Annotated in this window: 54 protein-coding genes (2 of these 54 cut by a window edge); 24 read left to right on the plus strand and 30 right to left on the minus strand. The window is 65.3% G+C overall.

The window, feature by feature from the left end:
• Positions 1 to 126 carry the start of a peptidoglycan L,D-endopeptidase MepK gene (gene mepK, locus E1832_RS14430; RefSeq protein ID WP_133360470.1) on the minus strand. The gene continues 444 nt to the left of window position 1, outside the view, so 126 of the gene's 570 nt are visible here — the first part of the coding sequence; it begins with the start codon at positions 124 to 126; its stop codon lies beyond the left edge, outside the window.
• A gap of 345 nt (positions 127 to 471) precedes the next feature.
• Here mepK and E1832_RS14435 point away from each other — a divergent pair, with 345 nt between their 5' ends.
• Genes E1832_RS14435 through E1832_RS14450 form a run of 4 tightly spaced genes read left to right on the plus strand, consistent with a single transcriptional unit; the run spans position 472 to position 4737 of the window.
• On the plus strand, positions 472 to 2085 hold the full coding sequence (locus E1832_RS14435) for a L,D-transpeptidase family protein (RefSeq protein ID WP_133360471.1): 1614 nt from the start codon (positions 472 to 474) through the stop codon (positions 2083 to 2085).
• A gap of 37 nt (positions 2086 to 2122) precedes the next feature.
• Positions 2123 to 3214, plus strand: a complete 1092-nt coding sequence (gene lpxD, locus E1832_RS14440; RefSeq protein WP_133360472.1) for a UDP-3-O-(3-hydroxymyristoyl)glucosamine N-acyltransferase — start codon at positions 2123 to 2125, stop codon at positions 3212 to 3214.
• Positions 3215 to 3246: 32 nt separating this feature from the next.
• Complete coding sequence (locus tag E1832_RS14445; protein ID WP_133360473.1) at positions 3247 to 3504, plus strand: acyl carrier protein; 258 nt, start codon at positions 3247 to 3249, stop codon at positions 3502 to 3504.
• 24 nt (positions 3505 to 3528) lie between these two features.
• Positions 3529 to 4737 (plus strand): beta-ketoacyl-[acyl-carrier-protein] synthase family protein, encoded by a 1209-nt coding sequence (locus E1832_RS14450; RefSeq protein ID WP_133360474.1) that lies wholly within the window; start codon positions 3529 to 3531, stop codon positions 4735 to 4737.
• Between the two features lie 81 nt (positions 4738 to 4818).
• On the opposite strand, the gene E1832_RS14455 is transcribed toward E1832_RS14450, so the two are convergent.
• Positions 4819 to 5415, minus strand: coding sequence for an invasion associated locus B family protein (locus E1832_RS14455; protein ID WP_133360475.1), 597 nt, complete (start codon positions 5413 to 5415; stop codon positions 4819 to 4821).
• Between the two features lie 513 nt (positions 5416 to 5928).
• Here E1832_RS14455 and E1832_RS14460 point away from each other — a divergent pair.
• Positions 5929 to 7476 carry a helicase HerA-like domain-containing protein gene (locus tag E1832_RS14460; RefSeq protein ID WP_133360543.1) on the plus strand — a complete coding sequence of 516 codons (1548 nt, stop codon included), beginning with the start codon at positions 5929 to 5931 and terminating at the stop codon, positions 7474 to 7476.
• 40 nt (positions 7477 to 7516) lie between these two features.
• On the opposite strand, the gene E1832_RS14465 is transcribed toward E1832_RS14460, so the two are convergent.
• From E1832_RS14465 to E1832_RS14495, 7 genes are all read right to left on the minus strand, one after another.
• Positions 7517 to 8134: a DJ-1/PfpI family protein gene (locus tag E1832_RS14465; protein WP_133360476.1), complete on the minus strand. Its 618-nt coding sequence runs from the start codon at positions 8132 to 8134 to the stop codon at positions 7517 to 7519.
• Positions 8135 to 8191: 57 nt separating this feature from the next.
• A complete protein-coding gene (locus E1832_RS14470; RefSeq protein WP_133360477.1) occupies positions 8192 to 9496 on the minus strand; it encodes a branched-chain amino acid ABC transporter permease in 1305 nt (434 codons plus the stop codon).
• A complete protein-coding gene (locus E1832_RS14475; protein ID WP_133360478.1) occupies positions 9493 to 10503 on the minus strand; it encodes a branched-chain amino acid ABC transporter permease in 1011 nt (336 codons plus the stop codon). The genes E1832_RS14470 and E1832_RS14475 overlap by 4 nt, the downstream gene beginning before the upstream one ends.
• Positions 10503 to 10916: a hypothetical protein gene (locus tag E1832_RS14480; RefSeq protein ID WP_133360479.1), complete on the minus strand. Its 414-nt coding sequence runs from the start codon at positions 10914 to 10916 to the stop codon at positions 10503 to 10505. Before E1832_RS14480 ends, E1832_RS14475 begins: the two co-directional genes overlap by 1 nt.
• A 2-nt stretch (positions 10917 to 10918) precedes the next feature.
• Positions 10919 to 11740 carry an ABC transporter ATP-binding protein gene (locus tag E1832_RS14485; protein ID WP_133360480.1) on the minus strand — a complete coding sequence of 274 codons (822 nt, stop codon included), beginning with the start codon at positions 11738 to 11740 and terminating at the stop codon, positions 10919 to 10921.
• A 98-nt stretch (positions 11741 to 11838) separates the two neighbouring features.
• The gene (locus E1832_RS14490) at positions 11839 to 12621 is read right to left on the minus strand and encodes an ABC transporter ATP-binding protein (protein WP_133360481.1); all 783 of its coding nucleotides are present in this window, start codon (positions 12619 to 12621) and stop codon (positions 11839 to 11841) included.
• 100 nt (positions 12622 to 12721) lie between these two features.
• Positions 12722 to 13921: an ABC transporter substrate-binding protein gene (locus E1832_RS14495; RefSeq protein ID WP_133360482.1), complete on the minus strand. Its 1200-nt coding sequence runs from the start codon at positions 13919 to 13921 to the stop codon at positions 12722 to 12724.
• 197 nt (positions 13922 to 14118) lie between these two features.
• Between E1832_RS14495 and E1832_RS14500 the strand changes: the two genes are divergently transcribed.
• Complete coding sequence (locus E1832_RS14500; RefSeq protein ID WP_133360483.1) at positions 14119 to 15216, plus strand: PQQ-dependent sugar dehydrogenase; 1098 nt, start codon at positions 14119 to 14121, stop codon at positions 15214 to 15216.
• Positions 15217 to 15272: 56 nt separating this feature from the next.
• Here the strand turns inward: E1832_RS14500 and E1832_RS14505 are convergent, their stop codons facing one another.
• Complete coding sequence (locus E1832_RS14505; protein WP_133360484.1) at positions 15273 to 16277, minus strand: GlxA family transcriptional regulator; 1005 nt, start codon at positions 16275 to 16277, stop codon at positions 15273 to 15275.
• A 167-nt stretch (positions 16278 to 16444) separates the two neighbouring features.
• Here E1832_RS14505 and E1832_RS14510 point away from each other — a divergent pair, with 167 nt between their 5' ends.
• Complete coding sequence (locus E1832_RS14510) at positions 16445 to 17815, plus strand: class II 3-deoxy-7-phosphoheptulonate synthase (RefSeq protein ID WP_133360485.1); 1371 nt, start codon at positions 16445 to 16447, stop codon at positions 17813 to 17815.
• A 78-nt stretch (positions 17816 to 17893) separates the two neighbouring features.
• Here E1832_RS14510 and E1832_RS14515 read toward each other — a convergent pair whose 3' ends face one another.
• Complete coding sequence (locus E1832_RS14515) at positions 17894 to 18568, minus strand: PAS domain-containing protein (protein ID WP_165978903.1); 675 nt, start codon at positions 18566 to 18568, stop codon at positions 17894 to 17896.
• 266 nt (positions 18569 to 18834) lie between these two features.
• On the opposite strand from E1832_RS14515, the gene E1832_RS14520 reads away from it, so the two are divergent.
• The 11 genes from E1832_RS14520 (at position 18835) to phoB (ending at position 29593) form a co-directional block, all read left to right on the plus strand.
• Positions 18835 to 19713, plus strand: a complete 879-nt coding sequence (locus E1832_RS14520; protein ID WP_245513999.1) for a YicC/YloC family endoribonuclease — start codon at positions 18835 to 18837, stop codon at positions 19711 to 19713.
• 19 nt (positions 19714 to 19732) lie between these two features.
• Positions 19733 to 20377: a guanylate kinase gene (gene gmk / locus E1832_RS14525; protein ID WP_133360488.1), complete on the plus strand. Its 645-nt coding sequence runs from the start codon at positions 19733 to 19735 to the stop codon at positions 20375 to 20377.
• A complete protein-coding gene (locus E1832_RS14530) occupies positions 20374 to 20898 on the plus strand; it encodes a gamma carbonic anhydrase family protein (RefSeq protein ID WP_133360489.1) in 525 nt (174 codons plus the stop codon). Before gmk ends, E1832_RS14530 begins: the two co-directional genes overlap by 4 nt.
• Positions 20895 to 22085, plus strand: coding sequence for a trans-sulfuration enzyme family protein (locus E1832_RS14535; RefSeq protein ID WP_133360490.1), 1191 nt, complete (start codon positions 20895 to 20897; stop codon positions 22083 to 22085). The genes E1832_RS14530 and E1832_RS14535 overlap by 4 nt, the downstream gene beginning before the upstream one ends.
• A 56-nt stretch (positions 22086 to 22141) precedes the next feature.
• Entirely contained in the window at positions 22142 to 23188 is a 1047-nt protein-coding gene (locus tag E1832_RS14540; RefSeq protein ID WP_133360491.1) for an ATP-binding protein, read from the plus strand.
• A gap of 205 nt (positions 23189 to 23393) precedes the next feature.
• A complete protein-coding gene (locus tag E1832_RS14545; protein ID WP_133360492.1) occupies positions 23394 to 24434 on the plus strand; it encodes a substrate-binding domain-containing protein in 1041 nt (346 codons plus the stop codon).
• A gap of 79 nt (positions 24435 to 24513) precedes the next feature.
• The gene (gene pstC / locus E1832_RS14550; protein ID WP_133360493.1) at positions 24514 to 25992 is read left to right on the plus strand and encodes a phosphate ABC transporter permease subunit PstC; all 1479 of its coding nucleotides are present in this window, start codon (positions 24514 to 24516) and stop codon (positions 25990 to 25992) included.
• Complete coding sequence (gene pstA, locus E1832_RS14555; RefSeq protein WP_133360494.1) at positions 25989 to 27353, plus strand: phosphate ABC transporter permease PstA; 1365 nt, start codon at positions 25989 to 25991, stop codon at positions 27351 to 27353. Before pstC ends, pstA begins: the two co-directional genes overlap by 4 nt.
• A gap of 20 nt (positions 27354 to 27373) precedes the next feature.
• Positions 27374 to 28171, plus strand: coding sequence for a phosphate ABC transporter ATP-binding protein PstB (gene pstB / locus E1832_RS14560; RefSeq protein WP_133360495.1), 798 nt, complete (start codon positions 27374 to 27376; stop codon positions 28169 to 28171).
• Between the two features lie 18 nt (positions 28172 to 28189).
• Positions 28190 to 28900: a phosphate signaling complex protein PhoU gene (phoU, locus tag E1832_RS14565; RefSeq protein ID WP_133360496.1), complete on the plus strand. Its 711-nt coding sequence runs from the start codon at positions 28190 to 28192 to the stop codon at positions 28898 to 28900.
• Positions 28901 to 28903: 3 nt separating this feature from the next.
• On the plus strand, positions 28904 to 29593 hold the full coding sequence (phoB, locus tag E1832_RS14570) for a phosphate regulon transcriptional regulator PhoB (RefSeq protein WP_133360497.1): 690 nt from the start codon (positions 28904 to 28906) through the stop codon (positions 29591 to 29593).
• 223 nt (positions 29594 to 29816) lie between these two features.
• Here the strand turns inward: phoB and E1832_RS14575 are convergent, their stop codons facing one another.
• Positions 29817 to 30728, minus strand: a complete 912-nt coding sequence (locus E1832_RS14575; protein ID WP_133360498.1) for a LysR family transcriptional regulator — start codon at positions 30726 to 30728, stop codon at positions 29817 to 29819.
• A gap of 102 nt (positions 30729 to 30830) precedes the next feature.
• On the opposite strand from E1832_RS14575, the gene E1832_RS14580 reads away from it, so the two are divergent.
• From E1832_RS14580 to E1832_RS14600, 5 genes are all read left to right on the plus strand, one after another.
• Positions 30831 to 32048: an acyl-CoA dehydrogenase gene (locus E1832_RS14580; protein WP_133360499.1), complete on the plus strand. Its 1218-nt coding sequence runs from the start codon at positions 30831 to 30833 to the stop codon at positions 32046 to 32048.
• 237 nt (positions 32049 to 32285) lie between these two features.
• Entirely contained in the window at positions 32286 to 34073 is a 1788-nt protein-coding gene (locus tag E1832_RS14585; protein ID WP_245514000.1) for a SulP family inorganic anion transporter, read from the plus strand.
• Between the two features lie 312 nt (positions 34074 to 34385).
• On the plus strand, positions 34386 to 36101 hold the full coding sequence (locus E1832_RS14590; protein WP_133360500.1) for a class I adenylate-forming enzyme family protein: 1716 nt from the start codon (positions 34386 to 34388) through the stop codon (positions 36099 to 36101).
• Between the two features lie 36 nt (positions 36102 to 36137).
• A complete protein-coding gene (locus E1832_RS14595) occupies positions 36138 to 36908 on the plus strand; it encodes an SDR family NAD(P)-dependent oxidoreductase (RefSeq protein ID WP_133360501.1) in 771 nt (256 codons plus the stop codon).
• A 9-nt stretch (positions 36909 to 36917) separates the two neighbouring features.
• Complete coding sequence (locus tag E1832_RS14600) at positions 36918 to 37700, plus strand: SDR family oxidoreductase (RefSeq protein ID WP_133360502.1); 783 nt, start codon at positions 36918 to 36920, stop codon at positions 37698 to 37700.
• Here the strand turns inward: E1832_RS14600 and E1832_RS14605 are convergent.
• The 6 genes from E1832_RS14605 to E1832_RS14630 all read right to left on the minus strand — a co-directional run bounded on the left by E1832_RS14605 (position 37667) and on the right by E1832_RS14630 (position 44113).
• On the minus strand, positions 37667 to 38707 hold the full coding sequence (locus tag E1832_RS14605; protein WP_206021060.1) for an amidohydrolase family protein: 1041 nt from the start codon (positions 38705 to 38707) through the stop codon (positions 37667 to 37669). The two genes, E1832_RS14600 and E1832_RS14605, sit on opposite strands and share 34 nt — an antisense overlap.
• A complete protein-coding gene (locus E1832_RS14610; protein WP_133360504.1) occupies positions 38704 to 39570 on the minus strand; it encodes an acyl-CoA thioesterase in 867 nt (288 codons plus the stop codon). Before E1832_RS14610 ends, E1832_RS14605 begins: the two co-directional genes overlap by 4 nt.
• Positions 39571 to 39591: 21 nt before the next feature.
• Positions 39592 to 41547: an acetoacetate--CoA ligase gene (locus E1832_RS14615; protein ID WP_133360505.1), complete on the minus strand. Its 1956-nt coding sequence runs from the start codon at positions 41545 to 41547 to the stop codon at positions 39592 to 39594.
• Positions 41544 to 42785: a serine hydrolase domain-containing protein gene (locus tag E1832_RS14620; protein WP_245514001.1), complete on the minus strand. Its 1242-nt coding sequence runs from the start codon at positions 42783 to 42785 to the stop codon at positions 41544 to 41546. The genes E1832_RS14615 and E1832_RS14620 overlap by 4 nt, the downstream gene beginning before the upstream one ends.
• 120 nt (positions 42786 to 42905) lie before the next feature.
• The gene (locus E1832_RS14625; RefSeq protein WP_133360506.1) at positions 42906 to 43670 is read right to left on the minus strand and encodes an enoyl-CoA hydratase/isomerase family protein; all 765 of its coding nucleotides are present in this window, start codon (positions 43668 to 43670) and stop codon (positions 42906 to 42908) included.
• Entirely contained in the window at positions 43667 to 44113 is a 447-nt protein-coding gene (locus E1832_RS14630; RefSeq protein WP_245514002.1) for a winged helix-turn-helix transcriptional regulator, read from the minus strand. Before E1832_RS14630 ends, E1832_RS14625 begins: the two co-directional genes overlap by 4 nt.
• Positions 44114 to 44250: 137 nt before the next feature.
• On the opposite strand from E1832_RS14630, the gene E1832_RS14635 reads away from it, so the two are divergent.
• On the plus strand, positions 44251 to 44859 hold the full coding sequence (locus E1832_RS14635; RefSeq protein WP_133360508.1) for a glutathione S-transferase family protein: 609 nt from the start codon (positions 44251 to 44253) through the stop codon (positions 44857 to 44859).
• A 170-nt stretch (positions 44860 to 45029) separates the two neighbouring features.
• Here E1832_RS14635 and E1832_RS14640 read toward each other — a convergent pair whose 3' ends face one another.
• The 12 genes from E1832_RS14640 to E1832_RS14690 all read right to left on the minus strand — a co-directional run.
• On the minus strand, positions 45030 to 45731 hold the full coding sequence (locus tag E1832_RS14640) for an ABC transporter ATP-binding protein (protein WP_133360509.1): 702 nt from the start codon (positions 45729 to 45731) through the stop codon (positions 45030 to 45032).
• A 2-nt stretch (positions 45732 to 45733) separates the two neighbouring features.
• Positions 45734 to 46513 carry an ABC transporter ATP-binding protein gene (locus E1832_RS14645; protein ID WP_133360510.1) on the minus strand — a complete coding sequence of 260 codons (780 nt, stop codon included), beginning with the start codon at positions 46511 to 46513 and terminating at the stop codon, positions 45734 to 45736.
• Positions 46510 to 47787 (minus strand): branched-chain amino acid ABC transporter permease, encoded by a 1278-nt coding sequence (locus tag E1832_RS14650; protein ID WP_133360511.1) that lies wholly within the window; start codon positions 47785 to 47787, stop codon positions 46510 to 46512. Before E1832_RS14650 ends, E1832_RS14645 begins: the two co-directional genes overlap by 4 nt.
• Positions 47784 to 48740 carry a branched-chain amino acid ABC transporter permease gene (locus tag E1832_RS14655; RefSeq protein ID WP_133360512.1) on the minus strand — a complete coding sequence of 319 codons (957 nt, stop codon included), beginning with the start codon at positions 48738 to 48740 and terminating at the stop codon, positions 47784 to 47786. Before E1832_RS14655 ends, E1832_RS14650 begins: the two co-directional genes overlap by 4 nt.
• Before the next feature lie 93 nt (positions 48741 to 48833).
• Positions 48834 to 50078, minus strand: coding sequence for a branched-chain amino acid ABC transporter substrate-binding protein (locus tag E1832_RS14660; protein WP_133360513.1), 1245 nt, complete (start codon positions 50076 to 50078; stop codon positions 48834 to 48836).
• Between the two features lie 162 nt (positions 50079 to 50240).
• A complete protein-coding gene (locus tag E1832_RS22565) occupies positions 50241 to 50414 on the minus strand; it encodes a hypothetical protein (protein ID WP_165978904.1) in 174 nt (57 codons plus the stop codon).
• A gap of 24 nt (positions 50415 to 50438) precedes the next feature.
• Positions 50439 to 51221, minus strand: coding sequence for an IclR family transcriptional regulator (locus E1832_RS14665; RefSeq protein ID WP_133360514.1), 783 nt, complete (start codon positions 51219 to 51221; stop codon positions 50439 to 50441).
• Between the two features lie 4 nt (positions 51222 to 51225).
• Positions 51226 to 52257 (minus strand): phosphotransferase family protein, encoded by a 1032-nt coding sequence (locus E1832_RS14670; RefSeq protein WP_133360515.1) that lies wholly within the window; start codon positions 52255 to 52257, stop codon positions 51226 to 51228.
• 9 nt (positions 52258 to 52266) lie between these two features.
• Complete coding sequence (locus E1832_RS14675) at positions 52267 to 52926, minus strand: histidine phosphatase family protein (protein ID WP_133360516.1); 660 nt, start codon at positions 52924 to 52926, stop codon at positions 52267 to 52269.
• Between the two features lie 6 nt (positions 52927 to 52932).
• A complete protein-coding gene (locus E1832_RS14680) occupies positions 52933 to 53862 on the minus strand; it encodes an SDR family NAD(P)-dependent oxidoreductase (protein WP_133360517.1) in 930 nt (309 codons plus the stop codon).
• 24 nt (positions 53863 to 53886) lie between these two features.
• A complete protein-coding gene (locus E1832_RS14685; RefSeq protein WP_133360518.1) occupies positions 53887 to 54708 on the minus strand; it encodes an SDR family NAD(P)-dependent oxidoreductase in 822 nt (273 codons plus the stop codon).
• 10 nt (positions 54709 to 54718) lie between these two features.
• Positions 54719 to 55669, minus strand: the 3' portion of a protein-coding gene (locus E1832_RS14690) for an acyl-CoA dehydrogenase family protein (RefSeq protein WP_206021061.1). Its footprint extends 165 nt past the window's final position; 951 of the gene's 1116 nt are visible here — the last part of the coding sequence; the start codon falls outside the window, past its right edge; it ends in the stop codon at positions 54719 to 54721.

The following is a 55669-nucleotide window of genomic DNA, read 5'->3' on the forward strand; positions in this document are numbered from 1 at the left end:
AATATCGCCGCCGCCGCGAAGAAAGCCAGCCGCCTTGGAATATGTGGGGGTTGCCGCCACGGCTGTTGCCGCAAATGCGCCCAACAGTGCGCGCCGGGTGAGGCCCGATCCGTTCGTTTTTGCCATTGCTCTGCGTTGTCCCGTACGCTGTTAGTCCTGCCGGTGCGTGATGTTACACGCACGATTTTTATCCATCCCCGGATGCCGAAAGGGATGCCACAGTATGATTCGTCTGCCAAGCACGGATTGTTTCAGAGCTGTCATAGGGGGAATTTTCGGCAAGTTTCTGCGCAAATCGGATCATTTCGGGCCAAATCGCAGGGTTCCGGTCGATCCGATGCACCGGCGCCGCACCCGCGCCCGGAGAATCCCTGCTGGCCGAAATGTGAATGGACATTGCGACTTTGTCCGAAAAGACTGATAATTAAATGATTGCCCAGAAGAATTTTCAGCCCTGACCAAGGACGCTCGATGAGACTGACATTCCGGTTCCCGTTCCGCGCCACCGTATTTTCCGCCGCCTGCGCATTGGGTTTGGCCGTCGCGCTGCCGGCGTCCGCCCAGACCCAGGTGACAGCCTTCAAACAGGCTGTCGCCGAGGCGGCCTCGGTCGATGCGGACGTGGCGGCCTTTTACCGACAGCGCGACTATAGCCCGCTCTGGACCGCCGAAGGCGAGGAGGCGCGCGCCCGGCGCGCTGCGCTGCTGGATGCCTTGTCGGGAGCGTCCGTGCATGGGCTGCCCGAAGGGCGCTACGGGATCGAGACCCTCAAGGCGCAGATGGCGGCGGTGCGCACCACCCGCGATCTGGGTCAGGTGGAAGTGGCGCTCAGCCGCGCCTTTGTCACCTATGCCAAGGATGTGCAGACCGGGCTGCTGACCCCGTCGAAGGTCGATGAGGACATCAAGCGCGATGTGCCGCTGCATGATCGCACCGGCTACCTTACCGAGTTTTCGCAGGCCAACCCGCAGAGCTATCTGCGCGCGTTGCCGCCGGTGACCGCGGAGTACCGCGCGCTGATGAAGGAAAAGCTGCGGTTCGAGCATCTGATCGCCCTGGGCGGCTGGGGCGCCACCGTTTCGGGCGGCAAGCTGGAGCCCGGCGACGAGGGGCCGGCGGTGATCGCCCTGCGGAACCGGCTGGTGACGATGGGCTATCTCGAGCGCAGCGCCACCCGCGTCTATGACAAGACGCTGGAACAGGCGGTGCGCAAATTCCAGTTCGCCCACGGGTTGCTGGCCGATGGCGTCGCCGGCGACGGAACGCTGAGCGAGATCAACACGCCGGCCGAGGAGCGGCTGAAATCCATCATCGTGGCGATGGAGCGGGAACGCTGGCTGAACCATGAACGCGGTGAGCGGCATATTCTGGTGAACCAGACCGATTTCACCGCCAAGATCATCGATCACGGCCGCGTTACGTTCCAGACCCGCTCGGTGGTGGGGATGAATGTCCATGATCGCCGCAGCCCGGAATTCTCGGACGAGATGGAGCATATGATCATCAACCCGAGCTGGCATGTGCCGCGCTCGATCGTCGTCAAGGAATACCTGCCCAAGCTGCGCAGCAACCCCGGCGCGGCCGGCCATCTGATCATCACCGATAGCCGTGGCCGCCGGGTGAACCGGGCGGATGCGGATTTCTCGCAATATACCGGGAACTCCTTTCCCTTCGACATGCGTCAGCCGCCGGGAAACGGCAATGCGCTGGGTCTGGTGAAGTTCATGTTCCCCAACCGCTATAACATCTACCTGCACGACACCCCGCAAAAGCATCTGTTCAAGCGTGAGGTGCGCGCCTTTTCCCACGGGTGCATCCGTCTGGCCGAGCCGTTCGAGTTCGCCTACGCGCTGCTGGCGGCGCAGTCCGACGATCCGCAGGGGCTGTTCCACTCGATCCTGAAGACCGGGCGCGAAACCAAGGTCGAACTGGAAAAACACGTGCCGGTGCACATCATCTACCGCACGGCCTTTGCCGACGACCGCGGCCGGGCCGAGTTTCGCCGCGACGTCTATGGCCGCGATGCCAGGATCTGGGCCGCGCTCAGCCGGGCAGGGGTGGCCTTGGGGCCGGTTCAGGGGTAACACGGGGGCCGGAGCAGATCAGTTCGCAGGACCCGCAATGACCCACACCATCGAAGAGATTGCCCGCGCCCTGGGCACCGAGGCCCTGGGCGACGTGTCTTTGACGATCCGCAGCGCCGCCGAACCCGGCAGTGCCGGCCCAGACGATCTTGCCCTGGCGATGTCGCCGAAATACGCCGAGGCGCTGAACGGCGGCAAGGCGCGCGCGGCGATGGTCTGGCCCGGGGCCGACTGGCAGGCGATGGGGCTGGCCGCGGCGATCATCGCTCCGCGTCCGCGCATGGCGATGGCCGGGCTGACCCGGATGATGGACCCCGGCCAGGGCTATGGCAGCGGCATTCACCCCTCGGCGGTCATCGATCCCGGCGCCGAGATAGGGATCGGCGTCAGTGTCGGACCGCTGGCGGTGATCTGCGCCGGTGCACAGATCGGCGCCGGATCGGTCATCGGGCCGCATTGTTATGTCGGCACCGATGTCGTGCTGGGCGAGAACGCCTTTCTGCGCGAGATGGTCAGCATCGGTGCGCGGGTGCGCATCGGCGCCCGGTTCATCGCGCAGCCGGGCGCCCGGATCGGCTCGGACGGGTTCTCCTTCGTGACGCCCGAGGTGTCGGCGGCCGAGAACGTGCGCAAGACGATGGGCGATCAGGGCGAAGCCCGGGCGCAAAGCTGGCTGCGCATCCATTCGCTGGGTGCGGTGCGTATCGGCGACGATGTCGAGATCGGCGCGAACGCCACCATCGACAGCGGCACCATCCGCGCCACCGAGATCGGCGACGGCTGCAAGCTGGATAATCTGGTGCACATGGGCCACAACGTGCGCACCGGACGCGACTGCCTGTTCGCAGGCCAGACCGGCATTTCCGGCTCGGTCGAGATCGGCAACAACGTGGTTCTGGGCGGCCAGTGCGGCGTGGTCGACAATATCTTTATCGGCGATGGCGCCATCGCGGGCGGCGGCACCAAGATCCTGTCGAATGTGCCGGCGGGCCGGGTGCTGATGGGATATCCGGCGGTCAAGATGGAAACCCAGACCGAGATCTACAAGGCGCAGCGCCGGCTTCCACGGCTCATGCGCGATGTTGCCGCCCTGAAAAAGGCTGTTTCCAAACTGGGTTCGACCGAGTAAATCAGCGCCAGTGCAGCAGATCAGAGGCGCCCATGAGCATCCGCGACAAGGTCATCGCCATCATCGCCGAACAGGCCGTTCTGGCCCCCTCGGACGTAACGGAACAGAGCACGCTTGAGGATCTGGGCATCGACAGCCTCGGGCTGGTCGAAAGCATCTTTGCCATCGAAGAGGAATTCGACATTTCGATCCCCTTCAACGCCAATGACCCCAGCGAAAGCGACTTCGATATTTCCAATGTCGGTGCGATCATCACCGGCATCGAAAAGCTCGCTGCGGAAAAGTCCTGACACAGCCGGAACGGGCCTGAACATATGAAACGCGTTGTCATCACCGGGGCCGGAACGATCAACGCCCTGGGCCATTCGGTTCCCGAAACGCTGGAGGCCATGCGCGAGGGCCGCTGCGGCATCGGTCCGCTGGAGTTTCGCGATGTCGACCGCCTGACGATCCAGATCGGCGGCCAGGTTCATGGGTTCGAGGCCGACGGGCGGTTCAACCGGCAACAGATCACCCTCTATGACAGGTTCACCCAGTTCACCCTGACCGCCGCCGAAGAGGCGATTTCGCAGGCCGGACTGGAGTTTCACGGCGACATGTCGGCGCGCTCGGGCGTGGTGCTGGGCACTGCGGGGGGCGGTGTTTCGACCTGGGACGACAACTATCGATCGGTCTATGAGGACGGCAAGAACCGGGTGCATCCCTTTGTCGTGCCCAAGCTGATGAACAACGCGGCCGCCAGCCACGTCTCGATGCAGTACAATCTCAAGGGGCCGTCCTTTACCGTCTCGACCGCCTGCGCCTCATCGAACCATGCGATGGCGCTGGCGTTTCAGTTGGTGCGCTCGGGCGCGGCGCCGGCGATGGTGACCGGCGGTTCGGAATCCATGCTGTGTTTCGGCGGGGTCAAGGCCTGGGAAGGGCTGCGGGTGATGTCCAAGGATGCCTGCCGTCCGTTCAGTGCCAACCGCAACGGCATGGTACAGGGCGAGGGCGCAGGGGTTTTCGTCTTCGAGGAATATGAACACGCCCGCAGGCGCGGCGCCGAAATCCTGTGCGAGGTGATCGGATTTGCCATGACCTCGGACGCCTCGGACATCGTCATGCCGTCGAAGCAGGGGGCGGCGCGGGCCATCGCAGGGGCGCTGACGGATGCCCGGATCAATGGCGACGAGGTCGGCTATATCAACGCCCACGGCACCGGCACCGCAGCCAACGACAAGACGGAATGCGCCGCCGTGGCCGATGTGTTCGGCCAGCACGCCGACGAGCTGATGATCTCTTCGACCAAGTCGATGCATGGCCACCTTATCGGCGGCACCGGCGCGGTCGAGCTTCTGGCCTGCATCATGGCTCTGCGCGACGGGGTGATCGCCCCCACCATCGGCTATGAGGAACCGGACCCGGAATGCGCCCTTGACGTGGTGCCGAACGTGGCGCGCGAGGCGCGGGTCGATGTGGCGCTGTCGAACGCCTTTGCCTTTGGCGGGCTCAATGCGGTGCTGGCCCTGCGCCGTGTCTGATCCGCAGCCGGTTCGCACCTGAAACGAAAAACGCCGGGCCAGTGCCCGGCGTTTTCAATGGCGCGGCCGCAGTCGTGCCGGTCAGCGGTTCTTGACCACGTCGACCTTGTCGAACCCGGCGGTAAAGCCCTTCAGCGACAGTTTGAGCGTCACCAGCTGATCGGGCGCGGGGGCAGGGACCAGCGACAGCGTCGCCTCCTTGCCGTTCTTGAAGGCGGCGATATCCTCTTGGGTCAGGCCGATCTGGGCAACGCAGCCATAGGGGTTGCAGAACGAATAGCCGTAGCGTTTGCCCGGGGCCCCGTCGACCGAGATCGAGAGTTGCGCCGGCAACAGGGTTTCCAGCGGCACGATCACGGTGGCGCCGGCCACCGCCTGTCCCTGTCCCTCGATCCGGAACAGCGAGAACTCCGCCATCGGGTTGCCCTTGCCGTCGTTCAGGATCTGCAGCAGCGAACAAGGGTCGGTTTCAGTATCGGTCTTGATGCAGGCCAGATCCCAGTCCTCGATCTTTTCCTTGGAATAACGCTCGCCGAGCTGCGGAGAGGCATCGGCGGGCGTCCCCAGATCGAGAAGCTCTTCGGCAGCGGGTTTCTGGGTGTCGGTGTCCTGCGCGACCGCGGGCACGGTCAGCGCCGCCAGGGCGATGACGGAGAAGGTGGTCAGTGTCTTGAACATGTAGGTCCCGTTTCCATGATGGCTGGCTGTGGCTGCTGTAACATGGCGCAGGACCGCTGTCAGTGGCCTTTGGCATCGGCGCGCGGAAATGTTCCGATCTGCCGCAGCAAGGAAGTGGACGAAGACGGCGGTAAAGGCGCCACAAGCGAAAGGGGGCCCGAACGGCCCCCTTTCTAAATTTTTTTTCTCCCCGTCGGACCGGCCGACTTAGTTATGACCGGACGTTACGAAAGGGGCCGCGTTCGGTCAACAGCAAAGGCGTAAACTTTGCTCCGCCGCGCCGCGCCTGCCCGTTCCCTGTGCGTTTCAACCGCATTTCACATGCGTTTGGGTAGGATTTGCCGCCCCTGGCGAAAAGGGCCGCGCCGGATCGGCGCGGCCAGTCCAACAGGGAGGGTTTTTGCCCCACGCGCCGCGTTGCCGCGCGGGGCAGAAAGCAGTATTCCAGAAAGGCGTTAACGATCTATGGCCATATGATTGAGTGCAGGGGCGGGACTTCAAGCGATGGGTGAAATGGACGGCAGGGTCTTTCTGGGCGGCGGCGGCCCGGACTATGGAGTCAAACAGGGGCTGGCGCTGAAATACGCCAACCGGCACGGGCTGATCGCAGGGGCCACCGGCACCGGCAAGACCGTGACGCTGCAGATCCTGGCCGAGGGGTTCTCGGCCGCTGGGGTGCCGGTGGTGCTGTCGGATGTCAAAGGGGATCTTTCGGGGCTGGCAAGGTCCGGAACCGAGGATTTCAAACTGCACGCGGCCTTTACCTCGCGCGCCGAAAAGATCGGGTTCGACGAATACGCCTATGGCGCCTGTCCGGTCACCTTCTGGGATATCTTCGGCGAACAGGGCCACCCGCTGCGCACCACGGTCGCCGAGATGGGGCCGCTGCTGCTGTCGCGGCTTTTGGAGCTGTCCGAGGCGCAGGAGGGAATCCTCAACATCGCGTTCCGGCTGGCCGACGAAGAGGGGCTTCCGCTGCTGGACCTCAAGGATCTGCAGGCGTTGCTGACCTGGATCGGCGAGAACCGCAGCGCGCTGTCGCTGCGCTATGGAAATGTCTCCATCGCCTCGGTCGGGGCGATCCAGCGCCGGCTGCTGGTGATCGAGAACCAGGGCGCGGCGCAGCTGTTCGGAGAACCGGCGCTGGCGCTGTCCGACCTGATGCGCACCGACGCCGGGGGGCGGGGCATGATCAACATCCTGGCCGCCGACAAGCTGATGGCGGCGCCGGGGCTTTACGCCACCTGTCTGCTCTGGTTGCTCAGCGAGCTGTTCGAGGAGCTGCCGGAGGTGGGCGATCCCGACAAGCCGAAGCTGGTCTTTTTCTTCGACGAGGCGCATCTGCTGTTCGACGACGCGCCCAAGGCGCTGGTCGACAAGGTCGAACAGGTGGCGCGGCTGATCCGGTCCAAGGGGGTGGGGGTCTATTTCGTCACCCAGCATCCCTCTGACATCCCCGAGGACATCCTCGGCCAGCTCGGCAATCGCATCCAGCATGCGCTGCGCGCCTTTACAGCCCGCGACCGCAAGAACCTGCGGTTGGCCGCCGAGACCTATCGCGAGAACCCGCGGTTCGAGACCGCCGCGGCGATCCGCGACGTCGGCGTCGGCGAGGCGATAACCTCGATGCTGGAGGCCAAGGGGGCGCCGGGAATCGTCGAACGCACGCTGATCCGCCCGCCGTCCACGCAACTGGGCCCGATCACGGACCAGGAGCGCGCCGCGGCGATGGCCGCCTCGGATCTTGCCGACAAATACGACACCCGGCTCGACCGCCGATCGGCCTATGAGATCCTCGCCCAGCGGGCGGAGACGGCCGCCGCGCAGGCCGAGCAGGCCGAAGATCGTGCCGAGGCCACCCCGGACCCGGCGGCGCGGGAATTCAACACCGCGCGCCGCTATTCCGGCAGCCGGGTCGGCCGTTCGACCGCGCATCCGGTGCGGCGGCAGAAGGACAGCTTTGGCTCGGCCCTGTCGGAGGCGGTGATCAAGGAGTTGAAGGGCAGCACCGGCCGCCGCATCGTGCGCGGCATCCTTGGCGGGCTGTTCAAGGGGCGCTGAGCGGCGTCGCGCAACCGCTTTTTCGAGCCCCGCGACCGTCTCACCGGGGCCGGTGGCTCGGTTCGTCGTGCTCGGTCAGCGCGTCCGGCTTGGGAAACCCATAGGCGATGTAATTTTCGACCCGTGCGCGCGTTTCGGCGCCCCAGATACGCTCCACCAGCCAGAGCGACATCTCGATCCCCGACATCACGCCGCCGGCGCTGACCACGTTGCCATCGCGGACCATGCGGCGGGTTTCGATCACGCTGTCCTCCGCGTCCCGGGCCAGCAGGTCGGTGAAATCGTGATGCGTGGTCACATGGCGCCCGCGGGCAAGTCCCGCCCCGGCCAGCAGGAAGGCCCCGGTGCAGACGCTGGTGACCCAGTCGCATCCGGGGGCGATCCGTTGCAGCCATGCGACAGTGCCGGGATTGCCGATCTCGCGCCGCGCGCCGCTGCCGCCGGGGATGACGACGATCCCGACATCCCCGGTGGTGTCATAGGTCAGATCGGGCAGGATCCGCAGGCCCTTTTCGCACCTGATCGGATCGGCGCGCTCGGCCACCGTGACGATCCGCCAGTCCGGCGCGTCCTCTATCGCGCTGGCCAGCACCTCCCACGGGCCGGCGAAATCCATCTCCTCCACGCCGTCAAACACCAGAACCGCGATTGTCTTCATCGCATCCCCCGTTTCGGAACGGCGGCGCGGGGCAAAGAGGCCGCGCCGCCCCCGGTTCTACCGTTCTGGGATCAACCCCTTTGGACTGAACCGCAGCACCAGCAGCAGCACGATCCCCATGGTGAACAGGCGCATATGCGCCGCACTCTCGATCAGGTGGGCGCGCAGCGCGCTGTCCTCGGCCAGCCCCGAGGTGATGACCTGCATCAGGAACAACCCGATCGGCTCGACCTGAACCCAGAGCAGCCAGATCAGAAAGCCGCCCAGAACCGCGCCCAGATTGTTGCCCGAGCCGCCGACGATAACCATAACCCAGATCAGGAAGGTGAAGCGCAGCGGCTGGTAGGTGCCCGGCGTCAGCTGGCCGTCCAGCGTGGTCATCATCGCGCCGGCGATGCCGCAGACCGCCGAGCCCAGAACGAAGACCTGCAAATGGCGACGGGTGACATCCTTGCCCATCGCCTCGGCCGCGACCTCGTTGTCGCGGATCGCGCGCATCATCCGGCCCCAGGGCGATTTCAGCGCCATCTGCGCCATCCATAGGATCACCAGCAGAACCAGCAGGAACAGCACCGAATAGCCCAGCTTGACATAGAGCGTCGAGGCGGTGACCGGGTCGATCCCCAGCCCGGCGGCGGTCTCGACAAAGCCCGGATCGTTCTGCAGGTCGATCTCATAGGGAACAGGGCGGGGCAGGCCGACCACGTTCTTGACGCCGCGCGCCAGCCAGTCCTCGTTCTTCATGACCGCGATGATGATCTCGGCGATGCCCAGCGTGGCGATCGCCAGATAATCCGAGCGCAGGCCCAGCGCGGTCTTGCCGATCAGCCAGGCGGCACCGGCGGCCAGCAGACCGCCCGCCGGCCAGGCCAGCAGCACCGGCAGGCCGAGCCCGCCGAGAAAGCCGGTGCCGGCCGGGTTGACGCTTTCCACCGCGTCGACGCCCGGATCGAACACCGCCCGGTAGAAAAAGAAACCGCCGACCAGGATCACCAGCAGGGCCAGGGTGCGGGCGCGTCCGGCAGGCATCCGCGTGTTGACCAGCGCGGCTGCCACAACCGTCGCCGCGCCCAGCAGCAGCCCCAGCAGAACCCGCGTGCCGCCGGCGGCCCAGGCCTCGCCCACCGGGTCGACCGAGATCAGCACCACGGCCAGCCCGCCGAGGGCGACAAAGCCCATGACCCCCACGTTGAAGAGGCCCGCGAACCCCCATTGCAGATTGACCCCGATCGCCATGATCGCCGAGATCAGTCCCATGTTCAGGATCAGCAGCGCGGTGTTCCAGCTTTGCATGAACCCGGTGATCACGATCAGACCGCCGACCAGACCGAACAGAACGGAGTTTTTCACCATGACGCTCATACCGATTTCCCCCGGAAGAGGCCCGTGGGCCGGAACAGCAGGACGATCAGCAGGATCACGAAGCTGACCGCGAATTTGTAATCGGTGCTCAGAAGCTGCACGAGGCCCGAGGGCTCAAGGCTTTCGGGCATGAGATAACCGAGTACCTTTTTCCAGGCATAGGTGATCGTCACCTCGGAAAAGGCAATGACGAAGCCGCCGGCGATGGCGCCGACCGGGCTGCCCAGCCCGCCGACGATGGCGGCGGCGAAGATCGGCAACAAAAGCTGGAAATAGACGAAGGGCTTGAAGCTCTTGTCGAGGCCGTAGAGCGTGCCGGCGATGGTGGCCAGCGCCGCAACGATCAGCCAGGTGTAGATCACCACCCGCTCGGGGTTGATGCCCGACAGCAGCGCCAGATCCTCGTTGTCGGAATAGGCGCGCATGGATTTGCCGGTGCGGGTCCGGTTCAGGAACCAGAACAACAGCACCACCGCGATCACCGCGACGATCACGGTCAGGCCCTGCGACGCCTTGATTGCCAACCCTTCGCGCAGCCCGGTCATCTCCTTGAAGGTGCGGGCCGAGATGATGAACCGTTCGCCATCGGCAAAACGCTGTTCATCGGGGCCGATGATGAACCGGACGATGCCGTTCAGGATGAACATCACCCCCATCGACACGATCACCAGGATCACCGGCTTGGCCTTCTGCTGGCGATAGAACCGATAGACCGCCCGGTCGGTGATCAGCACCAGCGCCATGCAGCCCAGGATGCCAAAGGGCAGCGCCAGCAGCGCCGTGGGCAGCGGGCCAAAGCTGATCCCCATCGACTGGAACAACCAGGTCACCAGAATGGTGGCCATGGTGCCGAAGGCCATGGTGTCGCCATGGGCAAAGTTGGAGAACCGCAGAATGCCATAGATCAGCGTCACCCCCAGGGCGCCCAGCGCAAGCTGGCTGCCATAGGCGATGGCCGGGATCAGCACGAAATTGGACAGCGCGACGATTGCGTTCAGGAAATCCATCAGACCTCCTCCTCGGTGCAGCTTCCGACATGGGTGACGGCGGATGGCGAGGGGAAGTCGCCCTGCACGGTCAGCAGGGCGGTCCCGTCTTCGGTGATCGTCAGCAGGGCCGCCGCATCGGCGTCCGGGTCGATGCCGGAGCTGACGAGATGGAGGCTTCCGACCCCGCCGGGCGCGATCTCCTGAAAACGGACAGGGTCCATTCCCGCAGCGCCGAACGACCAGCCGCCGCCGTCGCTGTCGAGCCGGGCAGCGAGGTCGCGGCCGGTCTCGCATGGTTTGCCGAGGATGCACTCGGACGGGAACACGCAAGCATAGGCGGTTGCGGCACCGGCCGGCATGGCCGAGGCCAGCGCCAGCGTCGCGGCCAGCCCGGCCCTGACCGGGGCGGCAAGGTGAGATGCAAGGATCATGCTCATCCCCCCAGGAACGATTTGCGCACTTCGGGATCGGCCAGAAGCTGTTTCCCGGTGCCGGTATAGGCGTTGGCGCCCTGCACCAGGACATAGCCGCGATCGGCGATCGCCAGCGCCTGGCGGGCGTTCTGTTCCACCATCAGGATCGGGATGCCGGTGCGGCTGACCTCGATGATGCGGTCGAACAGCTCGTCCATCACGATGGGGCTGACGCCGGCGGTCGGCTCGTCCAGCATCAGCACCTTGGGCTGGGTCATCAGCGCCCTGCCGACGGCGACCTGCTGGCGCTGGCCGCCGGACAACTCGCCGGCCGGCTGGCGACGCTTTTCCTTGAGGATCGGGAACAGGTCATAGACCTGCGCCATGGTATCGCGGAAATCGTCATGGCGGATAAAGGCGCCCATCTCCAGGTTCTCCTCGACCGTCATCGAGGTAAAGATGTTGCTGGTCTGCGGCACGAATCCCATGCCCTTGACCACCCGGTCCTGAGGGGAAAGATCGGTGATGTCCTCGCCGTCCAGCCGGACCGAACCCTGCCGCAGGTCGAGCATGCCGAACACCGCCTTCATCGCGGTTGACTTGCCCGCCCCGTTGGGGCCGACGATTACGGCGATCTCGCCCGGGTTCACCGCGATGGTGCAATCGTGCAGGATGTCGGGCCCCTTGCCATAGCCGCCGGTCATGCTGTCGCCGATCAGAAAGGCGCTGGCGGTGTCCATCGCATGGCCGGTGCCGGGATGCGCACCCAGCTCGCCGCGCCCGGTCGGGTTGGTGATGGTCGCGTCCTTGTTGCCGCGGTCGTCGTATTGCCCGCCGCTCATCCGCGTGCTCCGCGGTTCGGTTGCTGTGTCATTGTCATCCCCATTGGAACGGTATGTCTCGTTCTCTTGTCGGTTATGGTCGATCCGCGCGCGGCGCATCAGGCGTCGATCTTGTCCTTGTTCTTCAGGCCGGTGCCTAGATAGGCCTCGATCACATGCTCATTGGCCTTGATCTCTGCCAGGGTGCCCTCGGCCAGCACCTTGCCCTCGGCCATGCAGATCACCGGATCGCAGAGGCGGTCGATGAAATCCATGTCGTGTTCGATCACCACGAAGGTATATCCGCGTTCCTTGTTCAGCCGGATGATCGCGTCGCCGATGGTGTTGAGCAGGGTGCGGTTCACCCCGGCGCCCACCTCGTCGAGAAAGACGATCCGGGCGTCCACCATCATGGTTCGGCCCAGTTCCAGCAGCTTTTTCTGCCCGCCCGAGACCTGACCCGCCTTGTGGTCGGCCAGATGTTCGATGGTCAGAAACTCCAGCACCTCGTCGGCCTTGGCCCGCAGCGCGCGTTCCTCGTCGGCGATCCGCTTGCGGCCGAACCAGGTGTTCCACAGCGCCTCGCCCGACTGGGCGCCCGGCACCATCATCAGGTTTTCCCGGCAACTCATCGAGGAGAATTCATGCGCGATCTGGAAGGTGCGCAGCAGCCCCTTGTGAAACAGTTCGTGCGGCGGCAGGCCGGTGATATCCTCACCCGCCATGGTGACGCGGCCCGAGGTGGGCGGCAGCACGCCGGCGATGACATTGAACAGCGTGGTCTTTCCAGCCCCGTTCGGGCCGATCAGCCCGGTGATGGAGCCCTCGGTGATCTCAAGCGATGCCCCGTCCACCGCATGGAATCCGCCGAAATGCTTATGGACGTCCTCGACGACGATCATGATTCCCCCTCGCCGCATTTTTGGTGGCGGCTTTTGTCATTGGAACAGCCCGGACGCAAGGGCGTCCGGGCTGTTCTTGGTCAGATTTCCGATCGGTCGATCAACGGTACTTGACGGTGACTTCCTCACCATCCTTGTAGGTGATCTGACGGTAGTTGCCGGCGCTTTCGCCCGGGCCGATCAGCTCCACCGCCGTTGCGCCGACATAGTCGATGTCGCCGCCACCGGCCAGGATCTCGATCGCCTTGGCAAGCTCGCCCGGGAAGATCCGCTCGCCGGGCGCGTTGGCCACATCCATCACCTTGTCCTTGTAGACCTGCGGGTCGGTCGATCCCGCCGCCTGCATCGCCAGCATGATCAGCGCAGCGGCGTCATAGCTTTCCTTGGCGAAGGGGCCGGTGGGGTTGAAGGCATCGCCGGCCATCTTTTCGAAGTTCGATGCGCCCGGGCTGTCGGTGCCCGGAACCTGGCCCATGGAGCCGTCGATCTCGCCCTTGAACTTGGCGGTCAGGGTGTCGGAAACCATGCCATCGACGAAGTGGAAGGTATCGAAGGCGCCGGTGTCCAGTGCCGCGCGGACGATGCCCGAGCCGCCGCCATCGACATAACCGGCCACGACCAGACGCTCGCCGCCGGCCGATGCCAGGGCGCCAACCTCGGCCGAATAGTCGGCTTTCTGGTCTTCATGCGCTGCGCTGATGGTCACGGTGCCGCCTGCCGCCTCGAAGGCCGCCTGGAAGCTGTCGGCAAGGCCCTTGCCATAGTCGTTGTTGACGTAGGAGACGGCAACGTCCTTGACGCCCTCTTCCATCAGGATCTCGGTCATCACCACGCCCTGGCGCGCATCCGACGGTGCGGTGCGGAAGAACAGGCCATTGTCCTCGTTGTTCTGGTGGCTCAGCGCCGGCGAGGTGGCCGAGGGCGAGATCATCACCACGCCGTTCGGCACCGCGACGTTCGACAGGATCGCACCGGTCACGCCCGAGCAGTCGGCGCCCATGATGCCCTTGACCCCGTCCGAGGTCACCAGCCGTTCGGCCGCGGCCGAGGCGGCGGCAGCGTCGATGCAGGTCGAGTCGGCGCGCACCGGCGTCACCATCATGCCGTCCAGCAGCGTGCCGGCGTCGTTCACCTCGGTCATCGCCAGCTCGGCGCCCGCCGCCATGTCCGGCGTGATCGATTCGAGCGGGCCGGTGAAGCCCAGGATGATGCCGATCTTGACTTCCTTGCCGTGGCTGGCGGCAAAGGCGCTCCCGGCCATCAGAGCGGTGGCGGCAGTCGCCATAAGCAGCTTTTTCATGTTCATACTCCCAAGTTGGAACAATGATGTTCGGCGCAGAGCCTAGCAAGCTGCGCCAAAAAGAAAAGTGCTAACGTTACAAGAGCGTAACCTGACATATTGGAGCCGCGCACAGTTTATTCGCCCCGCCCGGGGCGCCGGATCGGGGTAGTGATCCCAGCGCCGGAAACAACCCGCAGCCGACAAGGAGACCATGAATGCGTATCCTGGGATTGATCCTGTTCTGCCTGATGCTGCCCGGCGCGGCACGGGCCGATACGATGGCCACCTCTGCCGGACCGGTTCGGGTGGACGAGATTCTGACCGGACTCCACACCCCCTGGGCGATCGCCTTTCTGCCCGATGGCAGCTACCTGGTGACCGAGCGCGCGGGCGCGCTGCTGCATGTCAGGGACGGGCGGGCACGGCGCGTGACGGGGGTGCCGCAGGTCGCGGCCATCGGGCAGGGCGGGCTGCTGGACGTGATGGTGCCGCGCGACTTCGCCACCAGCCGCGAGGTGTTCCTGACCTATTCCCGCGCTCGGCCCGGCGGTGCGGGAACCGCGCTGGCAGTGGGCCGGCTGAGCAAGGACGGCGCGGCGCTGAGCAATGTCCGGATCCTTTTCGAGGCGGCGCCAGGCGCCCGGGGCGGGCGGCATTTCGGATCGCGTGTGATCGAGGCGGCCGACGGCAGGCTTTTCGTCACGCTGGGCGAGCGCGGCGACCGCCCCTCGGCGCAGGACCGGAGCACGCATAACGGCAGTATCGTCCGAATCAACCGGGACGGGTCGGTTCCACAGGACAATCCCTTTGCCGGCGAGGCGGGGGCGCGGCCCGAGATCTGGTCCTATGGCCATCGCAACCCGCAGGGCGCGGCGCTGGACCGGACCGGCGCGCTCTGGGCGGTGGAACATGGCGCGCAGGGGGGCGACGAGGTGAACCGCATCCGCCGGGGTGTCAATTACGGCTGGCCGGTGATCGCCTATGGCCGCCATTACTCCGGCGCAAGGATCGGCGAGGGCACCGCGAAACCGGGCATGGCGCAGCCGGATTTCTACTGGGATCCCTCGATCGCACCCTCGGGACTGATGATCTACAGCGGCAGGCTCTGGCCGGACTGGGCCGGGCAGTTCTTTGTCGGCTCGCTAAAATTCGACATGATCAGCAGGCTGGCGGGCGATCCGCTGCGCGAGGAGGAGCGGATTGCCGGCGCGGCGACGGCGCGGGTGCGCGATGTGGCCGAGGCGCCGGACGGGTCGATCTGGGTGGTCTCCGAGGGGCGGGGGGCGGTCTATCGCCTGACCCCGATGCGCTGACCGGCTGTCAGGGTCGGGGATTTTCCGGGCGCTTTTGTACAGTTCCGCCGGGCCGGTCAGATCGACAGCCGCGCCGCCTGCGCGCCGCGTTCGCGGTAAGGGGTGGTGTTGTAATGCGCCCGGTAGCATTTCGAGAAATGCGACGGCGAGGCAAAGCCGCAGGCCAGCGCCACGTTGATCACGCTCATGTCGGTCTGCATCAGCAGGTTGCGGGCCTTTTGCAGCCGCAGTTCCATGTAATAGCGTTTGGGCGAACGGTTCAGGTAGCGGCGGAACAGCCGTTCGAGCTGGCGGGTCGACATGCCCACGTCGCGGGCCAAGATCGCCGGGCTGATCGGCTCTTCGATATTGGCCTCCATCATCTGGATGACCTGGCTCAGCTTGGGATGACGCACACCGATCCGGGTCGGCACGCTGAGCCGCTGGGTGTCCTGATCCGTGCGGATCGAGGAATAGATCAGCTGGTCCGCCACCGCGCTGGCCAGATCCTCGCCGTGGTCGTTGGCGATCAGTTTCAGCATCAGGTCGATCGACGAGGTGCCCCCGGCCGTGGTGATCCGGTTGCCGTCGATCACAAAGACCGATTTGGTCAGATGGACCTCGTCGAACTCCTCGGCGAAGCTGTCGGCGTTTTCCCAGTGGATCGTCGCTTTCTTGCCGTCGAGCAGACCGGCCCTGGCCAGCGTATATCCGGCGGTGCACAGCCCGCCGATCGCCAGCCCCTTGCGGGCCTCGCGCCGCAGCCAGGACAACATTTTCTTAGTGGTGGCGCTCTGCACTTCGATGCCGCCGCAGACCAGCACGGTGTCGTCGCGCTGCAACTCCTCGAGATCTCCATCGAGCTTGAACGTGACGCCGGCCGAACAGGTCATCTCATCGCCGCCTTCCCCGATCAGGCGCCAGGAATAGAACTCCCTTCCGGCCATCCGGTTTGCGATCCGCAGGCTTTCCAGCGCGGCGGCAAAGCACAAAAGGGTGAAGTTATCCAACAGCACAAAGACAAAGCGGCGGGGGCGACCCGGCGGCTGATCGTTCACGACGCTGTCACGCTGCTCATACATCGGAGGAGTTCCCGAACCAGTTCCACGCCGAATCCGGTGCGGATCCGGACGTGGTCGACAGCTTGCTCAGAGGTTATTTGCGGCGTCAAGTGCCGCAAAAGGGATATGGCCTCTGACCATCGGCTTTTGTATACAGGCCCCCTGATAAGTTGAGCGGAGCCAAAGCAATGACTGAGTGGAGCAAATCGGACTGGCGCGGCAAGCCGCGTGTGCAGATGCCCGATTATACCGATGCCGCCGCGCTGACGGCGGTCGAGGCCCAGCTTGCGAAATATCCGCCGCTGGTTTTCGCCGGCGAGGCGCGCCGCCTGAAACAGGCCTTGGGGGCCGCGTCGCGCGGCGAGGCGTTCCTGTTGCAGGGGGGCGATTGCGCCGAGAGCTTTGAACAGTTCAGCGCCGACAGCATCCGCGACACCTTCAAGGTGATGCTGCAGATGGCGATGGTGCTGACCTATGGCGCCAAGGTGCCGGTGATCAAGGTGGGCCGTATGGCCGGCCAGTTCGCCAAGCCGCGCAGCGCGCCGACCGAGGTGGTCAATGGGGTCGAGTTGCCCAGCTATCGCGGCGACATCATCAACGATCTGGACTTCTCGCCCGAGGCGCGGACCCCCGATCCGGCCCGCATGTTGCAGGCCTATACCCAGGCCGCCGCGACGCTGAACCTGCTGCGCGCCTTTTCCACCGGCGGTTATGCCGACGTGAACCAGGTGCACAGCTGGACCCTGAGTTTCGCCGAGGGGGAAAAGGCCGAACGCTACCGCGAGATGGCGAGCCGAATCACCGATACGCTGGATTTCATGAAGGCCGCCGGGGTGAAGAACGACACCGCGCATACGTTGCAGACGGTGGATTTCTACACCAGCCACGAGGCGCTGCTGCTGGAATACGAAGAGGCGCTGACGCGGCTCGATTCGACTTCGGGCAAGTGGTTGGCGGGGTCCGGCCATCTGATCTGGATCGGTGACCGCACCCGCCAGCCGGACGGCGCCCATGTCGAATACTGCCGCGGTGTGCTGAACCCGATCGGGCTGAAGTGCGGGCCGTCGATGACCGTCGATGACCTCAAGCTGCTGATGGCGAAGCTGAACCCGGAGAACGAGGCCGGGCGGCTGACGCTGATCGCGCGCTTTGGTGCGGGCAGCGTCGGCGAGCATCTGCCGCGGCTGATCAATGCGGTGCGCGAGGAGGGGGCCAATGTGGTCTGGGTCTGTGACCCGATGCATGGCAACACCATCAAATCCTCGACCGGTTTCAAGACCAGGCCCTTCGAGTCGGTGCTGCGCGAGGTGCGCGAGTTCTTTGCGGTGCATGCGGCCGAAGGCACGGTTCCGGGCGGGGTGCATTTTGAGATGACCGGCCAGGACGTGACCGAGTGTACGGGCGGCGTGCGCGCGGTGAGCGAGGCCAACCTGTCAGACCGCTATCACACCGCCTGCGATCCGCGACTGAACGCCAGCCAGTCGCTGGAACTGGCGTTTCTCGTGGCCGAAGAACTGAGCGCGCTGCGCGAGACGCGACTGGATCGCGCCGCCGGCTAAACGGCGCGACGCCCGACATGGATAGCCTGCGCCGCAAGGGGCGCGGGTTTTCCCGGCCGATTGACGGCTATCAGCGGTCTATGTCACCAGCCGCAGATGCGGCGGACGGCCGCCGATCTCTGACCGGACTTCGGCAAACTCCTCAACCGGGCAGGGCGCCGGGAGAGGGAGCGGCGCCCCGGGCGTCGCGCCCGATGTCACCGGGCGCAGCAGGCGGTTGGCGATGTCGAACCGGATCGGCGGGGTGCGCGGGATCCCGTCCGCCACCAGCACGCCGAGCGCACGGGCGATCTCACCATGTTCCGTTGCCAGCGGCAGCAGCAGCATGCGCCCCTCGATCTCGGGGCTTCCGGCACCGGCGGGGGCGTTCAGCCGCAGCTCGGCCACGGCCGGCGCGGCAAAGACCCGTTGCAGGATGGCGCCTGCCTGGGCCCGCGCCCCCTCGGTGAAGAGCGCGGTGAAGAGCGTACCGCGCAGCTCCATCCCGGCCAGGTCGGTCAGATGATCGCCGGCCAAGCGGAACCGGGCGGCGCGGCGCGCGACCCGTTCCAGGATGAAGCTGTAGGTCAGGATATTGTCCAGCGCGCGCGGATCGACCTGGCTGCGGCGAGGCACGCCGCCGGCGCCGCAAAGCGCCAGCCAATAGGCCTCGGCCTGGCGCAGGGGCGACAGGCTACGGCCGCTGCGGAACCGGTCGAGGACCACGATCTTGTCGCCATTCCTGCCGGGCTGACCCTGACTTGTCTGCCGCATCATGCTGTCCTCGTTCTCCACACAGCCCGGGCTTTGGACGCCTGAGGGCGGCGATCGTGTCCGGCCGATCCCGTTCCGGCGTGGTTACCCTGCCATTAACTTGCCACAATTCCGTACAATTTTGGAGCGTTTCCTTAAGGTCTGGTTAATTATGTTGGAGCGCCGCAGTCGCCGCCGGGGGCTTGCCCTGCGGTGGCCATTGGCTTTACCTGCGCTCCGAGAGGCCGGACCATGCGAAACGGAGCACCCAGACCATGATCAGATCGATGACCGGATTTGCCTCGGCCAAGGGCGAACGCGGGGCGTTTTCCTGGGGCTGGGAGCTGCGCAGCGTCAACGCCAAGGGGCTGGATCTGCGCCTGCGGGTGCCGGACTGGCTGGAGGGGCTGGAGGCGGCGCTGCGCACCGATCTGGCCAGGTCGGTTGCGCGGGGCAATGTCACCCTGTCGCTGCGGCTGACCCGCAATGACACCGCCGCCGGCGCGGCCCTGAACACCGAGGTACTGGCCGCCGCGCTGGATGCGCTGGCGCGGATCGAGGCCGAGGCGATGGCGCGCGGGGTGGCGCTGGCGCCGCCCAGGGCCAGCGATCTGCTGGGGCTGCGCGGCATGATGGAGGCGGCGCCGGACGAGGTCGACAACGCCGCGCTTGTCGCCCGGCTGCGCGCCGAGCTTGGTCCGCTGATCGCCGCCTTTCTGGACATGCGTCAGGCCGAGGGCAGGGCCCTGGAACAGGTGCTGCGCGACCAGCTGGGCCAGGTGACCGGGCTGGTGGAGACCGCGGCCCGGCTGGCCGAGGCGCGCAAGCCGGCTGTCGCCGAGGCGCTGCGCGGAAACCTGGCGCGGGTGCTGGGCAATGCCGAGGGCGCCGATCCCGACCGGGTGGCGCAGGAGCTGGCAATGATCGCGGTGAAGGCGGACGTGACCGAAGAGCTGGACCGGTTGCGCGCCCATGTGGGGGCGGCGGGGGATCTGCTGGATGCCGGCGGCGCGGTGGGACGCAAGCTGGATTTCCTGATGCAGGAATTCAACCGCGAGGCCAACACGCTGTGTTCCAAATCGCAGAATGCCGAGCTGACCAAGGTGGGGCTGGAGCTGAAGGCAGTGATCGACCAGATGCGCGAGCAGGTGCAGAACGTCGAATGATCCGGAAAAGGAATGTGACATGACCAAGCGCCGCGGGCTGCTGATCATCCTGTCCTCGCCCTCGGGCGCGGGGAAATCGACTCTGGCCAAACGGTTGCGCGACTGGGATCCCTCGATCGTCTTCTCGGTCAGCGCTACCACCCGCGCGCCGCGCCCGGGCGAGGTGGACGGGGTGGACTACCGATTCATGACCGAGGCGGAGTTCAAGGCCCAGGTCACCCAGGATGACATGCTGGAACATGCCCATGTGTTCGGCAATTTCTACGGCTCGCCCCGCGGCCCGGTGGAAGAGGCCATCGAGCGGGGCGAGGATGTGCTTTTTGATATCGACTGGCAGGGCGCGCAGCAGATCCGCAACTCGGCGCTGGGGCCGCATACGCTGTCGATCTTCCTGTTGCCGCCCTCGATCGGCGAGTTGCGCCGCCGGCTGGTCGGGCGCGGGCAGGACGATGACGCGACCATCGCGCGGCGGATGCAGCGCAGCTGGGACGAGATCAGCCATTGGGGCAGCTATGACTATGTGCTGATCAACGACGATCTGGACGCGACCGAGGCACGGCTGCGCACCATCGTCACCGCCACCCGGCTGCGCCGGATCCAGCAACCGGACCTGACCGCGCATGTGCGCGCGCTGCAAACCGAATTCGAGGAGGAAAACGAATGACCATCTATGCCCTGGGCAAGGATGCCCCGCAGATGCATGGCGATACCTGGGTCGCCCCCGACGCCAATCTGATCGGCAAGGTGGTGATGGAGGCCGGCTCTTCGGTCTGGTTCGGCTGCACCATCCGCGCCGATCACGAAGAGATCCGCATCGGCGAAGGCTCGAACGTGCAGGAGGATTGCGTGATGCATGTGGATGCGGGCTATCCGCTGAGCATCGGCAATGACTGCACCATCGGGCACAAGGTCATGCTGCATGGCTGCACCATCGGCGACGGCACGCTGGTGGGCATGGGCGCCACCGTGCTGAACGGTGCCAGGATCGGCAAGAACTGCCTGATCGGCGCCGGCGCGCTGGTGACCGAGAACAAGGAAATCCCCGACAACTCGCTGGTCATGGGGGCGCCCGCCAAGGTGGTCCGAGAGATCAGCCCCGAACACGCGGCGCGGATGCGAGAGGGCGCGCTGCATTACCAGGACAATATGCGGAAATTCCGCGAAGAGATGAAAGAGGTCGAATGACGCGCAATTCCAAGGGCTCGCTTGTCCGCCCCTATCCGTTGCCGCAAAGTGCCAGCACGCCGGTCGTTACCCCGCTGAGCCCCTCTGTGGTCTATGCCAGCGAAACCCCCGACGCGCTGGACGATCAGTATGAGGGGCGCGTGCATGGCTATACCTATTCGCGCGAGGGGCACCCAAATGCGGATGTGGTCGCGCAGCGGCTCGACGCGCTGGAGGGGGCCGAGGGCGGCGTTCTGACCGGCTCGGGCATGAGCGCGGTGAGCGCGGTTCTGCTGGGCCTGTTGAAAACAGGCGATCACGTGGTCGGCGGCAATCAGCTTTACGGCCGCTCGCTGCGGATGATGAAGGAGGATCTGCCGCGTCTGGGTATCGCCACGACGCTGGCCGACCCGGGGGATGTGGCGGCGGTCGCCGCCGCGATCCGGCCCGAGACCCGGCTGGTGCTGATCGAGGTGGTCTCGAACCCGACGCTGCGGGTGGCGGACCTTGACGGTCTCGCTGCGCTTTGCCGGGAAAAGGGCGTTCTGCTGGCGGTCGACAACACCTTTACCACGCCCAAGGCGATCCGTCCGTTCGAGCACGGCGCCAATATCGTCATTCATTCGGTGACCAAGCTGCTGTCGGGCCATTCCGACGTGATGCTGGGCTATGTCGTCGCCCGCGATCCGGCGCTGAACGAACGGCTGCGGGTGTTCGCCGTCACCGCCGGGCTGACGCCGAGCCCGTTCGACTGCTGGCTGGCAGAGCGCGGGATGCTGACCTTTGATCTGCGCTTTGACCGGGCGCAGGCGACCGCCGTCGCGCTGGCCGATCATCTGGCCGCGCTGCCGGGGGTCAGGCGGGTGATCTATCCGCTGCGCGCCGATCATCCCGATCACGCCCGCGCCGCCGGTCTGCTGGGCCAGCGGGGCTGCAACATGGTCAGCTTCGAGCTGACCGGCGGACGGGCGGCGGCCAATGCCTTTACCCGCGGCGCCGAGGGGCTGAGCTTTGCCCCCACGCTGGGCGACGTCGGCACCACGCTGTCGCATCCGGCGTCCTCCTCGCACCGGGCGCTGAGCGCCGAGGAGCGCGCGGCGCTGGGGCTGAGCGAGGGGTTCTTCCGCGTTTCGGTCGGACTGGAGGAGCCGGAGGCGCTGAAGGCGGTGTTCACCGAGGCGGTCGCCGCCGCCGCTGCCGTATCCTAGTTACAAATCCGGGGCAGGGTGGACGCCAGCGAAAGCAACGGCGCGGAGGGCGGGACATGATGGACGATCTGATTTCCGGGTTTCTGGCGGCGGTCCCGTTGCCGGCGCTGCTGGTGGACCAGACCGAGCGCATCATCGCCGCCAACCCCGAGGCGCGGACCCTGCTGGGCCAGCAGATCACCGGGCGCCATTTCGCCACCATCCTGCGACAGCCCACGGTGCTGGACGCGATCGAGGCGGCGCTGCGCGACAAGCGCCCGCATCAGGCGCGGATGCTGGCCAATGACGGGGCGCAGGACACCAGCTATGACGTGATCTGCCGCTATGTGAACGGCATCGGCGCGGTGCAGGGGGGCGCGGTGCTGGCCAGTTTCCAGGATGTGACGCATCTGGAACAAGCGGTGCAGATGCGGCGCGATTTCGTCGCCAATGTCAGCCACGAGCTGCGCACGCCGCTGACCGCGCTGATGGGGTTCATAGAGACCCTGCGCGGACCGGCGCGGGACGACCCGGCGGCGCGCGACCGCTTTCTGGCGATTATGGAGGGCGAAGCGGGCAGGATGAACCGACTGGTGGGCGATCTGCTGTCGCTCAACCGGGTGGAAAGCGAAGAGCGGGTGCGCCCGAAGGACCAGGTGAACCTGACCGGCACTTTGGAGGAGACCATCACCTCGCTGCGGCCGCTGGCCGAGGGCGCCGAGGTGCAGCTTTCGCTGGCGGCGCCGGAAGAGCCGGTCTTTGTCATCGGAGACGCCGATCAGCTGCGGCAGGTGTTCACCAACCTGATCGAGAACGCGATCAAATACGGCGGCCGCGGCGGCCGGGTCGATGCGGTGCTGTCGGCCTCGGACCGCGATCCGGCGGTGCGCGGGCCTGCCGCGCGGGTGCAGGTGATCGACAAGGGGCCGGGAATCGATCCGGTTCACCTGCCGCGCCTGACGGAAAGATTCTATCGCGCCGACAACCACCGCTCGCGCGAGCTTGGCGGGACCGGGCTGGGGTTGGCGATCGTCAAGCATATCATCAACCGCCACCGCGGCCGGCTGAGGGTGGAAAGCGAGCTGGGGCAAGGCTCTGTTTTCACGGTTATTTTACCACGCTAGGCCGCATTGTCCGGGAGTTGTCTGTGAAGTCTAGACAAGTCTAATCCGGTTTCGCGCCAAGGCTTTCGCGCCGGTTAAGGGAATTTTCGGCCCCGGTTGTCATGTAACTGTTACACTGGTGTCACAAAAGCCTCATGCACGCTCACTAGGAGGAGCGCAGGATCACCATGAGGGTGATCGCAATCTACTTACCAAGGAGACACATATGTCCTTTGTGAAACTGACGGTTTCCGCCCTGGCCCTCGGCGCCGTTTCGGCCACCGCTGCCGCCGCCCGTGACCAGGTGCAGATCGCCGGCTCTTCGACCGTGCTGCCCTATGCCTCGATCGTGGCCGAAGCCTTTGGCGAAAACTTCGAATTCCCGACACCGGTCGTGGAATCGGGCGGCTCTTCGGCCGGTCTGAAGCGCTTTTGCGAGGGCGTGGGCGAGAACACCATCGACATCGCCAATGCCTCGCGCAAGATCAAGGACAAGGAAATCAAGGCCTGCGCCGAGGCCGGCGTGACCGACATCATCGAAGTGCGCATCGGCTATGACGGCATCGTCTTTGCCAGCGACATCAACGGCAACGGGTTCGAGTTCACCCCGGTGCAGTGGTACAAGGCCATCTCAAAGCAGGTCGTGGTGGACGGCAAGCTGGTCGACAACCCCTATACCATGTGGAACGAGGTTGACGCGACCCTGCCGGCGCAGCCGATCCAGGCCTATGTCCCGGGCACCAAGCACGGCACCCGCGAAGTCTTTGAGGACAAGGTGATCCTGGCCGGCTGTGAAGAGACCGGCGACTTCGACGTCTACAAGGCGGCCAACGGCGATGACAAGAAAGCCGCCGAAAAGGCCTGTATCGCCCTGCGCACCGACGGCAAGGCGGTCGATATCGACGGCGACTATACCGAGACCCTGGCGCGCATCGAGTCCAACAAGGACGGCATCGGCGTCTTTGGTTTGGCCTTCTACGAGAACAACACCGACAAGCTGCAGGTTGCCACCATGTCCGGCGTGGTTCCCTCGACCGAGTCGATCGCGACCGGCGAATACCCGGTGTCGCGGCCGCTGTTCTTCTACGTCAAGAAGGCGCACATCGGCGTGATCCCCGGCCTGAAGGAATTCGCCGAGTTCTTCGTCGCCGACGAGATCGCCGGCCCCGATGGCCCGCTGTCCGAATATGGCCTGGTGGCCGATCCGGAACTGGCCCAGACCCAAGAGGCCGTGGCCAACGAAGTGGTGATGGGCAGCAGCATGTAACTGCGCCCCTCCGGGCCGGGGCGGTGATGCCGCCCCGGCCCGTTCCTGTCTTCTCCTGTCCCGATTGGAGCCCCCCCAGATGCCAACCGCCTGGCTCGTTGTCTTCGTACTCGCGGTATCCGCCATCGGCTACATCGCCGGCCGCCGCCGCGCCCTGAACAGCGCCGGCGGCGATTCCCGCGCGCTGCATTCGCTTCCGGTTTATTACGGGTTCAACGTCGCCCTGAGCGCATTGGTGCCGTCGCTTCTGGTGCTGGCCGTCTGGCTGCTGGCGCAACCGATGCTGGTCGAAAACCGCGTCTCGGGCATGATCCCGGCCGAGGCCATCCCCGAAAGCTCGACCCTCGGGCTGGTGATGAGCGACGTGCGCCGTGTCGCCGAAGGGCTGGACATCGCCGTGCAGCAGGGCGCGCTGAGCGAACAGGAGGCCCGCGCCATCCGGGCCGACGTCACGGACGTCCGCGCCCGTCTGGGCGATCTGGGCGTCGCGCTGGGGTCGGACGTGCGGTCCGAGGTGCTGAGCGCGGCGCAGCGGTATCGCCAGATCACCGCCACCGGGCACCTGCTGATGACCCTTGTCGTTGCGGCGCTGACGCTGGGCGGGCTGGGCTTTGCCTATGCGCGCACCAACAAGGATTTTCGCGCCCGCAACGTGGTGGAACGCGGGGTGCTGGCGCTGCTGATCCTCGCCGCCTCTCTGGCGATCCTGACCACCATCGGTATCGTGCTGTCGATGCTGTTCGAGACGGTGAATTTCTTCAGATTGCACAGCTGGACCGACTTCTTCTTCGGCAGCACCTGGGCGCCCAACTTTCGCGGCGACAGCGAGTTGTCGATCCTACCGCTGCTGTGGGGGACGCTCTATATCTCCTTCATCGCGCTGCTGGTGGCGGTGCCGGTCGGCCTGTTCGCGGCGGTCTACCTGTCGGAATATGCCCATGGCCATGTGCGCGCCTTCGCCAAGCCGCTGCTGGAGATCCTAGCCGGCATTCCCACCATCGTTTACGGGCTGTTCGCGCTGCTGACGGTCGGTCCGGCGCTGGTCCGGGTGTTCGGCCGCGGATCCGAGGGGCTGCTGGGCGTCGACTGGATGTCCGGGGCAACCTCGGTGCTGACCGCCGGGGTGGTGATGGGGATCATGCTGATCCCCTTCGTCTCGTCGCTGAGCGATGACATCATCAACGCGGTGCCGCAGGCGATGCGCGACGGCTCGCTGGGCCTGGGCGCGACCCGGTCGGAAACCATCCGCCAGGTGGTGCTGCCCGCCGCGCTGCCCGGCATTGTCGGCGCCATCCTTCTGGCCGCGAGCCGCGCCATCGGCGAGACCATGATCGTCGTCATGGGCGCCGGCGCGATCGCCAAGTTTTCGCTCAACCCGCTGGAATCGATGACCACGATAACCACCCGGATCGTCAGCCAGCTGACCGGCGACACCGACTTTGCCAGCCCCGAGACGCTGGTGGCCTTTGCCCTCGGCATCACCCTTTTCGTCCTGACGCTGGGGCTCAATGTTCTGGCCCTCTACATCGTGCGCAAATACCGGGAGCAGTACGAATGACCGATACCAGTCAACAGGGCGGCGGCCCCGCGGCCCCGGCCCGCAAGCACGGCGAGACGCTGATGAAGCTGACCGCCCGGACCAAGCGCCGCAATGCTGCCGAACGCCGGTTCCAGGCCTATGGCATCGCGGCCATCGGGGTCGGCCTGCTGATGCTGGTGATCCTGGTGGTCAACATCTTCGGCAATGGGATGGGCGCCTTTACCCAGACCTTCATCACGCTGGACGTGCATCTGGACCAGAGCAAGCTGGACAAGAAGGGCAACCGCGACCTCGAGGACATCAAGAAGGTCTCGACCTTCGGCTATGCGCCGCTGATCAATCGGGCGTTTGAGACCAAGGCCGCGGATCTGGACCTGAAGAGCGGGCTGAAGCCCAAGGCGATGGCCGACCTGCTGTCCAAGAGCGCCGCGGCGCAGCTGCGCGATTATGTTCTGGCCGACCCGGCCAGGATCGGCCAGACGGTGAGTTTCCGCTTTCTCGCCAACAGCCGTGTGGACGGGTACATGAAGGGGCGGGTAAGCCGCGAGAGCATCGCCAACGACAAGAACATCTCGGCGGCGCAGCTGGACCTGGTCGACGAGCTGATCGCGGAGGGCACCGTGCGCAGGACGTTCAATCCGGCCTTCATCTTCGGCGCCGACGCCTCCGACCAGCGGCCCGAGGCGGCGGGCATCGGGGTGTCGATGCTGGGCTCGCTCTTCATGATGGTCGTGGTGCTGGCGCTGGCCCTGCCGATCGGCGTCGCCGCCTCGATCTATCTGGAGGAGTTCGCGGCGAAGAACTGGCTGACCGACATCATCGAGGTGAACATCTCGAACCTGGCCGCCGTGCCGTCGATCGTGTTCGGCATCCTGGGTCTGGCGGTCTTTATCAACTACATGCACTTGCCGATGTCGGCGCCTCTGGTCGGCGGGCTTGTTCTGACGCTGATGACGCTGCCGACGATCATCATCTCGACCCGCGCCTCGCTCAAATCGGTGCCGCCCTCGATCCGCGACGCGGCGCTGGGGGTCGGGGCCTCGAAGATGCAGGCGGTGTTCCACCACGTGCTGCCGCTGGCTGCGCCTGGCATCCTGACCGGCACCATCATCGGGCTGGCGCAGGCGCTGGGGGAGACCGCGCCGCTGCTGCTGATAGGCATGGTCGGTTTCATCGCCTCGAACGCGCCGGACGGCGTCGCCGCCGGACTGATGTCGCCGAACTCGGCGATGCCGGCCCAGATCTATGAATGGGCCAAGCGGGCCGACCCGGCCTTCTATGAACGGGCCTGGGGGGGGATCATCATCCTCCTGGTCTTCCTGATCACCATGAACACGCTTGCCGTGATCCTGCGCCGCCGCTTCGAGCGCCGCTGGTAAGAAGCAAGGGACATACCCACATGTACGACACTGCCAAAACGGAGAGTGCCTTGGACCAGACCGAAACCAAGATCTCGGCACGCAACGTGCAGGTCTATTACGGCGACACGCATGCCATCAAGGACGTGAACGTCGAAATCGAGGACAAGACCGTGACCGCCTTTATCGGCCCGTCCGGGTGCGGCAAGTCCACCTTTCTGCGCTGTCTGAACCGGATGAACGACACCATCGACATCTGCCGGGTGACGGGCGACATCCTGCTGGACGGCGAGGATATCTATGATCCCAAGGTCGACCCGGTGCAATTGCGCGCCAAGGTCGGCATGGTGTTCCAGAAACCGAACCCGTTCCCCAAGTCGATCTATGACAATATCGCTTATGGGCCGCGCATCCACGGGCTGGCCCGCAACAAGGCGGAACTGGACGAGATCGTCGAAAAGAGCCTGCGCCGCGGCGCCATCTGGGACGAGGTCAAGGACAGGCTGGACGCACCGGGCACCGGACTGTCGGGCGGCCAGCAGCAGCGGCTGTGTATCGCGCGGGCAATCGCGACAGAACCCGAGGTTCTGCTGATGGACGAGCCCTGTTCGGCACTGGACCCGATCGCCACCGCCCAGGTCGAGGAGCTGATCGACGAGCTGCGGCAAAGCTATTCGGTGGTGATCGTCACCCACTCGATGCAGCAGGCCGCGCGGGTCAGCCAGAAGACCGCCTTTTTCCATCTCGGCCATCTGGTCGAATATGGCGAGACCGGACAGATTTTCACCAATCCCGAGGATCCGCGCACGGAAAGCTACATCACCGGGCGCATCGGGTAAGCGAGACAGGACAAAGCCATGCCGGATCAACATATTGCCACGGTTTTTGACCGCGACCTGGAGGCCATTCAGGCGCGGATCATGAAGATGGGCGGCCTTGTCGAGGCCGCGATCATGGAATCGGCCCGCTCGCTGGAGGATCGCGACGAGGAGCTGGCCGAACAGGTCCGCGCCGCCGATGCCGCCATCGACGGGCTGGAGGATCTGATCAACGAGGAAACCGCGCGTCTGATCGCGCTGCGCGCGCCGACTGCGGTGGACCTGCGTTTGGTGCTGTCAGTGATGAAGATCGCCGGCAATCTCGAACGCATCGGCGATTATGCCAAGAACATCGCCAAGCGCACCGGCGTTCTGGCGCAGCTACGACCGGTCAACAGTTCCACCGCCGCGCTGCGCCGCATGGCGCGCGAGGTCGAGCTGATGCTCAAGGACGCACTGGACGCCTATATCCAGCGCGATGCCGAGTTGGCCCGCGATGTGATCGAGCGTGACCGCGAAGTCGACCAGATGTACAACGCCCTGTTCCGCGAGTTCCTGACCTTCATGATGGAGGATCCGCGAAACATCACCGCCTGCATGCACCTGCATTTCATCGCCAAGAATATCGAGCGGATGGGCGATCATGTGACCGGGATAGCCGAACAGGTGGTGTACCTGGTCACCGGCGAGCGCCTGGAAGAAGCCCGAGCCAAGGCCGACGACACCTCGGTCAGCATCCTGGAGGGTTGAGCCATGGCGGCCGATCAGCCGACCGTTCTGGTGGTCGAGGACGAACACGCCCAGCGCGAGGTGCTGGCCTATAACCTGGAGGCCGAGGGGTTCCGGGTGATCAAGGCCGAGAACGGGGAAGAGGCGCTTCTTCTGGTGGAAGAGGACATGCCGGACATCATCGTGCTGGACTGGATGATGCCCAACCTTTCGGGCATCGAGGTCTGCCGCCGGCTCAAGTCCCGACCGGAGACGCGGTCGATCCCGATCATCATGCTTTCGGCGCGGTCCGAAGAGGTCGACAAGGTGCGCGGGCTGGAAACCGGCGCCGACGACTATGTGGTCAAGCCGTTCTCGGTGGTCGAGCTGATGGCGCGGGTGCGCACCCAGCTGCGGCGGGTGCGTCCCTCGACCGTCGGCCTGCGGCTGGAGTACGAGGATATTGTGCTGGATGCCGAGACGCATAAGGTCAGCCGCTCCGAACATCCTTTGAAGCTGGGGCCGACGGAGTTCCGGCTGCTTTCGACCTTCATGGAAAAACCGGGCCGGGTTTGGAGCCGCGAGCAGCTTCTGGACCGGGTCTGGGGGCGCGACATCTATGTCGATACCCGCACCGTCGACGTTCATATCGGCCGGTTGCGCAAGGCGCTGACCCAGCACGGAGGCCCCGATCCGGTGCGCACCGTACGCGGCGCGGGGTATGCACTGGGGTGAGGCGCGCCCGGGAAAAGGTCCAGTGGACCTTTTTCAGCGCCAAACGGGCGGAGCCCCGGGCAAAGCGGCGTCCCGGAAACGCTCCAGTCGACCTTTTCAGCCGCGAACGGGCGGAACCCCGGAAATCACCAGCACCTGCAAGGTTCGCAAACACATTCCCGCGGGTGCCTCCGGCGAGGATAAATTTCCGTGAAAGGAAGGCGGCATCCCGGCGCCGGCGCAGTCAGCGGGGCAGGGGGTCTTCGGGCTGGGCCTGGCCGCCCAGCCAGTCGCGGAACAGCACCAGCGGCGGGTGCCGCGCCTTGTCCTGCGGCCAGACCAGATAATAGGCGCCCGGCATCTCTGTCGCGGCGCCAAAGGGCGCGGCCAGCCGCCCGGTCGCCACGTCCTGTTCGGCCAGGTAATCGGGCAGCAGCGCCACCCCAAGCCCATGCAGCGCCGCCTGGATGATGGCCGAGAACTGGTCGTACATTGTGCCCGGCACCGGCCCGCCGGCATCGATCCCCTTGAGGGTGAACCAGTCCTGCCAGGCGCGCGGGCGGGTCTCGATATGCAGCAGCGGCAGGCTGAGCAGGGCGCGCGGATCGCCGGTGGTGCGCCCGGCGAGCAGCGCCGGGGCGCAGACCGGCATCACCTGTTCATGTTTCAGCAACAGCCGGTCCGTGCCCGGCCAATCGCCGGTGCCGAAATGGATCGCGGCGTCGAACGGCTCGCCAATGAAATTGAACGGGTGCAGCCTGGTCGCCATGTTGATTGTAACCTCGGGGTGCAGGCGGGCGAAATCCGGCAGCCGCGGCATCAGCCAGCGCATGCCGAAAGCCGGTAGAATGGCGAGGTTGAGCGCGCCGCCGGCCTGCGGCACCTGCAACCTCATCGAGGCCTGGGCAATCTGGCGCAACGCGGGGCGGATCTCGGCCACATAGTCCCGCGCCGGCGGCGTCAGCGACAGCCGCTTGCGGCTGCGCTGGATCAGCGCCACGCCCATCTGTTCCTCCAGCGTCTGCAGTTGCCGGCTGACCGCACTCTGGGTCAGCGACAGTTCCTCGGCCACGGCCGAGGCGGAGCCGAGACGCTCCAGCGCCTCCAGCGCGCGGAGCGACGCGATCGAGGGGAGGAATCGGCGTGGCGCAAGCATGTATTCCGTTTACTCATGATTCCATGCGAATGTCTCGCTGTTTCTTGCGAAAATGATGTGATAGATGCCCATGCAAACGCATATGACCTGAGGAGATCTGCCATGAACGCCCCAACGCTGCGCGCCAAGGATGCCCCCGACCTCGCCGGTTTCGACTGGGCCGATCCGTTCCGCTTGGCCGATCAGCTTACCGAAGAGGAGCGGATGATCGCCGACAGCGCCCGCACCTATGCGCAGGAAAAGCTGCAGCCGCGGGTTCTGACCGCCTTCGAGAACGAAGAGACCGATCCGGAGATCTTCCGCGAGATGGGCGAGATGGGCCTGCTGGGCACCACCATCCCCGAGGAATACGGCGGTATCGGCGCCGGCTACGTCACCTACGGGCTGGTCGCGCGCGAGGTGGAGCGGGTGGATTCGGGCTATCGCTCGATGATGTCCGTGCAAAGCTCGCTGGTGATGTACCCGATCTATGCCTACGGCAGCGAGGAGCAGCGGATGAAATACCTGCCCAAGCTGGCCTCGGGCGAATATATCGGCTGCTTCGGTCTGACCGAACCCGACGCCGGCTCGGACCCCGCCGGGATGAAGACGCGCGCCGAGAAGATCGACGGCGGTTACCGGCTGACCGGGAGCAAGATGTGGATTTCCAACGCGCCGATCGCCGATGTCTTTGTGGTCTGGGCGAAATCGGACGCCCATGACGGCAAGATCCGCGGCTTCGTGCTGGAAAAGGGGATGAAGGGGCTGTCCGCGCCGAAGATTCGCAACAAGGCGTCCTTGCGCGCCTCGATCACCGGCGAGATCGTGATGGAGGGCGTCGAGGTCGGCGAGGATGCGCTGTTGCCGCATGTGCAGGGGCTGAAGGGTCCGTTCGGCTGTCTCAACCGCGCCCGCTATGGCATCAGCTGGGGCGTGATGGGCTCGGCCGAGGCCTGCTGGCATGCCGCGCGCCAATACGGGCTGGACCGCAAGCAGTTCAACCGTCCGCTGGCGCAGACCCAGCTGTTCCAGAAGAAACTGGCCGACATGCAGACCGAGATCGCACTGGGGCTGCAGGCCAGCCTGCGCGTTGGCCGGCTGATGGACGAGGCCAACGCCGCGCCCGAGATGATCTCGATCGTCAAGCGCAACAACTGCGGCAAGGCGCTGGACATCGCGCGGATGGCCCGCGACATGCACGGCGGCAACGGCATCAGCCTGGAGTTCCAGGTCATCCGCCACATGGTGAACCTGGAGACGGTGAACACCTATGAGGGCACCCATGACGTGCACGCGCTGATCCTGGGCCGTGCCCAGACCGGGCTTCAGGCGTTTTTCTGATCCCGGCAAAGAAAATCTGTGTATAAAAGGCCGGGTTTCCCGGCCTTTTTCTTTGTTTTCCCCTCGCCGGATTTTCTGCCTGAAACCGGGGTTCACAAGCGGGGGGCATTACATATATAGAAAACCTAATATGTAAGCGATCGCCGGTCTCCGGCCCATCCCGCCGCGTCCCGGCACGGGGGGCAGGGGACCGATGCCCGCCGGCCCGGCGGGCGACCAACAGAAAGGTGCGCCCCCTTGACCAAACTGCTGAACGCGGTGCCCCGGCTGTCGCCCGACCGGCTGAAAACGGTGTTTCCGGTGCTGGACTGGGGCCGCAGCTATGACCGGGCGCAATTCACCGGCGACATGACCGCGGCGGTGATCGTGACGATCATGCTGATCCCGCAATCGCTGGCCTATGCGCTGCTGGCGGGGCTGCCGGCCGAGGTCGGACTCTATGCCTCAATTCTGCCGCTGGTATTCTACGCCATCTTCGGCACCAGCCGGGCGCTGGCAGTGGGGCCGGTCGCGGTGGTCTCGCTGATGACCGCCTCGGCGCTGGCGCCGCTGGGGCTGGACAGCCTGGCGGAATATACCGCCGCCGCCGCTGTTCTGGCGCTGTTGTCCGGTCTGGTGCTGTTGGCGATGGGGATCCTGCGGCTGGGCGTGGTGGCCAATTTCCTGTCGCACCCGGTGATCGCGGGCTTCATCACCGCCTCGGGCATCCTGATCGCGTCAAGCCAGATGAAACATATCCTGGGGGTCAAGGCGCATGGGCACACGCTGCCGCAGATCCTTGGTTCGATCTGGGAACAGTTGCCGCATACCAACTGGCCGACGTTGATCATCGGACTGATCGCGTTGGCCTTTCTGTTCTGGGTGCGCAAGGGGATGGCGGGCGTTCTGAAATCCAGATTCGGGATGAGCGCGCAGGCCGCCTCGACCACCGCCCGCGTCGGGCCGGTCTTTGCCGTGATCGGCACCACGGTGGCGGCCTGGGCGCTGGATCTGCCGGGGGCAGGGGTGTCGGTTGTCGGTACGGTTCCGACCGGCCTGCCGCCGCTGGGCCTGCCCGCCATCGATTTCGGCATGATCACCGTGCTGATCGGGCCGGCGATCCTGATCTCGATCATCGGCTATGTCGAAAGCGTCTCGGTCGCACAGACGCTGGCGGCGAAACGCAAGCAGCGGATCGAACCGAACCAGGAGCTGATCGCGCTGGGGGCCTCCAACATCTCCTCCGGTCTTTCCGGCGGCTATCCGGTGACCGGCGGCTTTGCCCGCTCGGTGGTGAACTTCGACGCGGGCGCCGAGACGCCGGCGGCGGGCGCATTCACCGCCGTGGGGTTGCTGCTGGCGGCGCTGATGCTGACGCCACTGCTGTATTTCCTGCCCAAGGCGACGCTGGCCGCCACCATCATCGTCGCGGTGCTGTCACTGGTGGATCTGTCGATCCTGACCCGCGCCTGGTCTTATTCCAAGGCCGATTTCGCCGCTGTTCTGGCCACCATCGTGCTGACCCTCGGCATCGGTGTCGAGGTCGGCGTGGCGACAGGCGTTCTGGTTTCGCTCGCGCTGTTCGTCTGGAAAACCTCGCGGCCGCATGTGGCCGAGGTGGGGCAGGTGCCCGGCAGCCAGCATTTCCGGAACATCCACCGCCACCAGGTGATCACCGAACCGACGATCCTGACGCTGCGCATCGACGAGAGCCTGTATTTCGCCAACGCGCGGCGGATGGAGGATCTGATCCAGGCGCGCGTGCACAAGGGCCGCGATCAGCTCAAGCATGTGATCCTGATGTGCTCGGCGGTGAACGAGGTGGACCTGAGTGCGCTGGAGTCGCTGGAGGCGATCAATCAGCGGCTGTCGGACCAGGGCGTCAAGCTGCACCTGTCAGAGGTCAAGGGGCCGGTGATGGACAGGCTGAAAGGAAGCCATTTCCTGCACGATCTGACCGGGCAGGTGTTCTTGTCGCAATACGACGCCTTCGTCACGCTCCGGCAGGCCGAACAGGAGGCGGACACAGGCAAATCCGCGGCCTGAACGGCAAGGGCGCCGGCCTTATTCGGCGCCCTGTGCTATCCATCCCAATATCCCATAATCGGTATTATGTATAAAATTGAGATCCAGATCATCCGTTGCCGTGCGATACTCTGGCATTGCTTTAGATTTATCGCCCTCCGGGAGTGAAAATTGCGAAACCTGATTTCGTACTGCGGTATTGGCAGCGCCGGAAATCCTGACTAACCTCACTGCGGGAGTTGAGAGTCGCGCCATCGACGCGCGGCCCGCCAATGGGAGGAATTTCATGCGCGCACGATCCTGTGCCCCCCCGCGAATGCGGGATGTCTGGTCATGACCAGTCTGTCGCTGGCCGAGGCCGTGCGCCAGGTCACCGCCGGGAACCCGGTCTTCGAAACTGCCGAGGCCGAGATCCGCGGCGTGACCTATCGCGCCTTTTGTAACACCCCGCCACATATCCGCGCCCTGATGCAGGCCAGCCGCGCCGCCCAGGCCGACGGTACAGCAGAGTATCTGGTGTTCCAGGATGAGCGCTGGAGCTATGACGAATTCTGTAACGACTCCAACCGGCTGGCCCAGGCGCTTCAGGACCGGTTCGGCATCGCCAAGGGCGACCGCGTGGGCATCGCCATGCGCAACTGTCCCGAACTTCTGCTGCTGATCACCGCCATCGCCTCGGTCGGCGGTGTCGCTGTCTTCCTCAATGCCTGGTGGACCACCGAAGAGCTTGATTACGCGCTGGAAGATACCGGACTGAAACTGGTCTTTGCCGACGGCAAACGGGTGCAGCGGCTGCGGCCTCTGGCGGCGGGCCGGCACCTGACCCTGATTGGCATCCGCGACGGAGAACCCATTGGCGATAAGGTATTTTCCGAAATTCTGGCCGGGATTTCAGAGGCCGACTGGCCGCAGGTTGGGATCAATACCGACGACGATTTTGCGATCATGTATTCCTCTGGCACCACCAGCCACCCCAAGGGTGTGGTACAGACCCATCGCGGCGCGATCAACGCGGTCTTTACCTGGCTGATGCAGGCCGCGCTGACCCCCGTTCTGGACCCGCCCGAGGATCCCGACGCCCCGGCCCCGCGCCCCGTCGGACTGGTGGCCACGCCGCTTTTCCACGTGACCGCCACCCATCCCATTTTCCTGCTCAGCCTGCCGGCCGGCGCCAAGCTGGTGGTGATGAACCGCTGGGATGCGGAGACCGCGGTGCGCCTGATCCGGGATGAAAAAGTGACGCGGTTTCTTGGGGTTCCGACTCAAAGCGCGGATCTGTCCGAGGCCGCGTCGCGGCTGAACGAGCCGCTGGAGACGCTGGATTTCCTCGGTGCCGGCGGCGCCAAGCGTCCGGCAGCGCAGGTCGAGGAGCTGTCGCGCCGTTTCCCCGGTGCCAATATCGCCACCGGCTGGGGCATGACCGAAACCAATGCCAACGGCATCGGCATGGTCGGACAGGAATATCTGGCCCGTCCGGGCGCCGCCGGGCGGCTCTATCCGCCGGTGCAGGAGTTGCGCTTTCTCGGCGATGACGGCGGCGATGTTGCGCCGGGAGAGATCGGGGAAATTACTGTAAAAAGTCCCTGCAACATGCGCTGTTACCTGAATAAACCAGAGGCAACCGCAGAGGCGATGCAGGACGGCTGGCTGCGCACCGGGGATCTGGGCTGGATCGATCCGGAGGGCTATGTCACCATCGTCGACCGTAAGAAGAACATCGTCATCCGCGGCGGCGAGAACATCGCCTGCCTCGATGTGGAGGGCGCGCTGCACCGCCATCCGGCCGTGGCAGAGGCCTGCGCCTTTGCGCTGCCCGACGCCCGGTTGGGCGAGGTGGTGGGCGCGGCGGTTCAGATCCGTCCCGGGCGCGCCGTCACCGAGGAGGCGTTGCTGGCCTTTCTTGGCGAGCATATCGCGCATTTCAAGATCCCCGAGCGGATCTGGACACAGCCCGATCCCCTGCCCCGCGGCGCCACCGACAAGATCGACCGCCGCGCTCTGCGCGCCGCCTGCCTGCCCGAGTGGCCCGGCGTTCGGGCCCCGGCCTGATGCCAAACTGATTTCTCAACCGATGGGACCAATGATATGAATTTATTCGATCTTTCCGGAAAGGTCGCGCTGTTGACCGGCGCCTCCAAGGGCATGGGGCTGGCGATGGCCACGGCGCTGGCCGAACATGGGGCGACGGTGGTTATTTCGGCCCGCAAACAGGAGCGGCTGGACGATGCCGCCGCGGAGATCAACGCCGCCGTCGGCGCCGAGCGGGCGATCCCGGTGGCCTGCAATGTCGGCCACAAGGACCAGATCCGGGCGCTGGTCGAGACCGCGCGCGACAAGGCCGGCCCGATCGACATCGTGATCGGCAACGCCGGGGTGAACCCCTATTACGGCCCCACCTCGGAAATCCCCGACGAGGCCTATGAAAAGACCATGGCGGCGAACGTGCAGTCGAACCTGTGGCTGGCGCAGCTCGCGGTGCCGGACATGATCGAAAAGGGGTCGGGCTCGATGATGTTCACCTCGTCGATCGGGGCGTTCAAACCCTCGGTCATGCTGGGCACCTATGGGATGTCGAAACTCGCTCTGATCGGGCTGGTGCGCAACCTGGCGGCCGAGTTCGGACCCAAGGGCGTGCGGTTCAACGCGATCTGCCCGGGGCTGGTGCGCACCGATTTCGCGCGTGAGCTGTGGGACAACCCGGAGGTCGAGGCGCGGATCAAGAACGATATCCCGCTGCGCCGCCTCGGCGAGGCGGAGGATTTCAAGGGGCTGGCGGTCTTTCTCGCCTCGGACGCCAGTCGGTACATGACCGGCCAGGCGCTGACCGTCTGCGGCGGCTCGAACATGTGGACATAAGGAACTGATATGGAAATCAAAGACAAGGTCGTCGTCGTCACGGGTGCGGCCAGCGGCATCGGCAGGGCACTGGCCGAACGCTTTGCCGCGGCGGGCGCGAAATGTGTCGTCTGCGCCGATCTGAACGGCGCGGGCGCCGAGGCCACGGCACAGCGGATCGCCGGCGTCGGCATGGCGGTCAATGTTGCGGTAGAGGATGAAATCGCAGCGCTCATCGACAAGGTCGAGGCCGAGATCGGGCCGATCGACCTGTTCTGCTCCAACGCCGGGATTCTCAGCATCGGCGGCGTCGAGGTGCCGAACGAGGAGTGGCAGCGGATCTGGGAGGTCAACGTGATGTCCCATGTCTGGGCGGCGCGCCATATGGTGCCGCGGATGACCGAACGCGGCGGCGGCTACCTGCTCAACACCGCCTCGGCGGCGGGGCTTCTGAATCAGGTCGGGTCGGCCCCCTATGGGGTGACCAAACACGCCGCCGTCGGCCTCGCGGAATGGCTGGCGCTGACCTATGGCGATCAGGGCATCAAGGTCTCAGTGCTGTGCCCGCAGGCGGTGCGCTCGGAGATGACGCGGGGCCATGAGGAGGGCGTCGCGGCGCTGGACGGGATGCTGGAGCCCGAACCGGTGGCCGAGGCCTGTCTGCGCGCCATCGAGGAGGAAACATTCCTTGTGCTGCCGCATCCGCAGGTGCTGGAGTACATGCGGATGAAGACGGCCGACTACGACCGCTGGATCGGCGGCATGCGCAAGCTGAACCGTCAGTTCGGCGGCGACGTGGCCGGCAAGCGGTAAACCCGTCGCGCGGTGCCCGCGAACAGGGCATCGCGCGCCACCTCATCATAGCCCGCGGCGATCTTCTTGAAGGCGTTCCACAGCACCGGATAGCTGATGCCGGTGCGGTCCACTGGAAAATTGCTCTCGAACATGCAGCGCTCGGGGCCGAAACACTCGATCATGTGGCGGTACCATGGGCCTTGCGCGGTTGCGAATTCATCCGACGACGGCGGCCGTTCGGCGCGGTGCCATCCCCAGCCGTTGTCGGGCATCGCCAGCCCGCCCAGCTTGGCCACCACATTGGGGCATTTCGCCAGCGCCTCCATGTCCCGCTGCCATTGCGCAAAGATCCGCTCGCGCTGACCGGCGAACCGTCCGACCCCCAGCGGCGTGCCGAAATGATCGAGGATCATCGTGGTGCCCGGCGCCGCGCGGGCAAGGTCGAGGAAATCGTCCGCCTGATGGTGATAATGCCAGGTGTCATAGGTCAGCCCGCGCTCGCCCAGCCGCGCCAGACCTCGGCGGAAATCAGGATCGGCATAGAGCCCCGGCGCACCGCGCCCGGGGATCGCCAGCTTGTCGGGTTCCGGATCGCAGGCGCCGGACTGCCGCACCCCCTTCACCAGCCCCTGCCCGGCCTCAAGATGCGCGTCGAGAACCGCGTCAAGCTTGGGGTCGCGCAGATCGGCAAAGGCGATGATCCCGGAAATCCGCGCCGGATCGGCGGCGGTCTGGCGCGCCATCTCCGCGACCGCCCGCGTCTCGCCGACCGGGCGGAACCGCTCCTCGGTTACGGTATCGTAGTAGGAGCGGCATTCGATATAGACGCTTTGCACGACCCGGTGCCCGGACCCGGCATCGCGGCGGAACTGGTCCAACTCATAGACCGCGCCGCCACGTTGCCACAGGTGGTGATGCGGATCGACGATCTCGCGGTCGGGATCGACGATCTCTTCGCGGACCTGCGCCAGCCAGTCGTCGCGTAGTTCCATCCCCGGCACCCAGGAGTTTGCCGGGCCGCTCATTTCCGCTTGTAGGGGCGCACCAGCCCCTCCTGCGCGGTGCTGGCGACCAGCCGGCCGTCGCGGGCATAGATCTTGCCACGGTTGAAGCCGCGCGCGCCGCCTGTGAACGGCGCGTCCATGCTGTAAAGATGCCAGTCCTCGAAGGCCAGCGGCCCGTGGAACCACATGGAATGATCCAGGCTCGCCGTCATCACCTCGCCGGTGAACCAGGTCAGCCCGTGCGGCCGCAGCGACGATCCCAGAAGGTTCATGTCCGAGGCATAGGCCAGCAGGATATGCTGCAGCTGCGGACTGGCCCCCGCCGCCGCCTCCATCCGGAACCACAGGTGGTTGATGTCGCTTTCCGGTTTCGGATCGACCAGATCGCGCGGCGCCACCTCGCGGATCTCGATCGGGCGCGGGCGCAGGAAATCGCGGCGCAAATGCTCGGGCACATGCGGTGCCCAGCGGTCGCGCAGCTCTTCGCGGTTGAGCAGACCCTCCGGCCCGGGAACCTCGGGCATCACGTGCTGATAATCCCAGCCCTCCTCCTCGACATGGAACGAGGCGGACATGTTCAGGATCTGCTTGCCGTGCTGGATCGCCACCACCCGCCGGGTGGTAAAGCTGCCGCCGTCGCGGGCGCGGTCGACCTGATAGATCACCGGAATCGACGGATCGCCGGGGCGGATGAAATAGGCATGCAACGAATGGCACAGGCGATCCGGCACGGTGCCGTAGGCGGCCGCCAGCGCCTGGGCGATCACTTGGCCGCCATAGATCCGCTTGCTGGTCTCTCCGCCCGCGCCGATGCCGCGGAACAGATCGACCTCCAGCTGTTCGATATCCAGCAGGCTCAGCAGTTCGGCGGCGACATCGGTCATGGTCGATCCTTTCGGGGGGGGTCAGCCGCGCGCGGCGGCATAGGCGATGAAGGTGTCGAAACTGTCCGGGTTGGCCATCGAGTCGCGGTTCACCACAGTTTCGGGATCGGAGCCCAGCAGCAGTTTCTTGACCGGCACCTCAAGCTTTTTCCCCGAAAGGGTGCGCGGCACCTGCGGGACCTGGACGATCTGGTTCGGGACGAACCGGGCCGAGACCGAGGCGCGGATCGCACCGTTGATCTTTTCCTTCAGCGCCTCGTCCAGCGTCAGCCCCGGCGCCAGCACCACGAACAGCGGCATGAAGCTGTCACGGCCGAGGAATTCCAGATCCACCACCAGCGAATCCATCACCTCCTCCAACCCCTCGACCGCCTGATAGATCTCGGACGAGCCGAGGCGCAGCCCCTTGCGGTTGATGGTGGCGTCCGACCGGCCATAGATAACCGATCCGCCCTCGGGCGTGATCTCGATCCAGTCGCCGTGGCGCCAGATGCCCGGATAGGTGTCGAAATAGCTCTCATGTAAACGCGTGCCATCCTCGTCGCCCCAGAAATAGAGCGGCATCGAGGGCAGCGGCTCGGTGCAGACCAGCTCGCCGACCTCGCCGAACAGCTCATTGCCCATATCGTCATAGGCGCGCACAGCATTGCCAAGCGCGCGGCACTGCATCTCGCCGGCGCGCACCGGCAGCATCGGGTTGCCGCAGACAAAGGCCCCGGCCAGATCGGTGCCGCCCGAGATCGGTGCCAGCCAGATGTCGCGGTCCACCGCGTCGTAGATCCAGTCGTAGCCATCCGAGGTCAGCGGCGAGCCGGTGGTGCCCAGCGATTTCAGCGCGCTTAGATCAACCTCGTCGCGGGGCCGGATGCCGGCCTTAATGCAGACGGTGACATAGGCCGCGCCGACGCCGAGATAGGTGAACTTTTCCTCGGCTGCAAAACGCCACAGCGCCATCATGTCCGGGTGGTTCGGGGCGGCGTCGAACAACGCCAGCGTCGCCCCCTGCCCCAGCGCGGTGAACTGGGCGTTCCACATGATCCACCCCGAGGAGGTCAGCCAGCAGAACCGGTCGCCCGCCCGCAGATCCTGATGCAGCGACTGCTTGCACCCCTCAAGGATGATACCGCCATGGCCATGCACGATGGGCTTGGGGTTGCCGGTGGTGCCCGAGGAATAGACGATCCAGAGCGGATGGTCGAAGGGCACCTGGGCGAACTCCGGCTCGGCCGCGTCGCCGGTCAGATCCGACCAGGCCACCGCCCCGCCGGGCAGATCGCCCACCACCGGCACCATCACCCGGTGCTCCAGCGTCGGCAGCCCGCCCAGGATGGTGTCGAGCACGGCACGGCGGTCGATGGTCTTGCCCGCGTGCACATAACCGTCCTGCGCGATCAGCAGCTTGGGTTCGATCTGGCGGAACCGGTCGAGGATCGCCACATGGCCCATGTCGGGGGCGCAGAGCGACCAGATCGCGCCGATGCTGGCGGTGGCAAGACAGGCGATCAGTGCGGTTTCGGTGTTGGGCAGGATGGCGACCACCCGGTCGCCCTGCCCCACGCCTATAGCGCGGAACCGCGCGGCGACGCTGGCCACCTGCGCCGAGAGCTCCGCCCAGGTCAGCCGGCTGTCGCCGAAGGTCTCGGACCGCACCACCACCGCCTCTTCCTGCGGGCGGGTTTGTGCCGGCTTCAGGATGGTCTCGGCATAGTTCATCCGCCCCCCGGGGCACCAGACGGCGCCGGGCATCCGGCGCTCGGCCAGCATGGTGCCGCAGCGTACCGAGGCGGGAATGTCGAAAAAGTCCCATATCGCCGACCAGAACGCGTCCAGGTCGGTCACGCTCCACTCCCAAAGCGCGTTGTAATCGTCAAAGCGCTGGCCGCGGTTGTCGGCCAGCCAGCGCATGAATTCGGCCATGCGGCTGGCGTCGGCGCGCTCTTTGCTCGGGGTCCAGAGGATGGGGCGCTCTGCGCTCATGACAAGACTGCTCCGTGAACAAGCGCCTTCAGTTCGGCGCGGCTGGGATAGGAACTCGACGGTGCGAGCTGGGTAAAGAACACGACGCTCATATCCAGCACCCGGTCGATCCAGAAAAAGGTCGAGGCCATGCCGCCCCAGCTGAAATCGCCTGTATTTCCGGGGCATCTGGCCCGACCCGGATCAAGCACGACGGCGCCGCCCAGGCCAAAGCCCATGCCCTCCATCGGCTGCTCGGCAAAACTCAGCGGCCCCATCGAGGCGATGTCGCCCGGCAAATGGTTGCGCATCATGAAATCCAGTGTCGCCGGGCTGAGCAGACGTCCGCCGTCGCAGACCCCGCCCCGGCGCAGCATCTCTGCAAATTTCATGTAATCGTCGATGGTGCCGACCAACCCGCCGCCGCCCGAATACAGGCTGGCCTGTTCAAATGGCGAGGATCCCGCCCTGTCGGTCAGCCGCAGCGTGTCGCCGCCCGGCTTGGCCGCGTTCAGCGCCATCGCATCCCCCGCCAGCGGCGTGTAGAGCGAGGCAAACCGGTCGCCGACGCCCGTCGGCACCGAAAACGCGGTTTCGCTCATGCCCAGCGGCTCAAGGATCTCTTCGGCGAAAAAATCGGCCAGCGACCGGCCCGAGACCGCCTCGACCACCCGGCCCAGAATGTCGATGCCCACCGAATATTCCCAGCGGGTGCCCGGCTTGAACGCCAGCGGCAGCGCCGCGACCTTGTCCGCCATGGCCGCGAGATTCCCCTGGTTCGGTTTGAACAGCATCTCCTGTTCATCCATCGCCCTGGCCAGCACGCCGGGGTTGAACGGATAGCTGAGACCGCTGGTATGGGTCATGAGCTGGTGCAGCGTCGGCGTCGCGCACGGCTCCACCTGGTCGATCCGTTCGGCCCCCGGGATCAACGCCCGCATGTCGGAAAACGCCGGGATGAACTCCGACACCGGCGCCTCGAGGTGAAACAGCCCCTGTTCGGCCAGAATCATCAGTGCGACCGAGGTGATCGGCTTGGTCATCGAATAAATTCGCACCACCGTGTCACGGGTAAAAGGCAGTCCGGCCTCGAGATTGCGCGACCCGGCGGCGTTGAAATACACCTTTTCGCCGCCGCGCGCGATCAGGACGGAGCTGCCAGGATATTTCCGTGCGTCAACGTAGCGGTCCATCCAGTCGGCAATGCGGCCGAGGCGGTCCGGATCCAGGCCCCGATCCTGCGGATTTGCGGTCTTCATCTGCTGCGCTCCCTCCCCCATCTGGCCGCCAGCGGCGCCCGGTTTTGTATAGTTTTCCCGCGATTTCGTACGAATGTCGAGCCGCCGGTACACCCCCGGCGCGGCCTGACGCAACGACGTTCAGCCGGCGCCGATCATCCGGGCCATCGCCTGGCGCGTCTGGGTGTTGAACCAGCCGCCCTCGGGCGCGTTGGCGCCGGCCGCGATCGCCGATTTGATGGCATCAATTGCCGGTTGCCGGATCTGCCGCTTGACCGAGGCATAGGCGATCGACGGCAACTCGGCCAGCGCCCGCGCCTCGGCCAGGGCGCGATCCAGCACGATGCCCGCGTCCGCCTCGAGCAGATCGACGATGCCCGCCGCCTGCGCCTGCTTCGCGTCCATCGGCTGTCCCGTCAGCATCAGCCGGCGCAGCGTATCGGGGGTCAGGGTGGCGCGGGCGATCTCCATCGGGCCGGCGGGGAAATCGGCGCCCACCCGCACCTCGGCCAGGCCAAAGCTGGCCCGCGGACCGGCGACGCGGATGTCGCTGCCCAGAACGAAGAACAGCCCGCCGGCGATCGCCGGGCCGGTCACGGCGGCGACCACCGGCTTGGCAAAGGCGAAGAGAGCGAGGAACCCAACGTTCAGCGCCTCGACGATGGCGTGCTGCTGGTCCAGGTCAAAACCCTGCGCCTGTTTCAGGTCAAGTCCGGCCGAGAACACCTTGAACGGGCTTGTCAGAACCACCGCGCGCACCGCCTCGTCCTGTTCCAGCTGGTGCAGCAGCCCGGCAAATCCCATCAGGAAATCCGGGCTCAGCGCGTTGACCGGCGCACGGCGCAACTCGATCCCGACGATCCCGTCGCCATAGTCCTTTTGGCCCACCTGCTCCGATACGGTCATTCCGTGCCTCCCTTGCCCTTGCGGCGTTTGCGTTCCTGTCTGAAGTCGTCGCTGATCTCTGCCACCACGTCCCGCGCGGTCAAGGCCTCGCCGCACTCCGGGCAGGCCATCACCGGGTCGATCCGCCTGCCGCAGCCCCGGTGCGTCAGCGTGACCGAGCTGCCGCCGAGCCATGTCTGCCCCCAGGTGCGCAGTGCCATGATCAGCGGCCACAGATCGCGGCCCTGCTGCGTCAGCAGGTATTCATAGCGCGGCGGATGCGTGCTGTAGGCCCGCCGCTGCAGGATGCCATCGGCGCAGAGTCGCTTCAGCCTCTGGCTGAGCAAATGCGGAGACGCCCCTGTTTGCAGCTGGAAATCGTCAAACCGTCGCACCCCGAGAAAGGCCTCGCGCAGGATCATCAGCACCCAGGGGTCGCCCAGCCGCTCGATCGCGCGCGACACCGGACAACTGGATTTGGCAAGATCGGCCCGTCCCATGTCGCCCCCCACATCGCCGCTGTATTGACACGCTTCAAAATCCGAAGTTACCGTTCCACAAAGACCGCATGAGGTCAATTTCACATTTCCGGAGGAGCGTCATGAAACTTTACTACGCCCAGAACACCCGAGCGGTCCGCGTCGCCTGGTTGCTGGAGGAACTGGGGCTGGAGTACGAGATCGAGAAATTCGAGCTGGGCAGCCCCGGGATGCGCGCGCCGGAGTACCTGAAGATCCACCCGATGGGCCGGGTTCCGGTTCTGGAGGATGGCGATATACGCATTTTCGAATCCGGCGCCATCGTGCAATACATCCTCGCCCTTTACGGCAACGGCCGGCTGCAACCCGCTGTCGGAACGCAGGAATTTGCCACCTACCTGCAATGGCTCCACTTTTGCGAGGGCATGATCATGCCGCCCGTCAACACGCTGGTGGTTGAAACCGTCCTGCTGCCGCCCGAACGGCGGACCGAGTTGAACGTCAAGCGCGCGACCAAGCTGCTGAACCAGATGCTGATGGCGGTGGAGCACCATATGGAGGGGCGGAGCTTTCTTGCCGGCGATTTCACCGCCGCCGACATCATGACCGGCCATTCCGTCACCGTGTCCCGCGACATGCTGAAGATCGACTTTTCCGACAAGCCGAACCTCGATGCCTATGCCGACCGGCTGCTGGCGCGTCCGGCGCTGCAAAAGGCGCGCAGCCTCTGAGGCCGGACCAGGGCGGCGGCCCCGCCGCGGGCGCAAGCCCGGCGAAACGGGGGCGCTGCCCCCGCCTCCGCCGGAGGCTCGCCCGGGACACTGCGGATCTGAAAAACAAACGGGAACAGAGAACGGCGGACCGGAGGTGCGGCCCGCCGTTGGTGTGACGCGCGCGCGCCTCAGACCTCCAGCCATTCCTTGCGCACATCCTCGCGCTGGCGCAGCTCCTCCGGGGTGCCCTCGAACACCACCTTGCCATGGCCCATCACATAGACGCGGTGGGCGATATCCATGGCGATGGCGAGTTTCTGTTCGACCAGCAGCGTGGCGATGCCGCGGCGGGCAATCTCCTGCAGCAGGCCGGCCACCTTTTGCACCATCTGCGGCGACAGCCCCTCGGTCGGCTCGTCGATCATCACCAGATCGGGATCGCCCATCAGCGTGCGGCACATGGTCAGCATCTGCTGTTCACCGCCCGAGAGCACCGAGGCCTCGACATCGGCGCGGTTGCCGAGGTTTTCGAACATGTTGAACATGTCCTGCATCGCCCAGCGTCCCTGCCCGTCCTTCTGGCCCGGTTTCAGGCCGAGGATCAGATTTTGCCGGGTGGTGAGCCCGGGAAAGATGTCGCGGTTCTCGGGCACGTAACCGATTCCGAGATTGGCGATCTCATAGGCTTTCCTGCCCGCGACCTCCTGCCCCTTGAAGCGGACCGAGCCCTTTGGCTCGACCTCGCCCATGATGGCCTTGCAGGTGGTCGAGCGCCCCACCCCGTTGCGCCCCAACAGCGCCACGATCTCGCCTTCGGCGATCTGCATGTTGACGCCCTGAAGGATGTGCGATTTGCCGTAGAAGGCATGAAGATCGGTTACGTCCAGCATGTTCAATGCTCTGCCTCCAGCGCCGCGCCCAGATAGGCCTCTTGTACCTTGGGGTTGGACCGCACCTCTTCGGGATGGCCGGTGGCGATGATCTCGCCATAGACCAGAACCGAGATGCGGTCGGCGAGGCCGAACACCACCCCCATGTCGTGCTCGACCATGATCAGCGTCTTGTTCTCGGTCACCTTGCGGATCAGATCGACGATATAGTCGGTCTCCGAATGGCTCATGCCGGCGGTCGGCTCGTCGAGCATGATGACATTGGCGCCGCCGGCGATGGTGATGCCGATCTCCAGCGCGCGCTGCTCGGCATAGGAGAGCACCCCGGCCGGCAGGTCGCGCCGCGCGGTCAGGTTGATCTGCTCGAGGATTTCATCGGCGCCGGCGGTCAGATCGCGCGAGCGGTTGACCATGTTCCAGAACGAATAGCGATAGCCCTGCGACCACAGCAGCGAGCAGCGCACATTCTCGAACACCGTCATCCTCGGGAAGATGTTGGTGATCTGGAACGAGCGCGACAGCCCCATGCGGTTGATCTGGAACGGTGCCCTGCCGTTGATTTCCTGCCCATGCAGCCGCACGGCGCCCGCACTGGGTGGGAAGCGGCCGGTGATCAGGTTGAACAGGGTGGATTTCCCGGCGCCGTTGGGGCCGATGATGGCGTGGCGTTCGCCGGCGCCGATGGACAGATCGACGCCGCGGATGATCTGGGCCTTGCCGAAGCTTTTTTGCAGACCGCTGATCTCCAGCGCCGGCGGTCTGGGTGCTGATGTCGCGGTCATGCGGCGCCTCCATCGGGTGTATTCGCTTTGTGCCATGCCTCTGCCAGCTCCGGCGCGGAGCGGCGCGCCAGCCAGAAGCCGACCGCCACCGCGACGATCGCGGCAATCAGGGGCAGCGGTGCGTGACTGTCAAAGGTCACCCAGAACAGGGTCATCTCGCTGTCGCCCAGGGCAGCGTGGCGGATGTGGAAGAGGATCTCCAGCGCCCCGGCCAGCCCCAAAATGCACAACGCGGCCGGCAGCAGCGTCCTGAGGTAGGGCACCACCAGCAACCCCGCCTTGCCCAGGCGGATCGGCAGCGCATGCATCATCAAGACGCCGGCCAGCCCACCGGGGAAATACATCACCGTGGCCAGGAACAGAATCCCGAGATAGAGCTGCCAGATCTCGGTTTGAAGGCTGAGGACGGTCTGGAGCAGCGTAAAGACGATGGCGCCGATGATCGGGCCGAAAAAGAACCCCACCCCGCCGAGGAAGGTCACCAGCAGGATCGATCCCGAGGTCGCCAGATTGAGGTTCTCTTCGGTCAGGATTTCATAGTTGATGGCGAAGAGACCGCCGGCGATGCCCGCGAAGAAGCCCGATGCGACAAAGGAATAGAACCGCACCCAGCGCGCCGAATAGCCCAGAAACTCGGCCCGTTCGGGATTGTCGCGCACCGCGTTGGCCATGCGCCCGATCGGCGTGCGCGAGAACAGGTACATCAGCAGCGCCGAGAGCACGAGCCAGAAGACGGTGAGATAGTAGATCTCGATCTGGTGCAGAAACTCGGTCCCGAAGACCGGCAGCCCATAGGTGCGGTCGCCGCTGACCCCCTCTTCGCCGCCGAAGAAGGCGACGACGATGACCGAGCAGGCGGCAATCAGCTCCCCGACGCCGAGCGAGATCATGGCAAAGACGGTACCGGCCTTGCGGGTGGAAAAGGAGCCGACGATCAGCGCCACGCCCATGCCGAACAGCCCGCCGAACACCGGCAGAACCGGCAGCGGGATCGGTAGCGAGTAGTCCTCGACATAGTTCATGACGTGGACGCACATGAAGCCGCCCATGCCCATATAGACCGCATGGCCGAAGGAGAGCATTCCCCCCTGCCCCAGCAGCATGTTGTAGGCCAGCGCGAAGACGATGGTGATCGCCATCTGGTTCATGATCGTCAGCGCGCTGTTCGAGGTGAAGATCTGCGGCATTGCCAGCAGGAAAAGCGTGGCGATCACCCAAGGCAGCGCGCCCGAAAGGGTCACCAGCGGAGGACGGGTAAGGGACTGTGTGGTCATGCGTCACGCTTTCCGAACAGGCCGTAAGGGCGGAAGACAAGGATCAGCACCATCAGAAGATAGGGCAGGATATCGGCAATCTGCGGCGAGGTGATGGTCCAGAGATCGCGGATCAGGCTTTCGCTCATGTCGACGGGTTTCTGGACCCCCAGGCCGGTCAGGATATCCTCCATCCGCACGTTGTAGGATTTGGCGAAGGTTGTGATCCATCCGATCAGCAGCGAGGCCACCAGAGCGCCCCAGAGCGATCCGAGCCCGCCGATCACGATGGTCACGAAGACGATGGAGCCCAGCACCACCGCCATGCCCGGGAAGGTGGCCAGCACAGGTCCGGCGATCACGCCGGCGACCCCGGCCAGCGCGGTACCGACGCCGAAAACGCCCATGAAGACCAGCGGCACGTTATGCCCCAGCGCCTCGACCGTGCGCGGGTAGCTCAGCGCGGCCTGGATGATCATTCCGACGCGCGTGCGCGTCAGCACGTAGAGCAGTGTGATAAAGATCGCCACCGAGATGAAGATCATGAAAATCTTGTAGGCAGGGATCGAATTTCCGGCGATGGAAAAGGCGGTGAATTGCAGGATCTCGGGGACCGCATAGGGCATCTGATCCTTGCCCCAGATGAACTGCACGACCTCTTCGATCAGCAGCGCCAGCCCGAAGGTAAAGATCAGCTCCGGCACATGCCCGTATTGGTGGACACGTCTGAGCCCGTATCGCTCGACCCCGGCGCCGAGAATGCCGACGATGACCGGCGCGACCAGCAGCCCCATCCAGAAGCCCAGGAACAGGCTGACCTGATAGGCGAAATAGGCCCCCAGCATGTAAAAGCTGGCATGGGCGAAATTGAGCACGCCCATCATCGAAAAGATGAGGGTCAGTCCCGCCGACAACATGAAAAGAAGCAACCCGGTAACCAGCCCGTCGATCAGATTGACGAGTATAAGGTCCATACCCTTTCCCCCTGCTGAAAAGGTTTGCGTTTATTCTGATTGAAACCTGACGTGCGGCCCGCACCGATCGCGCGGGCCGCAGCGGGAATGCGGCTACGGCCGCTTCATCTTGCAGGTGGTTTCACTGTCGGCCGAGGCCATCTCGACCGAGTTTTCCACGACCATGCCATAACCGGAGTTGTCATAGTCGAACTGCACGCCCTCGTCGGTATGGGCAAAGACATGCACGTTCTGGATCGCCTGGTGGTCCTGCGGACGCATCAGGATCTTACCACCCCAAAGGCTGTCGATCTCCATGCCTTCCAGCGCCTTGCCCACCGCGACCACATCGGTGGCGGTGCCGGCCTGATCGATCGCCTTGGCCAGCATCTCGATCAAGTTGGTGATCCGCGCCTGGCTGACGTTGCCATCGGGATACTTGGCCTTGAACGCGGTCACGTAGTCGGCCGCGCGGTCCGAAGCGATCGGGTTGAGTGGTCCCTCGGACACCAGACGGAGCGAGCCCTTGCCGGTTTCGCCAAAGGCCGCGGTGATGCCGTCGGCGGCGGCGTAGTAGGTGTAGATCGGGCCGGTGAAGCCGTTTTCCAGCACCGATTTACCCAGCCCCAGCATGTCGGAGCCCCAGTTGCCGGTGATCACCGCATCCGCGCCCGAGGACACGATCTTGCGCGCGTAGGGGGTGAAATCCTTCACCTTGCCGATCGGGTGCAGCTCGTTGCCGACGATCTCGATGTCGGGACGTTTTTCGCCCAGCATGCTGACGGCTGCGGACGCGACGGCCTTGCCGAAGCTGTAGTCCTGGCCGATGATATAGACCTTCTTGATCGCGTCATTCTGGGCGATCACATCGGTCAGCGCGTCCATCTTGATGTCGGCGTTGGCGTCGAAGCGGAAATGCCAGAAGTTGCAGTTCTCGTTGGTCAGCGCCGGATCAACAGCCGAGTAGTTCAGATACAGAACCCGGTTGTCCGGATTGCGCTTGTTATGCTTTTCGATCGCCTCCGTGAGTGCATGCGCCACGCCCGAGGAATTCCCCTGGACGACATAGCGAATGCCCTGGTCGATCGCGACCTGAAGCTGGATCAGGGATTCCTTGGGGCTGATCTTGTTGTCAAAGGCCACAATCTCGAATTTCTGACCGCCCAGGACCCCGCCCTTTTCGTTGACCAGAGTTTCGGCCGCGAACTCATACTGGCTCAGACCGTTGCTGCCGGTGCTCGCGAACGGGCCCGACAGCGGGTCGATAAAGGCAATCTTGATGTTCTCAGCCAAGGCCGCGCTGGCGCCAAGCGACAGCGCAAGCGCGGCGCCAAGGCCGAACTTGATGGATTTCCGCATTTTTCTCCTCCCATATAGATGCGGCTTTTCTTGCTGTGTCAGGCCGCACCTTGGGAAAAGACTTGCACATCACCACTCAAAGTCAAGCTTCGGAAAAACCGACCGGACGTCACATCCCCGCGGGACCTTTTCCTGACCCTGAAAGCCCGGAAATATCTCACTTTATGATTTAGGAAATTCCTGTAAATCATTGGCTTTAAAAAGATTTAATTTGACTTCTGGTGATGGCGGATCAGCGCTGTCAAAATCCGGACGAGTCGTGGCGATCAGGCAGGCCACATCAACCGGCGCGCCCGCAGGTTTCGCACAGCAAAATAAGATTTCATTGAAATACATTGATTCTCGCCCCACCGCGGGGTGTCACGCCCGCAAGCTGAGCTGCTTTGCTGCCTCGATCAGCCTAGGCGCGTAATGTGTTTCAAGCTGTTTCCGCTTCACATGAAAAGACGGACCGCCGATGTTCAACCCGTAGATCCGGGACCGGTTCAGGGACAGCACGGGAACCGCGATCCCGTTCACGTCCGGCCGCCAGTCGCCGTAGCCAGAGCAAAATCCCCTGTCCTCATATTCCGCGCGCGCCGCTTCGAACCGCGCGCAGCGGTCGGCGTCGCCGTCGGGATCCTCGATCCGGGCCGAGTGGAACACCGCCGCGCGTTCCTCCTCGGACATGGCGACCAGAATGGCGCGCCCCATGGCCGACCGAAACAGCGGCAGGCGCGAGCCCACATGCATGGTCAGCGCCACATCCTCGCGCGAGGAATGCACGGCGACATAGATCACCTGGTCGCGGAACCGTTCCCCCAGCGCGGCGGTGATATAGGAATTTGGCCCGTTGCGCAGGTCGCGCAGAACTTCGGCGGCGCGGTCGCCGATCTCCATCCCCGCCAGGACGCCGAAGCCGAGTTGCAGCACCCCCGCGCCCAGCCGGTAGGTGCCGGTGCGCGTGTCGGCGACCAGGTATTCCAGCCGGCACAGCGTATGGGTCAGCCGCGACACGGTGGGCTTGGGCAGGCCGGTGCGGTCGGAAATGTCGGTGTTTGTCAGCTCCACCTCGTTGGGGCGAAAACAGCGCAGGACATCCAGCCCCCGCGCCAGCGCGGTAACGAAGTTGCGGTCCTTGTCGTCCTCGGGGATCAGGTCCATGCGCTCAGCCCCTGTCCAGCGCGGCCAGCCCGTGCGCGGCGAACTGCGGCACGAATTCGCCCAGTTTGCGGGCCCGCTCCGGGTTCGAGGCATTGCCGTCGAGCCCGCGTTTCAGCACCCCCTGGATGATCCCGGCCATGCGGAAGAAGCAGAACGACAGGTAGAAGCCGAAATTGTCGATCCCCGGCAGTCCGCGGCGTTCGCAGTATCGGGCGATGAATTCCTCGTCGCTGGGCAGGCCGAGGGCGGCGCGGTCGAGTCCGGCCAGCCCGCGCCCCTCGTTCCCCGGCGGCATCTGCCATTGCATGATCACGGCGGCCAGATCGGCATAGGGATGGCCGATGGTCGACAGCTCCCAGTCCAGCACGGCGAGGCAATCGGTGCTGCCCCTGGCAAACATCATGTTGTCGATGCGATAGTCGCCATGCACCAGCGTGCGCTGACCGTCCTCGGGCGGGATCGCGTCGGCCAGCCGCCGCATCAGTTCGTCCATCGCCGGGATCGTCTCGGTTTCCGAGGCGCGGTACTGTTTCGACCAGCGGCCGACCTGACGCTCGAAATAATTGCCCGGCGGGCCATAATCCGAAAGGCCCACCGCGTCTATATCGACCATGTGCAGCTCGGCCAGGACACGGTTCATCTCGTCGATGACGCTGGTGCGGGTGGCATTGTCCTCGCCCTGCATGGTCGGGTCGGCAAAATTGCGGCCGTCGAGGAAATCCATCACGTAAAAGGCCGAGCCAAGGACGCTGTCGTCCTCGCACAGCAGATGCATCCGCGCGACCGGTACCTTGCTGCCCTCCAGCGCCTTTTGCACGCGAAACTCGCGGTCCACCGCATGGGCCGATTTCAGCAGCACCCCGGGCGGCTTGCGCCGCAGCACGTATTTTCGCGCGGGGGTGGTCAGCAGAAAGGTGGGGTTGGATTGGCCGACGGCGAATTTCGTCGCCTCCAGCGGCCCCTCATAACCGGGCAGATTGTCGCGCAGATAGGCGTCCACCGCGGCAAGGTCGAGTGTCTGGGACGTGTTCGTCATCGGTCATCCTCAGCTGTAGGTCAGAAGATCGGCGGCCCCGGGGGGCGCGAAATGCGGCGTGGTATTGAATTCATGCAGGAAAAAACGGCTGCCTGAAAAGACAAAGCGGGTGATCGAGGTGTTCTTGATCTGAAGGTTCAGCGCGATCATCTGTTTCGGCGGTGCCTCGAGACTGGCGGCGACAAGCTGTCCGATGGCGCCGCCGGAGCTGATGACCAGCACCCGTTCCACCGGCTCGGCGGTGGCAAAGGCGCGGGCGGCCTCGACCCGCGCGGTGAAATCCGACCAGCTTTCCCTGGCGCCCGAAAGGCCGCCGGCCTGCCACTCCAGGATGGTCTCGCGCAGGGTGCGGAAGTGGGTCTTGCGGTCCTCGCGCACCAGGTCGGGCATCTCACCGCCGAAACGGGCGTCCAGCAGGTCGTGGAAGTCGTATTCGTTCCAGCCCGGGTGGGTTTGCGGCGCGGCATCGAACCCCATCGAGCGCAGGGTTTCCTTTTGCCGGGTCAGCGTGCCGGTGATCAGCCGATCGGGCACCCAGCCGGTTTCGCGCAGCGCCCGGCCGGCCACCTCGGCCTGTTTGTGGCCCAGATCGCTCAGCCGGTCATAGCTGGCCGCGTCCCCGGCGCCGAAGGAGGCCTGCGCATGGCGGATCACCAATAGTTCGGCCATGCGCCCTCAGTCGCCCCAGGGCAGGGTCAGACCGCGGGCGTCGGCGGCCTTGCGGGCGTATTTGCGGGTCTGCTGGAAGGCGTCGGTCAGTTCCCTGCGGCCCGTCTCATCCGCGATGGCCTCGATATGCGCGGCGACGCCTTCGGGGGTGTTCTGCGCCCCCTCCAGCAGGACGCCCTCGGTTTCATAGACGCGGGTCAGCGCATAGCAGCCGGCGCCAGCACCCAGGATGGTGCGCGAGGGGGCGATTTCGCTGACCAGATAGAGCAGGCCGGGGGTGATGGTCTCCGGCTGCAACAGCGCCAGCGCCTCCTCCGGCATCAGGCTTTCGGTCATGCGGGTCGCTGCCGTGGGCGCCAGCGTGTTGACGCGGATATCGTCGCGCGCGCCCTCAAGGTGCAGCACGTTCATCAGCCCCATCATCGCCGCCTTGGCCGCGCCATAGTTGGCCTGACCGAAATTGCCGTAAAGGCCGGAGGCGGAGGAGGTCAGCACGATGCGCCCGTATTTCTGTTCCCGCATGATCGGCCAGACCGCGTGGGTGCAGGTGGCGGTGCCCATCAGGTGCACGTCGACCACCTTGCGGAAATCGTCCATCGTCATCTTGGCAAAGGTCTTGTCGCGCAGGATGCCGGCGTTGTTGACCAGAATGTCGATGCGGCCCCATTGCGTCATGGTCTGGTCGACCATATCGGCGATCTCAGCCTCATCCGCCACATCGGCGCCGTGGGCGATCGCCTCGCCTCCGCCGGCGCGGATCTCGTCCACCACGGCGCTGGCGGCGCTGGCCGAGCGGCCCTCGCCGTCGGTCGCGGCCCCCAGATCGTTGATCACCACCCTGGCGCCGCGCGCGGCCAGCCCCAGGGCATGGCTGCGGCCCAGACCGGCGCCCGCGCCGGTGACGATGGCGACCCGCCCGTCAAATCGAATATCCATAAGCCTATCCTCCCCTGCTCTGCCTCACTCCAAGGCGGGCGCGAAAATGTTATTGCCGATCTGCACGTTCAGCCCGCCGGAAACCGGAATCACCGCACCGGTCACATAGGCGCCGCCGCGGCCGCAAAGGAACAGCATGCAGCCCGCGATATCCTCGTCGCGGCCGACCCGGCCCAGCGGCACACCGGCGCCGACCTTTTCACGCTTTTCCTCATCCGCGGTGGCGAAGGCGGTCATCTTCGACACGAAGGGCCCCGGCGCCAGCGCGTTGACGGTCACCGCCTGACCGGCAAGCTCCTTGGCGAGGATCTTGGTCAGGTGCATCACGGCGGCCTTGGAGGCCGAATAGCTATAGGCGCCGTCGCCCATCGGTACCTCGCCCATGACCGACCCCACATTGACCACCCGCGCGGGGTCGTCGACGGTGCCCGAGGCAATCAGCATCGGCAGCAGTTTCTGGGTCAGATGGAACGGACCCGCCACATTCAGGCCCAGCACCTTTTCCCATGCCTCATAGGGGAACTGCCCCAGCGGCGATCCCCAGGTCCGCCCCGCATTGTTCATAAGGATATCAAGGGATTCGGCGCGCTTTCTTACCTCTTGCACGAGGGCGTCGATCCCCGCCTCGCTGCCGACGTCGCCGGCGAACCCCTCGGCGGTGCCGGGGGCGCCGAGCGCGTTGAGCTCATCGGCCACCGCCACGCAGGCATCGCCCTTGCGGCTGGCGATCAGCACGCGGGCGCCAGCGCGCAGCAGCCCCTCGGCTGCCATGCGGCCGATACCGGTTGCGCCGCCGGTGACCAGGGCGGTCTTGCCAGTGAGATTGAACAGGGTTTCGGGTGTCATGTCCGCTCCTTCAGAATCCGCGCAGGCGGGCGACGACGCCCGCGTGATAGCCATAGTCGCCCAACCATTCGGCACCGACACGGGCGCGCTTCATGTAAAAGCCCATGTCGAAGGCGTCGGTCATGCCGTTGCCGCCATGCATCTGTACCCCCTCCTGCACCGCGAGCTGCGCGGTCTGCGTGGCGCGCGCCTTGGCCAGCGATACGGCAAGTCCGGCATCGCCGGGGCTTTCGTCCAGCACCCGGCCCGCGTGCAGGATGGCCGAGGCGGTCACCTCGCATTCGCACCAAAGATGCGCGGCGCGATGTTGCAGCGCCTGAAAACTGCCGATGGGCGCGCCGAACTGTTTGCGCTCCTTGAGGTATTCGACCGTGATGCCAAAGGCCCCGGCGGCCAGCCCGGCCATCTCGGCCGCCAGCGCCGCCTGGCCGGCGCGCAGCGCGGGGACGAGCACGCTCATCGCGCCGTCCACCTGGCCCAAAACGTCGTCGCCGGTGGCCTCGACGCCATGAAAGGCAATCTGCGCCGCGTCGCGGCCGTCGATCATCCTTTGCGCCGACCGGGCGATTCCGGCGCGGTCGGCCGGAATGTCGAACAGCGTCAGCCCGGCGTCGGTGCGCGCCAGCACCAGCAGCCGGTCGGCAAATCCGCCATCAATGACAAAGCGTTTCCCGCCAGTCAGGCGAAAGCCGTTGCCGACCCGCTCGGCGCGCAGCTGGCTCGCCTCGGGGTCATGCTTGGCACCCTCGTCCACTGCCAGCGCATAGGTCCGCGTGCCGCCGGCGATCGAGGCCAGCGCAGTTTTGGCGCGCTCGTCCGCCACCTGGCGCAGCGCGGTGGCCGCTATCACGGCGGTGGAGAGGAACGGGCTGACGCTGAGGCTCCGGCCCATTTCCCCGGCCAGCACATTGGCGGCCGCATGCCCCATGTCGGCGCCGCCCGCCTCTTCGGGCACCAGGAC

The organism is Antarcticimicrobium luteum (assembly GCF_004358185.1).
GTDB classification, from domain to species: Bacteria; Pseudomonadota; Alphaproteobacteria; order Rhodobacterales; family Rhodobacteraceae; genus Antarcticimicrobium; species Antarcticimicrobium luteum.

What these genes read in the sequence shown, in the direction of transcription:
- E1832_RS14435 (WP_133360471.1), top strand. Translation starts at nt 472, where the DNA reads ATGAGACTGACATTCCGGTTCCCGTTCCGCGCCACCGTATTTTCCGCC.
- lpxD (WP_133360472.1), top strand. Translation starts at nt 2,123, where the DNA reads ATGACCCACACCATCGAAGAGATTGCCCGCGCCCTGGGCACCGAGGCC.
- E1832_RS14445 (WP_133360473.1), top strand. Translation starts at nt 3,247, where the DNA reads ATGAGCATCCGCGACAAGGTCATCGCCATCATCGCCGAACAGGCCGTT.
- E1832_RS14450 (WP_133360474.1), top strand. Translation starts at nt 3,529, where the DNA reads ATGAAACGCGTTGTCATCACCGGGGCCGGAACGATCAACGCCCTGGGC.
- E1832_RS14455 (WP_133360475.1), bottom strand. Translation starts at nt 5,415, where the DNA reads ATGTTCAAGACACTGACCACCTTCTCCGTCATCGCCCTGGCGGCGCTG.
- E1832_RS14460 (WP_133360543.1), top strand. Translation starts at nt 5,929, where the DNA reads ATGGACGGCAGGGTCTTTCTGGGCGGCGGCGGCCCGGACTATGGAGTC.
- E1832_RS14465 (WP_133360476.1), bottom strand. Translation starts at nt 8,134, where the DNA reads ATGAAGACAATCGCGGTTCTGGTGTTTGACGGCGTGGAGGAGATGGAT.
- E1832_RS14470 (WP_133360477.1), bottom strand. Translation starts at nt 9,496, where the DNA reads ATGAGCGTCATGGTGAAAAACTCCGTTCTGTTCGGTCTGGTCGGCGGT.
- E1832_RS14475 (WP_133360478.1), bottom strand. Translation starts at nt 10,503, where the DNA reads ATGGATTTCCTGAACGCAATCGTCGCGCTGTCCAATTTCGTGCTGATC.
- E1832_RS14480 (WP_133360479.1), bottom strand. Translation starts at nt 10,916, where the DNA reads ATGATCCTTGCATCTCACCTTGCCGCCCCGGTCAGGGCCGGGCTGGCC.
- E1832_RS14485 (WP_133360480.1), bottom strand. Translation starts at nt 11,740, where the DNA reads ATGAGCGGCGGGCAATACGACGACCGCGGCAACAAGGACGCGACCATC.
- E1832_RS14490 (WP_133360481.1), bottom strand. Translation starts at nt 12,621, where the DNA reads ATGATCGTCGTCGAGGACGTCCATAAGCATTTCGGCGGATTCCATGCG.
- E1832_RS14495 (WP_133360482.1), bottom strand. Translation starts at nt 13,921, where the DNA reads ATGAAAAAGCTGCTTATGGCGACTGCCGCCACCGCTCTGATGGCCGGG.
- E1832_RS14500 (WP_133360483.1), top strand. Translation starts at nt 14,119, where the DNA reads ATGCGTATCCTGGGATTGATCCTGTTCTGCCTGATGCTGCCCGGCGCG.
- E1832_RS14505 (WP_133360484.1), bottom strand. Translation starts at nt 16,277, where the DNA reads ATGTATGAGCAGCGTGACAGCGTCGTGAACGATCAGCCGCCGGGTCGC.
- E1832_RS14510 (WP_133360485.1), top strand. Translation starts at nt 16,445, where the DNA reads ATGACTGAGTGGAGCAAATCGGACTGGCGCGGCAAGCCGCGTGTGCAG.
- E1832_RS14515 (WP_165978903.1), bottom strand. Translation starts at nt 18,568, where the DNA reads ATGCGGCAGACAAGTCAGGGTCAGCCCGGCAGGAATGGCGACAAGATC.
- E1832_RS14520 (WP_245513999.1), top strand. Translation starts at nt 18,835, where the DNA reads ATGACCGGATTTGCCTCGGCCAAGGGCGAACGCGGGGCGTTTTCCTGG.
- gmk (WP_133360488.1), top strand. Translation starts at nt 19,733, where the DNA reads ATGACCAAGCGCCGCGGGCTGCTGATCATCCTGTCCTCGCCCTCGGGC.
- E1832_RS14530 (WP_133360489.1), top strand. Translation starts at nt 20,374, where the DNA reads ATGACCATCTATGCCCTGGGCAAGGATGCCCCGCAGATGCATGGCGAT.
- E1832_RS14535 (WP_133360490.1), top strand. Translation starts at nt 20,895, where the DNA reads ATGACGCGCAATTCCAAGGGCTCGCTTGTCCGCCCCTATCCGTTGCCG.
- E1832_RS14540 (WP_133360491.1), top strand. Translation starts at nt 22,142, where the DNA reads ATGATGGACGATCTGATTTCCGGGTTTCTGGCGGCGGTCCCGTTGCCG.
- E1832_RS14545 (WP_133360492.1), top strand. Translation starts at nt 23,394, where the DNA reads ATGTCCTTTGTGAAACTGACGGTTTCCGCCCTGGCCCTCGGCGCCGTT.
- pstC (WP_133360493.1), top strand. Translation starts at nt 24,514, where the DNA reads ATGCCAACCGCCTGGCTCGTTGTCTTCGTACTCGCGGTATCCGCCATC.
- pstA (WP_133360494.1), top strand. Translation starts at nt 25,989, where the DNA reads ATGACCGATACCAGTCAACAGGGCGGCGGCCCCGCGGCCCCGGCCCGC.
- pstB (WP_133360495.1), top strand. Translation starts at nt 27,374, where the DNA reads ATGTACGACACTGCCAAAACGGAGAGTGCCTTGGACCAGACCGAAACC.
- phoU (WP_133360496.1), top strand. Translation starts at nt 28,190, where the DNA reads ATGCCGGATCAACATATTGCCACGGTTTTTGACCGCGACCTGGAGGCC.
- phoB (WP_133360497.1), top strand. Translation starts at nt 28,904, where the DNA reads ATGGCGGCCGATCAGCCGACCGTTCTGGTGGTCGAGGACGAACACGCC.
- E1832_RS14575 (WP_133360498.1), bottom strand. Translation starts at nt 30,728, where the DNA reads ATGCTTGCGCCACGCCGATTCCTCCCCTCGATCGCGTCGCTCCGCGCG.
- E1832_RS14580 (WP_133360499.1), top strand. Translation starts at nt 30,831, where the DNA reads ATGAACGCCCCAACGCTGCGCGCCAAGGATGCCCCCGACCTCGCCGGT.
- E1832_RS14590 (WP_133360500.1), top strand. Translation starts at nt 34,386, where the DNA reads ATGACCAGTCTGTCGCTGGCCGAGGCCGTGCGCCAGGTCACCGCCGGG.
- E1832_RS14595 (WP_133360501.1), top strand. Translation starts at nt 36,138, where the DNA reads ATGAATTTATTCGATCTTTCCGGAAAGGTCGCGCTGTTGACCGGCGCC.
- E1832_RS14600 (WP_133360502.1), top strand. Translation starts at nt 36,918, where the DNA reads ATGGAAATCAAAGACAAGGTCGTCGTCGTCACGGGTGCGGCCAGCGGC.
- E1832_RS14605 (WP_206021060.1), bottom strand. Translation starts at nt 38,707, where the DNA reads ATGAGCGGCCCGGCAAACTCCTGGGTGCCGGGGATGGAACTACGCGAC.
- E1832_RS14610 (WP_133360504.1), bottom strand. Translation starts at nt 39,570, where the DNA reads ATGACCGATGTCGCCGCCGAACTGCTGAGCCTGCTGGATATCGAACAG.
- E1832_RS14615 (WP_133360505.1), bottom strand. Translation starts at nt 41,547, where the DNA reads ATGAGCGCAGAGCGCCCCATCCTCTGGACCCCGAGCAAAGAGCGCGCC.
- E1832_RS14620 (WP_245514001.1), bottom strand. Translation starts at nt 42,785, where the DNA reads ATGAAGACCGCAAATCCGCAGGATCGGGGCCTGGATCCGGACCGCCTC.
- E1832_RS14625 (WP_133360506.1), bottom strand. Translation starts at nt 43,670, where the DNA reads ATGACCGTATCGGAGCAGGTGGGCCAAAAGGACTATGGCGACGGGATC.
- E1832_RS14635 (WP_133360508.1), top strand. Translation starts at nt 44,251, where the DNA reads ATGAAACTTTACTACGCCCAGAACACCCGAGCGGTCCGCGTCGCCTGG.
- E1832_RS14640 (WP_133360509.1), bottom strand. Translation starts at nt 45,731, where the DNA reads ATGCTGGACGTAACCGATCTTCATGCCTTCTACGGCAAATCGCACATC.
- E1832_RS14645 (WP_133360510.1), bottom strand. Translation starts at nt 46,513, where the DNA reads ATGACCGCGACATCAGCACCCAGACCGCCGGCGCTGGAGATCAGCGGT.
- E1832_RS14650 (WP_133360511.1), bottom strand. Translation starts at nt 47,787, where the DNA reads ATGACCACACAGTCCCTTACCCGTCCTCCGCTGGTGACCCTTTCGGGC.
- E1832_RS14655 (WP_133360512.1), bottom strand. Translation starts at nt 48,740, where the DNA reads ATGGACCTTATACTCGTCAATCTGATCGACGGGCTGGTTACCGGGTTG.
- E1832_RS14660 (WP_133360513.1), bottom strand. Translation starts at nt 50,078, where the DNA reads ATGCGGAAATCCATCAAGTTCGGCCTTGGCGCCGCGCTTGCGCTGTCG.
- E1832_RS22565 (WP_165978904.1), bottom strand. Translation starts at nt 50,414, where the DNA reads ATGTATTTCAATGAAATCTTATTTTGCTGTGCGAAACCTGCGGGCGCG.
- E1832_RS14665 (WP_133360514.1), bottom strand. Translation starts at nt 51,221, where the DNA reads ATGGACCTGATCCCCGAGGACGACAAGGACCGCAACTTCGTTACCGCG.
- E1832_RS14670 (WP_133360515.1), bottom strand. Translation starts at nt 52,257, where the DNA reads ATGACGAACACGTCCCAGACACTCGACCTTGCCGCGGTGGACGCCTAT.
- E1832_RS14675 (WP_133360516.1), bottom strand. Translation starts at nt 52,926, where the DNA reads ATGGCCGAACTATTGGTGATCCGCCATGCGCAGGCCTCCTTCGGCGCC.
- E1832_RS14680 (WP_133360517.1), bottom strand. Translation starts at nt 53,862, where the DNA reads ATGGATATTCGATTTGACGGGCGGGTCGCCATCGTCACCGGCGCGGGC.
- E1832_RS14685 (WP_133360518.1), bottom strand. Translation starts at nt 54,708, where the DNA reads ATGACACCCGAAACCCTGTTCAATCTCACTGGCAAGACCGCCCTGGTC.